This is a genomic window from Enterococcus sp. DIV0421 (assembly GCF_051713745.1).
Lineage (GTDB): Bacteria > Bacillota > Bacilli > Lactobacillales > Enterococcaceae > Enterococcus_D > Enterococcus_D casseliflavus.
Map to the genome: position 1 here is coordinate 432,501 of NZ_JBIOQM010000001.1, position 57,671 is coordinate 490,171.

Here is a 57,671-nt window from a genome sequence, read left to right on the forward strand (position 1 = left end):
AGTCCAAACAGTGCTCTACCTCCATCATTCTCAATTCCGAGGCTAGCCCTAAAGCTATTTCGGAGAGAACCAGCTATCTCCAAGTTCGTTTGGAATTTCTCCGCTACCCACACCTCATCCCCGCACTTTTCAACGTACGTGGGTTCGGTCCTCCAGTGCGTTTTACCGCACCTTCAACCTGGACATGGGTAGATCACATGGTTTCGGGTCTACGACAACATACTCATTCGCCCTATTCAGACTCGCTTTCGCTACGGCTCCGTCTCTTCAACTTAACCTCGCATGCTATCGTAACTCGCCGGTTCATTCTACAAAAGGCACGCTATCACCCATTAACGGGCTCTAACTTGTTGTAGGCACACGGTTTCAGGATCTATTTCACTCCCCTTCCGGGGTGCTTTTCACCTTTCCCTCACGGTACTGGTTCACTATCGGTCACTAGGGAGTATTTAGCCTTGGGAGATGGTCCTCCCGGATTCCGACGGAATTCCTCGTGTTCCGCCGTACTCAGGATCCTCCTAGGTGTTATCCAAATTTCGCCTACGGGGTTTTTACCCTCTTTGACATACTTTTCCAAGTATTTCGACTATCTGAATAGACTACCATATCGGAGTCCTACAACCCCAACAAGCAAGCTTGTTGGTTTGGGCTTTTCCCGTTTCGCTCGCCGCTACTCAGGGAATCGAATTTTCTTTCTCTTCCTGCAGGTACTTAGATGTTTCAGTTCTCTGCGTCTACCTCGACTGCGCTATGTATTCACGCAGACGTAACATCCTATAAAAGATGCTGGGTTCCCCCATTCGGAAATCTCTGGATCATAGCTTACTTACAGCTCCCCAAAGCATATCGGTGTTAGTCCCGTCCTTCATCGGCTCCTAGTGCCAAGGCATCCACCGTGCGCCCTTATTCACTTAACCTTTGACCTTACGGTCGGTTTTGAGTACTTCTTCTAGCGATAGAAGGTTGCTCAAGAAAATAAGCGTTGAACTTATTAAAAAACTCTTTTAACATTTCAACTCGGTGTGTGTTACTTGTTTTGATTATTTCTTCGATATCCAGTTTTCAATGAACAAAGCTTAACGACCATTGTCGTTAATGGAGCCTAGCGGGATCGAACCGCTGACCTCCTGCGTGCAAAGCAGGCGCTCTCCCAGCTGAGCTAAGGCCCCGGGTATTTACTTGAGAGTAGACCTCTCAAAACTGAACAAAGGCAAACGATGTGTAGTCTTCCGAAATATTCCTTAGAAAGGAGGTGATCCAGCCGCACCTTCCGATACGGCTACCTTGTTACGACTTCACCCCAATCATCTATCCCACCTTAGGCGGCTGGCTCCAAAAGGTTACCTCACCGACTTCGGGTGTTACAAACTCTCGTGGTGTGACGGGCGGTGTGTACAAGGCCCGGGAACGTATTCACCGCGGCGTGCTGATCCGCGATTACTAGCGATTCCGGCTTCATGTAGGCGAGTTGCAGCCTACAATCCGAACTGAGAGAAGCTTTAAGAGATTAGCTTAGCCTCGCGACTTCGCAACTCGTTGTACTTCCCATTGTAGCACGTGTGTAGCCCAGGTCATAAGGGGCATGATGATTTGACGTCATCCCCACCTTCCTCCGGTTTGTCACCGGCAGTCTCGCTAGAGTGCCCAACTAAATGATGGCAACTAACAATAAGGGTTGCGCTCGTTGCGGGACTTAACCCAACATCTCACGACACGAGCTGACGACAACCATGCACCACCTGTCACTTTGCCCCCGAAGGGGAAGCTCTATCTCTAGAGTGGTCAAAGGATGTCAAGACCTGGTAAGGTTCTTCGCGTTGCTTCGAATTAAACCACATGCTCCACCGCTTGTGCGGGCCCCCGTCAATTCCTTTGAGTTTCAACCTTGCGGTCGTACTCCCCAGGCGGAGTGCTTAATGCGTTTGCTGCAGCACTGAAGGGCGGAAACCCTCCAACACTTAGCACTCATCGTTTACGGCGTGGACTACCAGGGTATCTAATCCTGTTCGCTCCCCACGCTTTCGAGCCTCAGCGTCAGTTACAGACCAGAGAGCCGCCTTCGCCACTGGTGTTCCTCCATATATCTACGCATTTCACCGCTACACATGGAATTCCACTCTCCTCTTCTGCACTCAAGTCTCCCAGTTTCCAATGACCCTCCCCGGTTGAGCCGGGGGCTTTCACATCAGACTTAAGAAACCGCCTGCGCTCGCTTTACGCCCAATAAATCCGGACAACGCTTGCCACCTACGTATTACCGCGGCTGCTGGCACGTAGTTAGCCGTGGCTTTCTGGTTAGATACCGTCAAGGGATGAACATTTTACTCTCATCCTTGTTCTTCTCTAACAACAGAGTTTTACGATCCGAAAACCTTCTTCACTCACGCGGCGTTGCTCGGTCAGACTTTCGTCCATTGCCGAAGATTCCCTACTGCTGCCTCCCGTAGGAGTCTGGGCCGTGTCTCAGTCCCAGTGTGGCCGATCACCCTCTCAGGTCGGCTATGCATCGTTGCCTTGGTGAGCCGTTACCTCACCAACTAGCTAATGCACCGCGGGTCCATCCATCAGTGACGCAAAAGCGCCTTTCAACTTTCTTCCATGCGGAAAATAGTGTTATACGGTATTAGCACCTGTTTCCAAGTGTTATCCCCTTCTGATGGGCAGGTTACCCACGTGTTACTCACCCGTTCGCCACTCTTTTTCTTTCGGTGGAGCAAGCTCCGGTGAAAGAAAAAGCGTTCGACTTGCATGTATTAGGCACGCCGCCAGCGTTCGTCCTGAGCCAGGATCAAACTCTCATAATGATTTGTTTGAATGACCATACGGTCATTAAGCTCATAAAAATTAACTTTGCTAGCTATTGCTTGCATGTATTTGTTTCAATAAATTGAAACGTCCTACACATTGGTTCGTTTGCTTGCTTTGTTCAGTTTTCAAAGGTCTACCGTGCTGTGTTAGCAACTTTTATATCATATCAGAGCGACGTTTGTTTGTCAACTCTTTTTTAAAAGTTTTTTTCAAGAAGTTGTTATTTAACTTCTTTCTTAACCTCAGCGGCTTTTTTATCTTACCATCTCAACCGTTATATGTCAAACACTTTTTTTGAAAAGTTTTTTTGATTTATTAGGTTTTTCAGAGATGATATTTTTTCGACTTTGTTATAATAACACTTGTAAAATGTTTCGTCAACAACTAATTTCAAAAAAGATCAATCAGTGTTTGTTACAAATGCCTTAACAAGGACAAGTAATAATATAGCAATTCTTAAAGGAAAAATCAACTAAAAAAATAGGCTTTTTGGCAACTATTTTTATAAGCGAATTATTCATTGTCAAACGATTCGAACGTTCGTTTATAAGAAGTATTTTGCGGCTAAATCTATCATTAATGGATAAAAAAAGAGAACTTAAGCTTTTCGCCTAACGTTCTCTTTTCGTCCGATCTTCTGATTGAACGATCGGTATATAGATTCGAAAGATCGTTCCTTGACCGATGACACTCTCTGCTGAAATTTTTCCTTTATAGCTTTCCAATAACTGTTTCGCAATAGAGAGCCCTAGCCCGTTTCCGCCTTTGGTTCTAGCACGGGCTTTATCTACCCGATAGAAACGATTAAAGATCTTGTCGAGGTCTTCTTTGGAGATTCCCTCACCAAAGTCTTGAATGGCAATTTCAAAGGATTGCCGATCCAACGAAATGGATAGATGAACTTCTTTTCGATCAGTGGAATATTTCACTGCGTTATCCAAGACAATAATAATGATCTGTTCAAAATGATTGCGATAGATTTTCAGCTTCAACTCATGGTATAAGTCATCATCCAATGTAAAAACAAAATCCGGATACAGTATTTTAAAGTTATTGAAGACTTGATAGACAACTTCTTTTGCATTGGTTGTTTCATTTGCATAATGAACATCCACTTGTTCCGCTCTTGAGAGATCCAACATTTCCTGTACTAGCGTCTTCATCCGACTGATCTCTTGCATACTGGCTGCCAGAGACTCATCCAAAATCTCTGGATCGTCTTTTCCCCAACGCTGCAACAGATTCATATGTCCTTCAATGATCGCCACAGGCGTTCGCAACTCATGAGAAACGTCTTCGACGAATCGCTCTTGCTGTTCAATGTATAGGCGCATGCGATCCAGCATTTCGTTAAAGATATCTGCTAAATCAGACAGTTCATCGTTCGTATTTAATTCTGGCATATGCACCGTTGACTGTGGGTTTTTCCGAACGGTTTCCATCGTATCTCGCAAGACCTTTAACGGCTGAAGGAAATACGCTGATAAAAAGAATCCAAGCACACTACTAAGAATCAGAGAAACGACTTCTAAGATAATCAAAGTCAGCAGCAGTTTGCTGCGTATTTCGTAAAAAGAAGTCAATTCATAAAATGTTTGTGCATAGCCAATCCGCTCTCTGGTGCCTTTTGAATAGATGGGTTGGATCGAGAGAAAGCCTGTGATACCATCCAGCGTTACGATGGTTGGCGCTTTGCGCTGCGTGTCGATCAGTGCTAAATCATTCTCATGGGTTTTAAACACAAGATCCTCATTCAAATTATAAACAAACAAGCTCAACGGCGCTTGGCCTAATTCCGAAATAAAGGAATCGATTTTCATTAAGTTGCCATCGATCGTTGAAGTGCGATCATAAATGCTCGTCGTCCCCGCATCATTTTTGGTTAAATTACGATACGTCCGAACCAATGTTAGTTCTTGATCCGAATTGGCTAAACGAGAAGCAACCTCTGACATCGTCCGCTCCACATTGTTTTCTTCTTTAGCGACGATCAAATTCACCGATGTTTTATAGGTGATCACAGCAAAGATCGTAAATACGACGAATATAAAGAAAGAACTTGCGAAGGCCCACTTTACAGTTAAAGAAGGCCCCTTCAGTTCTTTTAATTTTTTCATTCTTTTTTTAAGGTTCACGACCGCATCACATAACCTGTACCACGAACGGTTTGGATATAGCTTTCCTCCCCTGGCACATCAATTTTATTTCGTAAGTAGCGGATGTAAACATCGACAACGTTGGTTTCAACTTCTGTCTCATAGCCCCAGACTTTGTTTAATAAAACATCTCTGGCTAAAACGACATTGACGTTTTCCATTAAAGTCAACAATAGCTCATATTCGCGTTTTGTTAGTTCAATGACATCTGTTCCACGTCGAACGACACGGTTTTCTTTTTCAATCGTTAGATCGCGGTAAGTGATCGTGGTTTGTTTTGCGACGTTTTTGTCCCCTTCGATATCGATACGGCGAAGCAACGCACGTAAGCGTGCCAGCAATTCTTCAATTGCAAAAGGCTTCACAATATAATCATCAGCACCATGATCCAAACCTGATACTCGATCAATCACAGAATCTCTCGCGGTCATCATGATGATCGGGGTGTTCTTCGATTGACGCACACGTCGGCAAACTTCTAACCCATTTAGCTCTGGAAGCATTAGATCCAATAAGATTGCATCCCATTCATTATTCAGCGCAGCATCCAGTCCCGTCCGTCCGTTGTAATGAACTTCAGTATTATACCCTTCATGCTTCAATTCTAATTCCACAAATCGAGCTAAGTTCTTTTCATCTTCAACGATTAGAATATTACTCATTATTGATAGCCCCTTTATTGATTATTCTGCCTTTAAAATAGACATTATCTGTCTTATTTTATCATGTATCTAAAAAATAAAAAAGAGATTGACCGAAAGTTCTCACTTTCGGCCTTTCTCTTTTGGATTCTCTTAAAGCTTACGCTTCGTCATACCATGAATAATGGAAAATTCCCTCTTTATCTGTCCGTTCATACGTATGCGCGCCGAAGTAATCCCGTTGTGCTTGGATCAAGTTCGCTGGCAAACGATCAGAACGATACGAATCAAAGTACGCGATCGCAGAGGAGAACGTCGGCACAGGGACACCCGCTTGGACAGCTAGCGCAACTACTTCACGTACAGAAGATTGATAGCGTTTCGTGATGTCTTTGAAGTAATCATCTAATAATAAGTTTTCGATGTCAGCATTCTTGTCATAAGCATCCGTGATTTTTTGTAAAAATTGCGCACGGATGATACAGCCTGCACGCCAAATTTTGGCAATCTCACCAAAAGGAAGATCCCAATCGTACTCTTTTGATGCTGTACGTAATTGCGCGAAACCTTGTGCATAGCTCATGATTTTACTGAAGTATAAGGCTTCACGGATCTTATTGATAAATTCTTCTTTGTTTCCTTCAAAAGCAACCGCTTCTGGTTTCGGTAATACTTTGCTGGCATTGACCCGTTCTTCTTTGTAAGCTGAGATATAGCGAGCAAAAACAGATTCAGTGATCAATGGCAATGGAACACCTAGGTCTAAGGCACTTTGGCTCGTCCATTTCCCAGTTCCTTTATTGCCTGCAGCATCTAAGATGACATCAACGATCGGTTTGCCTGTTCCTTGATCATCTTTACGTGTCAAGATATCCGCTGTGATCTCAATTAGGTAGCTATCCAATTCACCTTTGTTCCATTCGGCAAAGATATCAGCCATTTCATCAACAGATAGACCTAAAATGTTTTGCATCAAGTCATAAGACTCCGCAATCAGCTGCATGTCGCCATACTCGATCCCATTATGAACCATTTTTACGTAATGGCCTGCACCATTTGGTCCAATATAAGTTACACAAGGTGTACCATCTTCAGCTTTTGCTGAAATTTGTTCTAAGATCGGTGCAACCAATTCATATGCTTCTTTTTGTCCACCAGGCATGATCGAAGGACCTTTCAAGGCGCCTTCTTCCCCACCAGAAACACCCGTACCGATAAAGTTGATTCCTGAGTTTGCCAACTCTTCGTTACGACGAACGGTATCTTTAAAGAAGGTATTTCCGCCATCGATCAAAATATCGCCTTTGTCTAGATGAGGCAATAGTTCTTGGATCGTAGCATCCGTCGCAAATCCTGCTTTTACCATTAATAAAATACGACGTGGTTTTTCAATTGATTGGACAAATTCTTCTATCGTATAAGTTGCTTTAAAATTTTTATCTGGATGTTCTTTTACTACTTCTTCTGTCTTTGAACCAGTACGGTTAAATAAGGTAACTGAATAACCGCGGCTTTCGATGTTCAACGCTAAGTTTTTGCCCATAACAGCCATACCGACAACGCCGATTTGTTGTTTTGTCATCTTTCATCCTCCTAAGATTCAATTATCTTTTTCATTATAGCGCAAATGTACCTGCTTTTGAACTATTCTCTTTCGATGGACAAAAAATATTTCTGAAAAGTTCCATCTTTTCCAAAAAAAAACAAAAAAACCTCAGGCTCCATGGTTAGCCTAAGGTTTTAGAATCCTCTTTCTGAAAAAAAGGAATTATGCTTCTTTTGTTGCTACGTCTTTGCCATCGTAATGACCACAGTTAGAGCAGACATGGTGGCTTTTTTTCATTTCACCACAGTTTGCACATTCGTTCAAACCGTTGATTGTCAATTTGTAATGTGTACGACGTTTTGCTTTCTTCGCTTTCGAAGTTTTTCTAGCTGGTACTGCCATTTTGCTACACCTCCTTGTTAATGAACGCAACCTTGAGGCTGCAATTTATTCCAATCCTACGCGTTATCGTCATCTGATTCATTGAATAATTCGGATAATTTTGCAAGACGAGGATCAACTTGTTGAGCTTGCGCTTCTTTTTGATTTGCAAAGTCTTCTTCTGACAAAACAGCCCAATCGTTGCCAGATGGCATTGCTGAACCTTGTTTTTCTTCTTCTGTCAGGACTTGCAAAGGAATCGCAAGTAATAGGTTATCAGCGACCGATTCATCTAAGCTGATGGTTTGACCTTCAATGATCAAAACTTCTTCTTCGACGATCGTTTCATCGCGACGCTGAAATTGCTCTGGTGTCATGAATTGTTCATCCACTGAAAAATCAAAAGGAATCGCTACAGGTGTCAAAGAACGAGTAGATGGCAATGTCATCGTCGTTTCCACTTGATAGTGCAGCAAGTATCCTTGCTTATCAACACTCATCAGCCCTTTTACTTTTACAGGAGACAAATCAATGATCTGTCCATCGCGTTTTATCAGTTGACTTTTTAGGTCAAGTGTTTCTTCAAACATCAGCGGTGTCTCTTGGTATTTTTTTAATTCCAATAAAGACCATTTCATTTTTATCACCCCTAAGCAACAAAAGCAATTATACAGGGCTTCTGAGGCTTTGTCAATGAAATTTTCTTGACACCTTTTTCATTTTTGATCGTGTCATTTTAATGCCTTTTCTCAAGGGATTTCGACACTCTCAAAAAAACAACAGGAAGCGCACAACGTGCACTTGCCTGTTGCTTGATCAATCGTTAAAAATCATTAGATCGCTGTTGTTTCTCCACGATAAACGATACCGCGACGAGAATCAAGAGTAACCAATTCGCCATCTTTGATGGTTGTTGTTGCGTCTTTGGCACCAACGATCACTGGTAGATCTTTCGCGATTCCGACAACTGCTGCATGAGAAGTCAAGCCGCCATCTTCAACAACTAAAGCTGCTGCTTTTTCGATTGCTGGCATATATTCTTTATCTGTTGTTGGTACAACTAAAATCATGCCATCTTTTGCTTTCGCAATTGCTTCTTCGGCACTGTGAGCGATCACGGCATTGGCAATAACTGATTTTTCACCAATTCCTTGCGCTTCAAGCAATTTTGATCCGATCAATTGGATCTTCATTACGTTGGTTGTTCCGCGTTCACCAACAGGAACACCGGCTGTGATCAAGATTAGATCGCCTTCTTTAGCAAAGCCTAAATCCACTGCTTGTTTTGCTGCTAATTCAAACATTTCATCAGTTGTTGATGGTTTTTCAGCAACGGTTGGGTACACACCCCAGTTAAGCATCAAGCCGCGTTTTGTGCGTTCGTCAAATGTGACAGCTAAAATGTCAGCATCTGGACGATATTTAGAGATCATTTTTGCAGTGTAGCCAGATTCAGTGGCAGCAACGATTGTTTTAACCCCTAAGTTTTTCGCTGCACACGCAACAGATAAACCGATTGTTTCCGTTACATCTGTTTTATCAAATTGGTTGATTTGGAAAGTGCTGTTTTCTGATAAAGCTTTTTCTGCTTCCACGTCGATACGTGCCATTGTTGCTACTGCTTCAACAGGGTAGTCACCGTTTGCTGACTCACCAGAAAGCATTGTTGCATCAGTACCGTCAAAGACAGCATTGGCAACGTCAGAAGCTTCTGCACGAGTTGGACGTGGGTTTTGTTGCATTGATTCTAACATTTGTGTTGCTGTGATAACTGATTTACCAGCAGCGTTACATTTTTTAATGATGCTCTTTTGAACCATTGGTACTTCTTCAGCAGGGATCTCAACACCCATGTCACCACGGGCAACCATGATACCATCAGAAACTTTGATGATTTCATCGATATTATCGATACCTTCTTGTGATTCGATTTTAGAGAAGATTTGCACATGAGTCATGTCTTTTTCTTCTAAAATTTCACGAATTTCTAAAACGTCTTGCGCTTTACGTACAAATGAAGCGGCAATGAAGTCGATATCGTTATCAAGACCAAAACGGATATCTTCTGCATCTTTTTCAGTAATACCAGGTAAGCTGATTGATACGCCAGGAGCATTGACCCCTTTACGTGATCCTAACATTCCAGCATTTTTAACGACAACCACTAATTCACGGGTTGCTTCGTCTTTTTCTTTGATTTCCATGTCGATCAAGCCATCATCAAACAAGATGTGTCCGCCCACATGAACATCTTCAAATAAACCAGGATAAGTTACAGCAATTTTTTCTTTTGTTCCTTTGTGTTCTGGATCCATTGAAATGCGTGTTTCATCGCCAACGTTGAATTGGATGTATCCAGCACGACCAAAGTCTGCTTCTGTCGTATTTTGTACAGTTGTACGGATTTCAGCACCTTTTGTATCTAAAAGGATACCGACATCTTTACCAGTTTTCTTTACGGCTTCACGAACCATTGTCATACGCGCTAATTGTTCTTCATGATCTCCATGAGAGAAGTTAAAGCGGAAGACATTCGCACCGGCTTCAATCAGTTGAGAAATAATTTCCACACTGTTACTTGCTGGTCCTAATGTACTTACGATCTTTGTTTTTTTCATTACTAAACGCTCCTATTCATTTATTTAAAATAGCTAATAAGCTTTTTTTACAAAATTACTGTTGCGTTGCTTTAAAAATCTCTTTAGAATGAGATTTCTTTGTTCAAGTTATACAAGCTAAGATCTGGTTTGTGACGATTGTTTTCAAGGGTATCGATGATATCAGAAGCAATCATTTCATTGTTTTCGATACCGATACATAGACCGCCTTTGCCTTGTTGCAATAATTCAACGGCATATGAACCAAATTTACTTGCTAACACACGGTCACGAGCGCTTGGTGAACCACCCCGGACAACGTGTCCTAGAATTGATACACGGGTATGGAAATCGCCGTATTCAGAAAGTTTGTCAGCAAATTCATTTCCGCCCATCACACCTTCGGCTAAAACGATCAAGCAATGTTTTTTCCCGCGGTCGCGTCCTTCACGGATACGATCAGCAACAACTTGCATGTCAAAATCATGTTCTGGGATGATGATTTCATCCGCACCACCGGCCACACCTGACCATAAAGCGATATCGCCAGCACCACGACCCATTACTTCGATCACGAATGTGCGGACATGTGATGTCGCTGTATCACGGATCCGGTCAATCGATTCCAAGACAGTATTGATCGCTGTATCAAAACCAATCGTGAAATCTGTTCCTGGAATGTCATTATCGATCGTTCCTGGAATCCCGATCGCTGGGAAACCGTGACGAGTAAGTGCCATCGCACCATGGTAAGATCCATCTCCACCAATCACGACTAGCCCTTCGATGCCAAATTTCTTTAATTGTTCGATTCCTTTTAATTGTCCTTCTTGTGTCGCAAATTCTGGATAACGTGCTGAATATAAGAATGTTCCACCACGTTGAATTTTGTCACCAACATCAGCAACATCTAAGCGACGAATGTCGCCTGCGACTAGTCCGGCATAGCCATAGTTGATTCCGTATACTTCAAGTCCGTCAAAAATACCCTTTCTGACAACTGCGCGAATCGCTGCGTTCATTCCTGGTGCATCGCCGCCACTGGTTAGAATTCCAATGCGTTTCATTATTCTTTCACCTCATCAAAAGATTTTGTTTAGGGAAGCCCCTGTTTGCTAGTTTTCAAGTAATAACCACGAGACATATTCTACCATTATTCCATGAAAATGTCTTGAAATAGTGGGAAAAAGTTGAAAAAAGTGTAAGTTGAATTACCGTTTTCGGAAAATTACTTGAAAATTACATTTCCATTTCCTAATAATGCGATCAGTTGTTTGACAAAGTTCGGCTCATCCGTCACCCAGTTTTCTTCTGCTAATAACACTTTTTTGCCACTGCTTTCATAGAACATCACCACTGGAATATTTCCGTGATGCTGCTTCATTTCCTTCGACAATGCTTGCAGGTGCGACGTTTCAGCTTCAGCAGAAATCTTTAAGTAACAAGTTTGTGACGCAATTTTATTTTGAACGTTTTCTGCTAAGTCTATTTTATCAGCAATGAGTTGGATTTCACCATTGTAACGACTTACCTCGACCTTTCCTTCGATATAAAGAACAGCATTTTCTTCAATCAAGGAACGTACTTGTCGATAAACGATGGGAAAAATCGTTACTGACACTTCTTTGCTGGCATCCGTTCCTTCGACAAACGCCATTTGTTCGCCCTTTTTCGTTCGAATCTCTCGAATCTTGCGCACATATAAAAGGATACGCACCCGTTCATTCGGAACCAGGTCGGCAATATCAGTGATTTGTTTTAGTTGGTGCAATTTTTGAAACTGTTCCACGGGATGGCCAGACAAATAAACACCTAAGTATTCTTCTTCCAAAGCCAGTTTTTCTTCTAGTTTGTAATCGGCAACGGCTTCTTCTTTTAATGCCATAGTTTCTAAGAGATCCAAACTGCCGCCACTATAAGTAATGTTTTGGATCTTTCCTTCTAGCTGGATCAGTGCTTGTTTTCGATTGGGGGCGATCCCATCGAATACGCCGATGCTCAAAAGCGGCAATAAATAATCCAATTTTAACCATTTGCTGTTCCGCTGATTCAAGCGAAGCAAAAATTGATCCATAGACGTGAAATTACCATGCTCTTTTCTTTCTGCCAAAATGTCTTGGATCATGTCGCGTCGGATTCCTTTGATACTGCTGAAACCAAAACGAATTTGTTTTTCATTTTGCAGTTGAAAACTAAACCCACTGGCATTGATCGAAGGCGGCAGTACTTCTACGCCATAACGTGCGGCTTCATTTAAATATTCTTTCATTTTGCTGGCGGTGTTGCGTACCGAGTGTAGGATCGAAGCAAAAAATGGTGCGGGATAGTGTACCTTCAGATAGGCCATTTGAAAGCCGATAAAGGAATAGGCAAACGCATGGGATCGATTAAACCCATAATTGGCGAACCGCTCGATATAGTCATAGACCAAATTGGCGGTCTTTTCATCGTATTGATTGGCTAAGGCGCCTTGCACAAAATGACGACGTTCCTCATCCAAGACGTCTTTTTTCTTTTTACTGATTGCTCGACGCAAAATATCTGCTTGTCCTAAGCTGAAACCAGCCATTTTGGAAGCTACCTGCATGATCTGCTCTTGGTAGACAATGATTCCGTAAGTGTTTTGCAAAATCGGAATCAAGCTGTCATCTGGATAAGAGACACGCTCTTGTCCTTTTTTCCGCTTAATAAAGGTATCGATATTTTGCATCGGTCCTGGACGATACAAGGCATTGACTGCGGCAATATCCTCGATGCTTTCTGGTCCTAACTTACGCAGCACATTGCGTATCCCCGCTGATTCAAATTGGAAGATCCCTGCGGTCTCGCCTTTTTGAAACAAGCGCAATGTTGCTGGATCATCAAGAGGAATCTCCTTTTGGGTAACGATTTGTTGGCTGATTCGTTTAATGCCTTTCAAGGTATTATCAATGATCGATAAGTTTCTCAAGCCTAAAAAGTCCATCTTCAATAGGCCGATGGCTTCTACGTCATTCATGGTAAATTGGGTCAGCCAGATCCCATCGCTGCCTTCTTGTAAGGGAACCAGATCAAGCAAATTCTTGTCACTGATCACCACACCAGCGGCATGAGTCGATACGTGACGTGGCAAGCCTTCTAAAATTTTGGCGACTTGAAACATTACTTGGTTTCTCTCATTAAACGACACCAATTCTCGCAGCTGATTGGATTGTTCATAAGCAAGATCTAAGGTCATTTTCAAGGCATTGGGAATGGCTTTTGACCAGCGATTGGCTTCACTTTGCGAAAGACCAAAGACACGAGAAACATCTCGCAGAACCATTTTGGCCGCCATGGTGCCAAACGTCGCAATCTGTGCCATATATTCTTGCCCGTATTTTTGGCGCACATACTGTAAAATCTCGTCTCTGCGATTGTCAGGAATGTCTAAATCAATATCAGGCATCGTGTAACGTTCTGGATTCAAGAATCGTTCAAACAAAAGATCGTATTTGATTGGATCCACGTCGGTGATCGATAAAACATATGCCACCAGTGCGCCAGCAGCCGATCCCCGTCCAGCGCCGGTAACGATCTCTTGTTGGTGGGCAAAGTCCATGACGTCCCAAATAATCAAGAAATAGTCATCAAAGCCCATCTTATGGATGACGGACAACTCATAATCCAAACGCTGTTCGTACGCCGATGTAACGTGGGCAACACGCTGAGGCAGACGCTCAAAACAAATTTTCCGCAAATAGTCCGCAGCGCTTTCTTCGGCTGGTAGCGGGTAATGAGGCAACAGCCGCTGATGCAGCGGCAGCTCGACGGCGCATTCAGCTGCAATCCGCTGATTATTCATCAATGCCTGCGACCATTCTTCAAATGCCGCGGTCAGTTGGTCTGCTGGTTGTAGAAAAAGCTGCGCAGCCCCTTGCTCTTTAGCCTGACGAAAGTCTTCAATTTGCGAGCCCTCTTTGATATGCGTCATCACTTTGACTGCAAAGGCTTCTTCTTGTGCTAAAGCCGCGATTGGTTGATACGCACATGGTGCAATGTTTTGCTCGTTAAACCAAGCGATCGTTTCTGGATCTAACCCTTTGCTAGTAATACCTAAAAACAAGCTCTCAGAATCAAATTTATGGCTGATTGCTCGCAGTGCTTCTTGATTGGCTTCTAGATCATCGTGCTGATAAGGCAGAAATCCCTCGCCTTCAGGCAGCAAACCAAAGAGGTCCTGCAAAGAATCACAAGCAGCTAAATTCAACTGCTCGGTGATCATTTTTTCACTTGATAAACGCATCAAGGTTTGATAGCCCTTGAGGTTTTTTGCAAATACGTACAATGGAAAGGACATTGATCCCTCTCCGAAGGTACAGTCGAACAAAGCGCCAAAAATCGGCTTGATGCCCTGTGCTAGGCATTGCTGATAAAACTCGACCGCGCCATAGAGAACATTATGATCGGTCAGACCCAACGTCTGATAGCCCATCTTTTTGGCTTGCTCTATATAGTGAGGAATTTTGATCGTACTTTGCAGCAACGAATAGGCGCTTAAGGTGGTGAGCTGTGAATACATTGAAATCCCTCCAAAAATGAAAATTCTCTTTCTTTCTGCTAGTAATTAGATTTGAAAAACAAAATGAAAAAGTGAAAATCTTTACAATAAAAATTTTTGTGATAAACTAAAGTCGAAATGGAAGATACGCAGAAAAGAGGTGTCGTCATGCGTTACTTAGTCACTTTATTTTGGACTTTTGTATTAGGTCAAGTCGTTGGCTATCTAGGCAGCTCACTTGCTGGAGCAACTTATGATTTTCAATTAACTTCAATCATCTCTTTGGTCACAGGTGTGGTGATCATTCTTGTTGGTATTATCGCACCAGCGCCTGAAAAGACAAGCCATTAAAAAAAAACCAGTTACCTTTATTGTAACTGGTTTTTTTTTCTTTTCAACTATTCACTGATGTCCGTTTTACGCAAGCTTTTACGGAAATTAAATCCTGAGATAAAAATATTGATCAGTACAAACCCGCTAGTTACCCAAAAGACGGCGGGATAACCAAAGCCAGCTGCCACCGTTGAGCCGACCATCGGACCTAACACTTGTCCAAAGTTAGAGAACATTTGGTTGTAGCTGTAGATACGGCTGACCCCTTCCATCGGGGTGATCTTGCTGATCAGTGTGTTGATCGACGGCATCAACGCACCCGTCGAAAAACCAAGCAAGAAGCGCAGCACGCCCAACTGAAACGGTGTGGAGACAAAGCCCATCGGAATGAAACAGAAAAATGACAGCAATAAACCGCCTAACAATACCTTGTGATTGCCGTAACGATCACCGATTTTGCCTAAAAATGGCGAAGAGATGATTGCCGAAACACCAGCAACAGAGACGATCAATCCGCTGACAAACAAAATATTGCCACTATTCCCGCTTAGATCACGAATATATAACGTGAGGATCGGGCTGATACTCGTTACACCTAGCTGTAAAATCAGTGACGTAATAAACAAACCGACAAGCAGCTGCATATTTTTGATTTGACCAAAAATTTCTTTGATGGACAGCAAATCGCCCTTTTCAACCGGCTCAAAATCTTCTTGAACGAGAAAAATCGTAAGCAAGAGCGTAATTAGCAGCACAACACCAGTAATGATAAAAACATTTTTCATGCCGAACCATTGCGCCAACGCCCCACCCATCGATGGACCGATCAAATTCCCTGCGATGGCTCCTGTAGCCAATGTCCCAAGCGCCCAACCACTTTTTTCTCGAGGCGCCTGCGAAGCAATCAATGCAGTCGCATTGGGAATATACCCCGATAAAATTCCGGTAAAGAAACGCATGATCAACAACCAATAGACATTCGGTACAAAAGCCAAAGACCCCATCGTCACTGTCATCCCCGCAGCCGCGCGAATCATCATTAAGCGACGACCTTTTTGATCTGCTAGATTTCCCCATACTGGAGCAATGATAGCCGCCGCAAACGCCGTTACTGAGATTGCTAATCCAGAAAACAACTCAATTTGACTCTCTGGAGCGCCTAACTCTTCTATATATAAGGGAATGAATGGCATGACAAGACTAAAACTGGCACCCGTAAAAAAACAACCTACCCATGAAATCAGTAGATTTCGTTTCCAATCAATCTTCATTTACAAACCTTCTTTCACAAATACTATACCGTATCGTGAGTAATAATCAAATAAAAAAATCTTTCTGCAGGTAACATACAGAAAGATTTTCTTCATTAAACTTAACTGATCAAAGCCAAAATGACAAAGTTTAGGATAAACAACGCATTGACGACCCAGATGATCGGAGACACTTCGTTGGCTTTTCCTTTCACTACTTTCACTAATGCGTAGAAAATGAAACCAACAGCGATCCCGTTGGAAATACTGTAAGACAAGCCCATAAAAATAGACGCGAAGAAAGCGGGAACTGCTTCTTCTAGATCGGTCCACTTGATGTCTGCAAACGAAGCCATCATCATTACCCCAACTAAGATCAACGCTGGTGCTGTCGCTTGTGCGGGAACGATTGAGATCAGTGGAGAAAAGATACTGCTGATTGCAAAGAGTGCTGCCACTACAACAGAAGTCAAGCCCGTGCGTCCACCAGCACCGATACCAGCTGCTGATTCCACATAAGTCGTTGTATTTGAGGTCCCTACGATGGCACCTACAGAAGTGGCTACGGCATCTGCAAAAAGGGCTTTATCCATCTTCGTGTTCAACCCGTTACTGTTTTCAACCGCTTCTTCATCTTTTTTCGAAAAGATCCCTGTACGACGTCCAGTCCCGATAAAGGTACCGATCGTATCAAAGACATCTGATAAGCTAAACGCTAAAATCGTCATGATTACTTGAGGGATTTTGGCAGAATCACTGAATAGTGAGCCCATTCCTTCAGAGCCAAACGCAGCGCCAAATGTGATGCCTAGTTCGCTGATGGAACTTCCTAATGAGTTCCCGTGCCAATCAATGGCACTTAAATCCACCACACCCATCAAAATACCGATGATCGTCGTTCCTAAAATACCAAAAATAATTGCCCCACGAACATTTTTCACCACTAATAAAGTAGTCACTACTAAACCAATCACTGCTAACAAAACAGGTGCATTATTGAAATTCGCCAAAGCTGGGACGATTCCCCCATTAAAATTGGCACTCACGATCGTCTCACCGTCGACAACTGAACCCGTCACTGCCGCAGTGTCTGCACTGAAGTTTAGCAAGTTGGCATTTTTGATCCCTACATAAGCCACAAAGATCCCGATCCCGCCGCCGATTGCATGCTGCATGCTTTCTGGAATCGCATGGATGATCATTTTTCTGATACGAGTGACCGTGATAAAAATGTTGATCAAGCCGCAGATGAAAACCATCGCTAATGCTTGCTGCCACGTATACCCCAAACCAAAAACGACGGTAAAGGTGAAGAATGCATTAAGGCCCATTCCAGGTGCTTGCGCGTAAGGCACATTTGCAAATAAGCCCATGATCAGGGTACCAATCACTGAAGCGATGATCGTTGCTAAGAAAACAGCTTGAAACGGCATGCCTGCAGCAGATAAAATCGTCGGATTCACAAACAAAATATAACTCATCGCGAAGAAGGTGGTGACCCCAGCCATCACTTCTGTGGAAACCGTCGTTTTATTCTCCTTTAATTTGAAAAACTTTTCCATGTTATGTTTCACTCCTGAACTTTAATCGTTTCTATGAAAAGAAAAAATGAATAATTGCGCTTTTCATCGAACAATTACAAATTATAAGGGAATAATTTTCGCTTTTCAAACCTTTTTCCGAATAAAACGAACCAAAAACGTTTAATGTTCGTGTTTTGCTTTGTAAATATTATGAAAACTTATCGAAAACTTACTTGTATTGTGAAATGACAGAAATATGTTACACTTAAGCCACTACCATAAGAGAATGGAGCGAGTCTTTTGAAACCAAAAATCATCGCCATTGATTTAGATGGCACAACCTTAAATACTGAATCCCAACTTTCCCCTCGCACACGTGAGGTACTGGTTCGCGCCACCAAAGCGGGACACTTTGTTACCATCGCTACAGGAAGACCTTTTCGTATGAGCGATCAGTTCTATAAAGAATTGGCGCTCACAACACCAATGGTCAATTTTAACGGCGGGTTGGTCCATAAACCTCGACAAGTCTGGGCAAATGAAATGGAGCACTCGATCTCTCGAGAAATTGCGTTTGAGCTCATGGCGCAAAAAGAGCAGCTGGGGCTGACGTTTGTGGCAGCAGAAAATCGCGAAACCTTTTTCATTGACGACCTAAGCGGATTTGATCAGCACTTTTTCTTTTCGGGCAATGCTTCCGAAAAAAATCTATTAGCAAATTTAAAAACGGACCCCACTTCATTACTGGTGAAAACCGAAAATGAATTAGCAGAATCTGTTTCTTTACGTATCAAGGATCAATTCGACGATGCGGTCGATGTTCGAACATGGGGCGGACCTCAAGCTATCTTAGAGATCGTACCAAAAGGGGTCCATAAAGCACTTGGTCTTTCGGTGATCGCGGATTCTTTGTCTTTGGATCGACAAGATATCATCGCTTTTGGTGATGAACACAACGATTTGGAGATGCTAGATTATGCGGGCTGGGGCGTTGCCATGGCGAATGGCACGCAACAATTAAAATCGATCGCCAATGATGTTACCGACAAAACCAATGCGGAAGATGGCATGGTCGATTACTTGGAAAAATATTTAGGTCTATAAAAAAAGCCGATGCGGGATGTCCGCATCAGCTTTTTTTTTTGCTGCCATATTCAAATCAAAGTGTTTCATAAACGATTTCTTTGGCTTCTGGAATCGATTCATCAATAAAGAATACTTTATACCAGGTCAAGAACGTAAAGATCGTCCAGATTTTTCGCTGAAGATTCGGTTTTCCTTGGCGATGGTCTTCAAGCATTTGTAAAATTGCTGTTTGATCGAAGAAGGTTGCCGCAAAGTCTGACTCAAAAAGGCTCTTGACTGCTTCATACCCTGTTCCTTCTTTCAGCCATGCCTTGATAGGTACAGGAAAGCCGAGTTTTTCACGGTTTGCCCACTCTTTTGGCAAATGACGGTTTGACGCTTGTCGAAACACATCTTTGGTGTTGTTTTGATTGATCAAATATTTCGTCGGGATCGTTTGCGACAACTTCTGCATCTCGATATCCAATAAAGGAACACGTAATTCCAAGGAACTCGCCATGGACATTTTGTCTGCTTTTAACAAGATATCCTTCGGCATCCACTGATGAAGATCTAAATATTGCATCTTATTGACCTCGTCTTTGAGACCATTGACTTTCTCGTAATGAGGCGCAACGATTTCAGCAACAGAGGGTCCTTTTTGATACGTTGGTTTTAAAAGCTGCAATGCTTCCTCTTCTTCAAAGACCAGTGCTTGCCCGATAAAGAAGTCTTGGGCAGGTGCCGTGGCTTCATAAAGATGGATTCGACCATGGAAGTTTTTCATTTTGCCGATTTGACGTCCCAAACGAAAGCGGATGTTTTGTGGCAATTTTTTCAACCCTTGGGCAAAAACGCGCACCGCTTTAGAGTTTGTGTGGAAGCCATAAGCAGCATAACCGGCAAATAATTCATCTGCCCCTTCCCCTGATTGAACGACTCGCACTTGCTGTGCTGCCAGATTGGCTAAAAAGTACAAAGGGACACAGCTTGGGTTAGAATCTGGTTCGTCCAAGTGATACTGAATCAACGGGAATGCCTCAAAGGACATTTCACCATCGATGACCGCTGCTGTGTTGTTCAAACCAAGTTTTTCCGTCAATTTGCGGGCCTCGATCGCTTCGTTGTAGGTTTTGTCATCGAACCCGATTGAAAACGAGCGATCTGGTCGCAAGACAGAAGCTACGTAACTTGAATCGACACCACTGGATAAAAATGAGCCGACTTCAACATCACTGATTTGATGAGCGGCAATTGATTCCTGGACTGCTTGATCGATTTTGTCGACCCATTCTTCTCTTGAATGATTTTCTTTCACTGAAAAATCTGCATCCCAATACTGCTTGATCGTCAATCCCTGTTCATTAAACAAATAATAATGCCCTTCTTGCAAACGATGAACGCCTTTAAAGAAGGTTTCTCCGTTCAAAGGCGAGTATTGAAACGTCAAATAAGGTTTCAATGCCTCTTGGTTCAACTCTTTCTTGAAATCTGGATGTGGCAAAAAGCTCTTGATTTCAGAACCAAACATAAAACTGCCATTCATTTGCGCATAGTAATATGGTTTGATCCCAAAGTGATCCCGTGCGCCGAAAAGCTCTTGTTTTTGAGTATCCCAGATGGCAAAAGCAAACATTCCCCGCAGGCGCTGCAAAACATCAATGCCCCACTCCTCATAGCCATGTAAGACTACTTCGGTATCCGCATGGGTAGAAAAAACATGACCCGCTTGGATCAATTCTTCCCGCAACACTTGAAAATTATAGATTTCCCCATTAAAAATAATGACTTTTGTTCGATCCTCGTTAAAAATCGGTTGTGAGCCACCTTCTAAGTCGATGATCGATAAACGACGAAACCCTAACGCTACTTGGTCGTCGGTAAATTTTCCTGAACTGTTTGGTCCGCGATGAACGATCCGGTCCATCATGCGTTCAATAATGATTTCTTTTTGGTCTTTTGAATTGACAAAGCCGACAATTCCGCACATATTTTCACATCCGTTTTCATAATCCATTTTCATTTTTCTAAAGTAAATCATACCATAGAATTCAAGAGATACGATCTCTTTTTCAAAAAAATACAATCAATATATTTTTGCACAAAACATAATTTGGAGATAAACCTTATGATATCAAGGTTTCCAACCAACTCATACTCTCAATCTTACAAATTTGTTATCTAAGAAAATAGCTATCCTCAAAATTCTTAAGAAATTTTTTATGAATTCTATTTTTCTGAAAATATACAAAGATACTTTTCCCGAATTTACTGACTCCAGGAAACTTCTTTTGCTGCCATTCTCAGGCATTGATTTCTTGAAAAGGATCAGTCAGATTCGTTCGTTTGATAGTTTTATTGGACGAATGTGAAAAAAAGTGTTATTCTAACTATGGAATTTCGTTATCAACTAACCGTTGCCTTTCAATGACAAGTTTTAAGAAAGGAGAATGACTATGACATTCTATAACACAGATCTACAATATCGTGTAACTCTGGATACCAAATTGAATTTATTTATCGTTTTCGATAAAAAAGATGCGAATCATTTTGCGACTGGAATTACGATCGAGCAAGCTGTACAAGAATTGAAAAAAACTGCATAAGGAGTTTATCCAAATGAAGGATACCGATTCGTACTGAAAGCACCTCGCTAAGGAAAAAATTAGCTAGGTGCTTTCTTGTTTTTTGGCTCGCTTTTGTCTTTTGCAGTATCCGCTTCTTGCTTCTGTCCACTTTGCTTTTCATCTAGCTGTAAGATTTCATCAACAGATCCTTGCGTAATAAATTTGCTCAATCCCTGTGCCGCAACTTTTGTGTAACGCATAAAGTAATCTTTTTCTTGAAAATCTATCATCTTCCCTCCTACTGATACAACTGTACTTTCATTTCGTTTACTAGCGATTTTACCAGTAATTCTTGAGCGTCACTTCTTTAATACATATGAATGATCCATTAATAGCATACACGTTACATTTGTCAAATCATTCTTTTCCTCTATTCATGAAAAGACAAATCTGTTTTCTGATTCCAGACATAGTACTATTAACTTTAGGAAACTGTTTTATTAGGGGGGATGCTTATGGCTACATTTTTCGCTGGTTTGTTTTTTATCGGTTTGATCGGTTTCATTTTTGGCATTATCTTATTTTATATTGGGTTGATAACTCAAAAAAACAAACGAGATCGAAATGTTTTTCTCATTGTCGCTTCCGCCTTTATTGTCTTGTTTTCGTATGGTGGCTTGTCCTTCTACCAAGATGTGACGTCTTTCGATAGCATCACTGCCCAATTAAGCCTTTCTTTACGTAACGAAGCAAGGAAAAATGAATCCTTTGGCGATGCCACTGCTTCCATGGAACAACCACAAGGAGAACAAACAGCTGGCAACAACGAAGCAAGCAGCGCGCAACAAGAAGAACCCGCAAACAACGAGCAACATACACCTCAACTTTCTCGTGAAGAAAGAAATGCACTGAATCGTGCAGAAAGATACTTATCCAGCAATGCGTTTTCTCAGTCGAGCTTGAAACGTCAATTACTCTATGAAGATTTTTCTGAGAGCGCAGCAGACTTTGCCGTAGCCACCGTGGATGCCGATTGGAACGAGCAAGCTTTGAAAAAAGCAATTCGCTACTCGCAAAATTTATCCTTATCAGATGAGCGTGTGGCGAGCCAACTTTCTTTTGAAGGCTTTACTTCTGAACAAATTGAATACGCCTTAGCGCGTTTGCCCGATTGATTCTTTTCGTTTGTTGCAGGACCACAAGCAAAAAAGGGTTCGACGAATTAGTGTACATTTCTGTTGATTTCCAGATCGAGTCTAGGCTGAGGGTTTTTCAGATGGTCATCGATCAAGCTCGGCAGTCAGTTAGCTTCTGTGCCCATTTTTCTGCCCACAACAAACAAAAAAGCCTATCTCGAAAGATAGGCTAAACGCTCCAAAGCGTTGATATAAGGAGAGTACAGGATTTGAACCTGCGCGCCGGGATGAACCGGGTCGGCGGATTTCGAGTCCGCTGCATTACCACTCTGCCAACTCTCCATAACAGTTATTTTCGCTAGTTTTATTAAAAATGTCAAGAAAAATCTGCACCCAATAAGTAATGGGATGCAGATTTTTTGTTCTTTAATCGAAGATGTAGCTATCTTTCTTTTCGATTACGCCTTCAATAGTCTCGTTGATGATTTTGATGATCTGGTCATCGGTGGGTGTGATAATACCCGCCGACATTAAGGAAGCCAAACCAGTCACAACGATCCATGCGCCATTATGTAGTGCATTTACCGCATCTTCTGAAAGATCCGCATATTTTTCTTCTGATTTGATCAAGGATTTGAAATAGGTCGATGAAAAATCATGCATCAATTTCCCACCGCCATAGTCGTCGATAAAAAGGGCGATGTAGAGATTGTGCTGCTCTTGAGCGAAGCGTATATAATTCAGGCCTAAATCAACAAGTTTGTCTCCTGTTCGAACAACTGGAAAAACATTTTCCGATAAATCTTTGAAAACAGCCTCCACCAAGGTATTTTTTAAGTCCTGCATATTTTCGAACTCAAGATAAATCGGTTGAGTAGAAATTCCCATGTGCTTAGCGATATTCCGGGCCGTAAAATTGCCAAAACCTTCTCTATTGATCAGTTCATAAGCGGCCTTCAAAATGTGTTCTCTTGTATAGACCTTCCTTCGCATCAATAAATCCCCCTTTTTATATTTATTTAATTGTAACCGAGATATTCATTTTTTTAAAATAAAACACTCCATCCGTTATCTTATTTCTATTCACTTTGTTCATTAAAAACGAATGTTTACTAATTAAAAGAAGTACTTCTCCTTTCATTTATCACAAAAAATCCTACGCATTGACTGCTAGTTATTTTTCAAATCTACTTTTCTTCCTTGTTGAAAACTCGCTGAAATTGTACACTAAGAATGTAGTGCGCAAATTCGATTGAAAAAGGAGTTTGGAAATGGCTGAATCAAAAGAGCTATTATTGGAGACCTGTTTGTTGGCAGGAAAAATCATGATGGAAAACGGCTCGGAAGTCTATCGAGTGGAAGATACAATGAATCGAATTGCAGCAAATGCCGGAGAGCAAGGCAGCATTAGTTATGTAACAGCAACTGGACTTTTTATGGGCTTACGCAGTAGCCACTATGCACAAGTAGAAAATGTTCATGATCGAGTCATCAATCTCGAAAAAATTGTTGCCGTCAACGGATTGTCTCGTGCCTATGCTGAAAAAAAAATCTCGTTAGTGGAACTGCACGAGGCATTAAAAAAGGTCAATCCAACGACACCAAGTTTTCCTTATTGGCTGCAGGTGTTTAGTGCGGGCGTGGTCAGCAGTACTTTAATGATTATTTTCGGCGGTGCTTGGTTTGATTTTCTAGCAACGTTTGTCATTGGCTGTCTGGGATTTTTATGCGCCTATTGGGTCAAAAAAGTCATAGATATCCGCTTTTTGGATATGTTTTGCGCCTCTTTACTGATCGGTACTTTGTCTCTTCTAGCGGTCTCTCTTCATGTCGCACAAAACGTCGATAATTTGATTATCGGTGCCGTCATGCCCTTAGTTCCTGGTGTAGCGATCACCAATTCCTTTCGGGATATTTTGGCAGGCCATCTCATCAGTGGGACTGCTCGGGGAACTGAAGCTATTTTCACAGCTGCCGCGATCGGTGTTGGCATCGCCACGGTCTTCACCTTATTTGGAGGGATCTCATGACGATTTTTATTCACCTTTCCTTTAGCTTTTTAAGCACCGTGACCTTTGGTATCTTGACCAATATTCCTAAAAGAGCCTTAGTTGCAACAGGCATTGCTGGAACGGTTGGCTGGATGATCTATTGGTCATTGAAAACGATTGGCTACGGTCTAGGCAGCGCCAACTTCTTAGCCGCATTTGCCGTCGGTTGCGTCAGCATCTTTTTTTCCCGCAGAAAAAAAATGCCCATGATCATTTTTAACATTCCTAGCCTCGTTCCTCTCGTACCGGGTGGTCCTGCCTACAAAGCCGTTCGAGAATTCGCTTTGGGCGACAACTTTGTCGGCTTTGAAAATCTGATGATCGTTGTCATCACCGCTGGGGCGATCGCTGGAGGCTTCATGATGACAAGTGTGGTTGAAAAGATCGTTAATCGTTGGCAAATGAAGCGAACGAAAAAACATCCCTCAGATAAAAAAATCTCCTGAAACTATTGGTGCGCAGAAACTATAAATTTTTCTTATTTCAGACTTTAGTACAATGTTTTCTTTTCGGACTTCTTTTATAATAAAGGCATACCTTACAAAACTGTTTGACGTTTGTCATTTGTTTTACTGGATTTTTCTGGTCTCACCCCGTATAGTGGGATTATGAAACATAAAGGAGATGAAGTCCTGTGAGCATAGCAACTTCTCGTCGTATCATTAATACGATTTCTATTATTGGCTTAGGTTTATCTATCGCATTAACGATCTATTTTATCAATCTAGGTGTTTTCAAAGACATTAATGCACTGCGAGGTCTAGTTGGAAATTCCGTTATCTTAGGACCAATCGTCTTTATCCTTTTGCAGATCTTGCAAGTAGTGATCCCGATCATTCCCGGTGGTGTCTCCAGCGCTGCAGGTGTCTTGATTTTCGGTCCTTATCTAGGATTCGTTTATAACTATGTAGGAATCAGTATTGGTTCTGTCATTATTTTCCTGCTAGGCCGACGATACGGTAAACCATTCATTTTAAGTATGATCAGTGACAAAACTTACGATAAATATATTGGCTGGTTAGATAACCAAAGCCGATTTGAAAAACTTTTCGCCCTTGCAATCTTTCTACCAGTCGCCCCAGATGATGCCCTTTGTCTAATGGCTGGCTTGACCAACATGACAGTGAAGAAATTTACGTTGATTATTTTGTTGGCAAAACCTGCTTCAATTTTCTTGTACAGCATGGCTTTGATTTATGGTGGAACATTCTTAACTGGTTTGTTAGGCGGATAAGAAAAATAGGTAAGAAAAACGATCAATTCATTGAGCCGAACATGAAGGAGCTGCTTTTCATACAGGGATCTATACCTGTGGCGAATGTGCTTCTGAAACTGTTCGACTCTTTTTTTCCGCCTTTCTAGAATAAATAGGAACTAAAATACTTACTTTTGTTAGGATGACGACCATGAATTATTTAAAAAACAGCTTAGTCAACACTTGGGATTTTTTGAAAGACAGCAACGCCTACTTCCGTGATGTGTTACTGATGCACGGTGCTTTGTTGTTCTTAGTGATCCCAATCTTATCGGCTTCCACCAAGTTCGTCTTAAAACGTGGGGGCTTGCCTTACCTTTCTTTTGATAATATTGGCAGTATCTTTACCGACCACCCAGTCGTGCTGCTCTCATTAACACTGATTTTACTTTTGATTTTATTAGCCGTCTTTTTTGAGTTTACTTTTTTGCTGCTAAGTGTCTATTTTATTAAAAAGAAACAGCCGATCAGCTTGCGGCAATTGTTACGGATGACTGTTTTGCAGTTGCGTAAATTACGGCCGATGACCTTTTTATTTTTCCTGTTTTACTTCTTACTGATTTTACCGATCGGTGGGTTGAGTTTTAATTCTGATTTACTCGCAAAAATCAAAATTCCCGCATTTATCATGGATTTCATTTTTGCCAACCGTGTCTTGATCATCGGGGCAGTGCTGTTGGTTTATGTTTTGTTGATTTACTTGGGGATTCGCGTGATCTTTGCCTTGCCAGAAATGATATTACGTGATCTGCCCTTTCGAAAAGCGATCAAAGAAAGCCTCCAAGTAACAAAACGCCGTTTTTTTGCCATCGTTGGTCAATTTGTCTTTATCGGCGGCAGCATCTTGTTGATTTCGACACTGGGCTTCACTTTGCTGATTACCATTCAGGCGGTGATTGAAGTTGTTACACCGGACTATGCGTTGTATAGTGCTGTTTTTATTATGACTTTCTTGCAGTTTATCTTGTTACTGAATGTCATTTTATCGACGGTAGCCATTTTTTACATCATCGTTGATTTCATGGATGATGAAGGCTTTTTACCAGAGATTCCTTCATGGTTCCACCAAGAGCCATTGAGCCAGCGTCATTTCTTAGGTCTAAAAAGTTCGTTGTTTACCTTGGTAACGGTGCTTTTCGGTGTCGGTGTTAGTCTATATAATATGAACTATCTGACTTCAGCTGCTTCGATCCATCCGGTAACGATCTCCCATCGAGGGGTCAGCGACGGACAAGGGGTCCAAAATTCTCTTGAAGCACTACGCTTTACTAGCGAGAAGTACCAACCGGATTATGTTGAAATGGACGTCCAGCAAACCAGTGATGGTCATTTTATTGTCTATCATGATTTTTCTTACCGTCCGTTGACAGGTGGTCATGGCAAACCAGAGCAATTGCCTTTGAGTTACGCCGAATCACTGACAGTTTCGGAAAACAACCAGACAGCACGTATTCCAACCTTTGATGAATACTTGGCACTTGCCAACCAATTGGACCAAAAACTGCTGGTGGAGATCAAAACGCAGCGAAAAGATACCACGGAACTTGTAAAGGCCTTTTTAGCAAGATATCAAGAGGACCTCCTTGCAAATGGTCATATTATGCAAAGTCTCTCCTATACAGTTGTTGAGGAATTAAAGGCGCAGGCGCCTCAATTGATTTCAGGATACATCATGCCCTTCAATGTCGTGGGGCCACCACTGACCAGTGCTGATTTTCTGACGATGGAATACAGTACGATCAACCGCAACTTCATCGCTTCTGCCCGAACCGATGGCAAGGAAGTGTTCGTTTGGACCCCCAATGATGCGGATACTATCAGCCGGATGCGTTTTTACGGCGTGGACGGGATCATTACTGACCAGATGGGGATCTTAAATGAAGAGTTGAGTGTGACGGAAGAAGATATGACTTATTCAGACAAACTATTGAATTTTGTGATCGGCGTTGGCTGATCTCACACGAAGAAAAATGCTGCTCACGGTGTTCCGTTGAGCAGCATTTTTTGCTAGTTGGTTAGGCAACGTTCGTTTGCGTACAAATTTTATTGAAACTGACGATCATCCGACGATTACAAGCTTCTACTTGTGCTTGATCTTCTTCTTCATAACTTGAAACGACGATCAACGCCGTATTTACGTATAGTTTTTCCACCACACCAATCACAGGCTTGCTCGCCCCGACAGGTTGGCAGACATATTTTTCACCGATCGTAATATTCTCCATATCCTCACCTCAACCGTTTTCTTTCTTAAAGATATAATAACAAAAAAGCATCAAATTGAAAACGTTTTATTTCGATTCATCACGCATTTGTCACCAAGAAATGACAGTTTCGTTCGTTGAAACACACTGGTTTGTTCGTGCCACTTCTTAAAAAGCATTTTATACTAAAGGAAATCAAAAGGAGATGAGCAAAATGCCAATTATTCAAACCTGTATCTTTGGACTATTGTCTGCTGCGTTGCTTTGGGGATTAAAAGAAGACCGCTGATTTATTGGCCCAACGATCTAGTAGCACAACAAATACGAAAATAAAACAACGCCTTGAGCCAATCAGACTGGCTCAAGGCGTTTCTTTATCGAATTATAGACGTTCGTTCAATTCTTTTGCAAGATCTTCAAAACCTGGTTTGCCAAGTAAGGCGAACATGTTTTTCTTGTACGCTTCAACCCCTGGTTGGTCAAATGGGTTCACGCCATTTAAGTAGCCAGAGATACCCACAGCGATCTCAAAGAAGTACATGGTGTAACCTAACGTGTACGCATCCATTGTAGGAATTTTTACTAACAGATTTGGGACATCCCCATCTGTATGTGCAAGTAATGTTCCTTCAAAGGCTTTCGTATTAACAAAATCAACTTCTTTTCCTTCTAAGTAGCCAAGACCATCAAGATCTGCTTCTTGTGTAGGGATCGCAATTGATTTGCGTGGTTTTTCAACTTTAACAACTGTTTCAAAGATATTGCGACGGCCTTCTTGGATGTATTGACCAAGAGAATGCAAGTCTGTCGAGAAGTTTGCACTTGAAGGATAGATCCCTTTTTGGTCTTTTCCTTCAGACTCGCCGAATAATTGTTTCCACCATTCTGAGAAGTATTGCATGCCTGGTTCGTAGTTGATCAGCAATTCGGTTACTTTGCCTTTACGATAAAGGATGTTACGCATTGCTGCATATTGATACGCTTCATTTTTTTTAAGGTCGTCACTTGCGTAAGCATCGCTAGCATCTGCTGCCCCTTGCATCAAGGCATCGATATCCGCTCCGCTGGCAGCGATTGGTAATAAACCAACAGCAGTCAATACAGAGAAACGGCCGCCGACGTCATCTGGAATCACAAAGGTTTCCCAGTTTTCAGCATCTGCTTCAACTTTTACTGCACCTTTCGCTTTATCCGTTGTTGCGTAGATCCGTTTGTTGGCTTCTTCTTTGCCGTATTTTTCAATCAAACGTTCTTTGAAAACACGAAAAGCGATCGCTGGCTCAGTAGTTGTTCCTGATTTTGAGATCACATTCACAGAAAAGTCACGGTCACCGATGATTTCGATCAAATCTGCTAAGTATGTTGAAGAAATCGAATTACCTGCAAAAAAGATTTGTGGTGCTTTGCGTTCTTCATTTGGTAGCAAGTTAAAGAAAGAATGATTTAAGAAATCAATCGCTGCTTTCGCTCCTAAATAAGATCCGCCGATCCCGATCACGACTAATACTTCAGAATCAGATTGAATTTTTTCAGCCGCTTTTTTGATACGCGCAAATTCATCTTTGTCATAGTTTTTAGGAAGGTCGATCCAACCTAAAAAGTCGCTACCAGCACCTGTTCCTTCGCGTAATTGTTTGTCTGCTGCTGTAACTTGACTTTGCATGTAGCTCAATTCGTATTCGTTCACGAATGGTGCTACTTTCGAATAGTCAAACTTGATGTGTGACATGATTTGTCCTCCTTGAAAAAATAGTTTTTCATACACTACCTACTTTACGTTTTTTTTCAACTTTTTTCAAGTAATTCCTGATAGGTAGCCTGTTGGGTGATTTTAGACAAGTCCTTGAGCAAACATTGCTTTAGCAACTTTTTCAAAGCCTGCGACGTTCGCACCTAACATAAAATTATTTTTTTGATCGAAGGTTTCAGCAGTATCACGGCATGCTTCATAGATCGACTTCATGATATCGTCCAATTTGGCATCGACTTCAGCTTTTTCCCATTGCAGTCGTTGGGAGTTTTGACTCATTTCTAACGCAGAAACGGCTACGCCGCCAGCATTGGCTGCTTTTCCTGGGCAGTAGAAAATTCCTTCTTCAATAAAATATTCTGCTGCTTCTAATGAGCTAGGCATATTCGCGCCTTCAGAAACGACCCGGACACCATTGGCTTTTGCACGTTTGGCTTGTGAGAGATCAATCTCGTTTTGGGTCGCGCAAGGAAAGGCTAATTCCGCTGGTGTATCAAAATCCCAGACAGATGCCCCTTCATGATATTCGGCTGATGGACGTTCCTTGGCGTAAGCCGTCAACCGTTCACGCTTCACTTCTTTGATCTCTTTTAACAAGGCCAGATCAATGCCGTCTTTATCATAGATAAAACCAGAGGAATCAGAACACGTGACAGGGATCGCACCTAATTCTTGCAATTTCTCAATTGCATAAATCGCAACATTGCCGCTTCCAGAAACGATCGCTTTTTTGCCTGCAAAGGTTTCACCTAGGTCTGTCAATAAATGCTTAACGAAATAAACGGCGCCATAACCCGTTGCTTCTGTGCGGTTTTTACTGCCCCAGAAGTCTAATGGCTTACCAGTTAAAATACCAGCATCGTATTGTTTCAATCGTTTGTAGGCACCAAACAAATAGCCGATTTCTCGGCCTCCGACACCAATGTCGCCAGCAGGAACATCTAAGTCAGGTCCGATATGTTTTGACAGCTCCGTCATAAAGCTTTGGCAAAAACGCATCACTTCGGCATCGGATTTGCCTTTTGGATCAAAATCACTTCCGCCTTTGCCGCCGCCGATCGGCAGACCTGTCAAGCTGTTTTTGAAGATTTGCTCAAACGCCAAAAACTTCAAGATACTCAAGTTTACACTTGGGTGAAAACGCAAGCCGCCTTTGTAAGGCCCCATTGCCGAGTTGAATTGAATCCGATAGCCACGGTTTACTTGCCAGTTGCCTTGATCATCTTGCCACGGGACTCTGAATTGGATAAAACGTTCTGGTTCAGTTAAGAGTGCAAGGATATTTGATTCAATATATTCTGGATGCTCCTCTAAAAAGGGAACGATCGTAGGCAAAAATTCGTCAATTGCTTGAAGAAATTCCGGTTGGTGTTGGTCTTTCTCATGAATCTTCGCTTGAATTTCTTTCACGTAAGCTGAAGCTTTGGTCATAGTGCATTACCTCCTTTAAGATATTTTCTATTTTAAAGAAATTTTCTGAAATTGCACGCTTTTTTTTAGAATTGTCAGAATTTTTTATTATTCGAAAAAAATCGACCAATCCTTTCAGCACTCATAGCCGATATGTTACAATCCCAAAGAGGTGAAAAGAATGGAAAAAACCTATGATGTCATTGTTGTTGGTGCAGGTACGAGCGGCATGATGGCTGCGATCACTGCTGCCAAACAAGGTGCGCGGGTGTTATTAATCGAAAAAAACAAAAAAATCGGCAAGAAATTATTGATGACTGGCGGCGGACGCTGCAATGTAACCAATAATCGGCCGGTAGATGATTTAGTTGCTCATATTCCAGGAAACGGCAAGTTTTTGTATAGCACGTTTTCTCAATTCAATAATTATGATGTAATGGCGTTTTTCGCAGACTTAGGTGTCGTCTTAAAAGAAGAAGACCACGGACTGATGTTCCCTGTGACGAACAAATCAAAAACCATCGTCGAAGCGTTGCTTCAAGCAATCAACGATCATCACGTCACCCTATTGACGAACACGGTCGTCACAAAGCTGATCCATGACGGCAGTCAAATTCGCGGCGTGCGAACCGAAACCGATGAGTTCTCTGCCCCTAGTGTGATTTTGACGACAGGTGGCCGCACCTATCCTTCCACGGGCGCAACGGGGGACGGCTATAAGATGGCAAAAAAAGTCGGCCATACCATTACGCCACTTTATCCAACCGAATCGCCGCTTGTTTCAGAAGACTCCTTTATTCAAGAGCGGACGTTGCAAGGCATTTCCTTGCAAGACATCACGTTGAGTGTCTTGGATCAAAAAGGAAAGCCCATCGTCGCCCATACCATGGATCTTTTGTTTACCCACTTTGGGTTATCTGGTCCAGCTGCTTTACGCTGTTCCTCTTTTGTGAACCAAGAATTGAAAAAGCAACAACCCGTGACGGTTGTTCTGGATTGTCTGCCAGCAAAATCCCATGAAGCCTTGACCCAGGAATTGATTCAGTCTGCGGCTTCGAAGAAACAATTGCCGAATGCTTTAGCTGGCTTTTTGCCTGAGCGCTTGATGACCTTCTTTTTGCAGCAGCTAGACCTGCATGAGCTGGTTGCTGAAAAAGCCTCACCAGAACAGTTGGCTGTGCTCGCTTCCTTGATCAAAGGCTTTTCAGTCACTATCGTTCGCACGTTCCCGTTAGAAAAGTCTTTCGTGACTGGTGGCGGGGTCCATCTGAAAGAAATCAATCCAAAAACCATGGAGAGCAAGAAAATCAACGGCTTGTATTTTGCTGGTGAATTATTGGATATCAATGGGTATACAGGTGGTTTCAACATTACAGCAGCGTTTTGTACTGGACATGTTTCAGGGAAAAACGCAGCAGAAACAGCTAGTTATTTCAGTTATTGATCGATGACCCAGGTGTTGGCAGCAATATCCTTGCCGTTGCTACCAACACCTGGGTCTCCTCTCTTTTTGCTTATTAGTTGGGTTTTTCTCAAAGTAGGCGTAGACTAAAGATAGCAAGATCGAGGGAGGTTTTTTTAATGAAACGAATTTCAAGAGGTAAATTTGAACGAATGCAAAAACTTTCAAATGAGGATGGTGTGATTGCCGCACTAGCGATCGACCAACGTGGTTCCATGAAAAAAATGATGAAGGCGGCAACTGGACCGGATGACTTTACGATGGAACACATTTATGAATTCAAGCAGTTGGTTTCCCAAGAATTGACCAAATATGTCAGCAGTATTTTGTTAGACGAGGAATATGGCTTCTTAGGGATCGAAGCAAAGAATCCCACCGCTGGCTTGATCCTTTCCTATGAAAAAACAGGGTATGATGTCAATACGCCGGGTCGTTTACCAGAAATTCTACCCAATGAATCGCTGCAGCGCTTAGTGAAAAAAGGGGCAGATGCTGCGAAAGTCTTGATTTATTATAATCCAGATGAACCGCAAGAGATTTTAGATACCAAACATGCGTTTTTAGAACGTTTAGGTACGGAGGCACAAGCGGCCGATATTCCGTTATTTGTAGAGCCAATCGTTTACGACGATGAGATCACAGATGACAAATCACCTGCTTTTGCCAAGATCAAACCGAGCAAGGTCATCCGAACCATTCAGGAACTGACGAAAGATCACTACCATATCGATATTTTGAAAGTCGAAGTACCGGTTCAGTTCGACTTAGTTGAAGGTTTCCAAAAAGAAGGCTTAGAGGCCGTCTATACGCAAGAAGAAGCTGCCAATTACTTCAAAGAAGCTAGTGACGCTGCGACGCGACCATTTATCTATTTGAGTGCGGGTGTCCCAGCGAATGTCTTTCGCGATGAATTGACCTTTGCTGGTCAACATGGTGCTAAATTCTCAGGAATCTTAGGTGGACGAGCAACTTGGCGCGATAGTGTGGAAATCTATGGGAAGCAAGGCGCCAAAGCATTACTGGAATGGCTGGACACCCAAGGGAAAGAAAATGTTGAAGAATTAAACGCCATTCTAAAACAATATGCCACTCCGTGGTTTGACTTTTATGGTGGTTTAGAAAATATTGAGGTTTTCGATATTGAAGTAATGGAATAAAATAGTACAAAATAATCCCCGTGAACGGCATTTCAAGATGGTTCACGGGGATTTTTTATTCGTGTTCAGGTGCCAACAAATCGGCAAAGACCGCCCTAGTCAATTGTTGCAACGCTTGTGGGGCAAGCCCCATCTGCAACCCGCGCTTTCCTGCAGAAACCACGATTTCTTCCAGTGTCTGCGCCTTATGATCAATATAAGTAGGAAAGAGCTTTTTCATCCCGATCGGCGAACAGCCGCCGCGAATATAGCCAGTCGTTTCTTCTAAATCTCTCAGATGCAGCATCTCTACTTTTTTGTTTCCACTGACTTTTGCTAACTTTTTCAGATCCACTTCTCTGTTTCCAGGAATCACAGCCACCAGCGGACCTGTTTTGTTGCCCACTGCCACCAGCGTTTTGTAGATGGCTTGCGGGCGTGCTAGTTGTGCAGCGACGGATTGCGCATCGAGATGATCTTCCGACCACTCATAGGTGTATTCGTTATAAGCGATTTTCTGTTGTTCTACTTGACGGATCGCATTGGTTTTTTGTTTCTTCTTCGCCATTTTATCCCTCTTTTGTTTTGGTTTCTTTTAAGAGAAGGCCTTGGCTGGTCTTACTCATTGAGTGAAAATTCTTGTAAGTAGTTGGTCATTCGTTCGATCGGTATTTGTCCAGGTGCTGAAGCACCTTGCAACGAAGCAAAAGTAAAGACCGAACCAGTCAATGCCCCACTAACCCGGCTGATTTTCCCCAGCTCCCCCATCGACATGATCGCCAACGGCAGTTGGTTGAAGCCACGCGCTTTAGTAATGATCCCCATCAAACGCAAAACATCTTGGACTTGCTTGGGCATCATCGCTAACTTACCAACATCGGCACCAAATTGATTCATTACGCCGATCTTTAAAATCAACACAGCATCTTCTGGCGTTTTCTCAAAATCATGATTGCTCAATATCAGCTTTACCTGTGCCTTTTTGATTTCTTGAATAAAGGCTCGACCTAAAAATTCAGCTTTCTCTAATTCGACATCGATCCAATCGATCAAGCCTGAATCAGCAGCAGCTAAACACAATTCTTTGTACTGGGTCAATGTGAACGCCCGCTCGCCCCCTTCTTCCAAGGTTCGAAAAGTGAAGAGCAGCTCTTTGTGCTTTAATGTCGTGCGAATATGTGATAACGCATCTAAGACCGCTTGCTGGTCTTCGACATGTTTGTAATGATCAACACGCCATTCGACGATCTGTGCCTCTGATTCCTCAGCAGCAATGGCTTGTTTCAAGATCTCTTCATTGGTTTTCCCAATCAATGGCACACAAATCAACGGTGTTTTCCCGTCTAACGTTACTGGTTTTGATCGGCTCATCTACTTCACTCCTTTTTCATTTGATAAAAGAATACTTTCAGATAGTTCCCTTCGGAAAAATGCTTATCTACCACAAAATCAGCTGGTAGACGATAACTTTGAATACATTCATAAGCAACGTGTGCTTTCTCTAAGGATGCTTCGATCATTTCTTGAAACTTCCTCGGTGAAAGATTGGCCGCATTCGTTGAGGCGATCAACAAGCCATCAGGCGCTAAAATCGCCAAACTATCAGTGACTAAGTCGCCATAATTTTTCGCAACCGAGAAGACCTTTTTCTTGTTGCGGGCAAAACTCGGCGGATCTAAAACGATCACATCAAAGCGCAAATCTTTTTTGCTGGCATAATTGAAGTAATTGAAAACATCCATGACATGGATACGCTGGGTATCTGGATCAATGCCGTTGACTGCAAATTGTTCGCGGGTCTTTTCTAGACTGCGTTTTGCCAAATCGACGCTCGTTGTTTGAGCAGCGCCACCGACAGCAGCAGCGACAGAAAACGCCCCCGTATAACTGAACATATTTAAAACCGTCTTGCCAGCTGCCAAGCCATCAACAAGTTGCCCACGAACTTCTTTTTGATCCAAAAAGATGCCCGTCATTAATCCTTCGTTCAAATACGTCGCATACGTGACGCCATTTTCCTTCACCAGTAAGGGTTCAGGTGCCGTTTTTCCATAGACCCATGCTGATTCAGGCAGATCAGACGTAAAGCGGATTTTTTCATATGCCCCTTTGATCTCGGGAAAGATTTGACGAAAAGCCGCCACGATCGCTTTTTTATGTTGATAAAGGGTGGCATTGTACCAAGAAAAAACGACATACTCGCCATACAAATCTACGGTAAGTCCCCCCAATTGATCCCCCTCGCCATTAAACAGACGAAAGGCATCTGTCAGGTCATCTTGATAGTAAGCACTGCGTTTACCTTTTGCTTTCGCAAAGCGTTGCGCAAAGAATGCTTGGTCGATCACTGTTTCTTCAAAGGATACGACCCATCCGATCCCTTTATTTTGTTCCCCAAGATAGCCGACACCTAAGAAATGGTTGGCCTGATCAATAAAGGTGACCCACTCCTTCGTCTCGATTGCTTGTTGAAGATCTTCTCTTTGGATCAACGGATTCTTTTTGCGAAGCTTCGCTGATCCTTGCTTCGTTAGTTTTATTTTCATGTTCATCTGCTCCATTCATTCTCCATTTTAGTATAGCAAAAAGCGACTGTATTGTCTGTATCCTTGAAAGTAAAGAAATACTTAATTCCGCGTCATGACAAGGAATTCATTTGACACGTCTTTCACAGCCTAGTAAAATGTACTGTGATGTAAAATCGTAATTTACCGGTTATACTGGAAAAAGAGAGGACGATTCCTTTGAAAAAAAATAAAGTATCCACCTTTGTGAATACAAGAATGGGCTTTTTTTTCCTATTAGCCCTATTATTTTGGCTAAAAAATATCTTTGCCTATATGGTGGACTTCCACCTAGGTATTGAAAGCAGCATTCAGTACTTCATCTTATTCATCAATCCGATCGCAACGACTTTGTTGCTGCTGTCGATCGCATTGTACGTAAGAAGAACCAAAGCAGCTTATATCACGATGCTTGTGATTTATTTCTTGATGACTCTGCTGTTGTTCTCCAATGTTTCGTACTATCGAGAATTCACTGACTTTATCACCATCAACACGATGCTTGGTGTTGGAAAAGTGGCAAGTGGTCTAGGAGAAAGCGCAATTCGCTTGTTCCGTCCCTACGATGTGTTGTACTTCATTGACTTTATCGTGCTGATTGCAGCCTTTTCAATGAAAAAAATCAAAATGGACACTCGTCCTGTGCGGGCACGGATGGCTTTTGCGATCTCAACCTTAGCTGTCATGGTCTTTTCTGCCAATCTTTTCTTAGCAGAAGCGGATCGTCCTGAACTGCTTACTCGAACGTTTTCTCGTGACTATTTAGTGAAATACCTTGGGATCAACGCCTTTACGGTTTATGATGGCGTGCAAACCTATCAAGCTTCGCAAGTACGTGCCGAAGCAAGTCCCAACGACATGAACGAAGTAGAAAGCTATGTCAGAGAACATTACGCGGAACCAAATGATGATCTGTTCGGTATCGCAAAAGGCAAGAACGTCATTTATATTCACTTAGAAAGTGTTCAGCAATTCTTGATCGATTATAAATTAAAAGATGAAGATGGTGTTGAACATGAAGTTATGCCATTTATCAATAGTTTGTATCATAGCGATAGCACCTTTAGTTTCGATAACTTCTTCCATCAAGTAAAAGCTGGGAAGACCAGTGATGCGGAAACGTTATTCGAAAATTCCTTGTTCGGATTGAATCAGGGGGCATTATTCACTCAACTGGGTGGGAAAAATACCTTTGAGGCAGCGCCAGATATTTTAGGTCAAACCCAAGGCTATACCAGTGCGGTTTTCCACGGAAATACGGGTACCTTCTGGAACCGAAATGAAACCTACAAACGGTTTGGCTATGATTATTTCTTCGACGCATCGTATTATGATGTCAATGATGAAAATTCATTCCAATACGGTTTACATGACAAACCGTTCTTTGAACAATCGGTACAATACTTAGAACGTCTGCAACAACCGTTCTATTCAAAATTCATTGCAGTTTCTAACCACTACCCATATTCTGAATTTACCAATGAAGAAGGTGGCTTCCCGCTAGCGAACACTTCTGATCAAACGATCAATGGGTATTTCGCAACCGCGAATTATTTAGATAAAGCCGTAGAAGAGTTCTTTAATTACTTGAAAGAAAGCGGCTTGTACGAAAACTCAGTCATCGTTTTATATGGTGACCATTACGGAATTTCCAATTCTCGGAACCGCAACTTAGCAGAATTGCTTGGAAAAACAAGTTCGACTTGGACAAACTTTGACAATGCTTCATTGCAACGTGTCCCTTATATGATCCATATTCCAGGACAATCAAACGGCGGCATCAATCATACGTATGGTGGCCAAGTTGATGCGTTGCCAACCCTCTTGCACTTACTCGGTGTAGATACATCGAACTATATTCAATTGGGACAAGATTTATTCTCTGATCAAAATGAACAACTGGTTGCCTTCCGCGATGGCGACTTTGTGACACCAGACTACACTTACTATAGCAGTACATTGTATGACAATCGTACCGGCATGCCGATCAACGATCCATCCGATGAACTGCAAGCGAAAGTCGATGAGTGGAAAGCCAAAGTTGACAAACAGCTGTCGGTTTCTGATCAGATCAACAATGGTGATCTCTTACGTTTCTATGCGAAGAGCGGTTTAGAAGAAGTCGATCCTTCGACCTATAATTACAAAGACGCCCTTCAGCAAATGATGGCTATCGAAAAGAATCTAGGCAGTGATTCAACCAGCGCCTTTTCTCAAAACGGCAATCAATCGACCGTCGATCTGTACCAAACAAAAACCTTCCAAGAATACCAGCAGATGACGGAACAAGATAGCGGAGAATAACCTATAAGTACTACAAGATCGATCCAGCAAGGCGGATGCTTTGCTGGATTTTTTTCGGCTGTTTTGTTCGTAAAAACCCGATTTTTTCTATTGCTTTTTTAGCTTCGATATTTTACTACAAGAACTTCATACTTTATTCAAACTCCCCTTTTATACTATGAAATAGGATGAGGTGAACTAGATGAAAACTATACATTTTGCGATTGCCAGCATATTTTATCATAAAAAAGCCATGGTGCTTTATACGCTTGTATCCTTCTTTGCCGTGATTGGCTTGATCGTGACCTTCGCCTTGATCTACTCAATGGATCAAGTGATCGCTCAAACCAGAGATCTCTTAACAACAGAAGATTTGCAAACGAAAGTAGCGGAAGAGATCCAACCAGTCACGACGATCTATCATCAACTGTTCTATTTGATTTTTAGCGCCTTTACACTGGTCTTTATCGGCTTTCAAGTTTATTACCAATTATCGAAACGCTCAGAATACACTGCCTGGTTAGCAAGTGGTGCCACCACCAGACAATGGGTGGCGATGCAGTTGCTTGAAATGCTCTTGCCGCTTTTAGCAGCTGCCGTGACCGCCTTTGTGTTATTGCTGCTCTTCCAGCCTTATTTCCAGCGAGAATTGCTTAGCGGGCATATCATCGCTCTTGATCGTGAGCGTGCTTCGGATCACTTTTGGGAGGCTGTTCAAAGTCTTCCTGGTCAAGAATTCGCCATTACGATCCCACAAAACAATCAAATTCTGGTCCAAAATGTTGACTTGAACAGCACCACTTGGCTGGCTATTTTATTTGAGAGTACGCGCCACACACTTATCGTATTGCTTGCTGCTGTTACCAGCTTTACTGGTCTGATTGCTAGCGGACATAGTCTGTATTGGAGGAAAAAACAATGGAAAAACCAACTCAGCTAACGAAATCAATTGGTTTCTTTTATGTTGCGAAAGACAATGAAACAAAAACATCTGAATTAAGCTTGCTGCTTTCACAAAAAAAAGCAATCTTGATTCGCGCACAGTGGCCCTCCGTCCCCTTTTTATCGGTCATGGACAATGTATCTCTTGCAAATAAAAAAGGGGGCGATTTAGAGGAAGTGCTGCCTTATGTACAGCTTCCCTTATCGGCTTTGAAAAAAGATCGAACAGAGTTAACACCCTTTGAGGAGCTCAAAATTCAACTGCTCTTAGCTTTACTTTCAGAAAGAGAAACCCTTTTAATCGAAAATGTCTTGAGCACATTAACAACGAACGAGGTTCAAACCCTGTTGCCCTTGTGTCAAGAAATCGCCGAACAATTTGCTGTTGCCATCTATTTGATTCATGAAGACGAATGCTTTGCCCATACCCCTTATACTACTTATCTATAGTTTACATAGCCCCCAAACAAGAAGGCTTGCTTGCAAAAGCAGGTCTTTTTGTTTGGACTGCTGCCACTGAACCGCAAAAAAAATCGACCGGCTAAGAGAATTGCTGCCGGTCGATTGCTATTCTTCATTTAAGTCGATATCAGGAAAAGAGATTTTAAACGTCGTGCCTTTGCCAAGTTCACTTTCTACACTGATCTTTCCTTTGTGCAGGCGTACGAGCTGTTCAACAATCGATAGGCCCAAACCTGATTCACCAAATTGACGGTTTTTACGGGAAGGATCGACTTTGTAATAACGATCCCAAATATTCTTAACTTGTTCTTCAGACATGCCGATTCCCGTATCACTGATTTCGATGATCGTTTCCAAGTAGCCTTTTTCGATTCGAACCCGAATTTCTCCATCTTCCGTAAACTGGATCGCATTTTGTAAAATATTGACCATGATTTGGACGAAACGATCGTAGTCGGCATAGACGTCAATTGGCTCTGTTGTTTCTAAAATCAACACATCTTTGGCGATTTCTGCCTTGCTCTCAAGTTGCGTCAGCAGATTTTTAATGGTTTGCGTTGCATCGAATTTTTTGATGACCATCGAGATTTGATTGGTTCGGATTTTTTCGTAGTCAAGGTTTTCGTTGACTAATCGAATCAAGCGATTGGTTTCATTTTTCATCAAACGGATCGCATTGTCCTTTTGATTTTCAGGAATCGCGTTGTACTCTAACCCTTCCAATAAGCCATTGATGGTCGTCAAAGGCGTACGCATCTCATGCGAAGCGTCTGCCATAAATTGTCGACGACGTTCTTCTTGTCGTTCAATTTCCTCTTGCGACTCTTTTAAGGATTTCGTCATTAAATTAAAATCTTCGGCTAACTCATCAAATTCATCCCGATTATGCACTGGCAAGAAGATATCAAAATTGCCATTGGTGATCTCCTTGGTTGCTCGTTTCATGCGATTGATCCGCCTTACTTGGAACGTAGCAAATAGGTAACTGATCAATAAAGAAACGACGATCGAGATCAAACATACTTTAAACAAGTTTTGGTTAAAAGCACTGACAAGATTCAAGATGCTGCTTGCCGATTGTGAAACCACCATCACCCCGTAAAAATCCGTTCGATTGACAGAAAAAGGAATCAAAACATAGGAAGTCAGTTCTTTTTCCCCATATAGATTCGTGGGTGATGTCAGTTGCAGACGCGCCCCGTTTTCTAAGGATTGCCAGTCTTTTTCAGAAATTGGAAAATCCACCGCACGAGTCGTATCTAATGGATAAATGATGTCATCGGGGCTTTTAAAGAAAGCAAAAGAAATGTCTTGGTTGCTCAAAATATTTTCAGCCAAATGCAGAGAATATTGCAGATAGCCATCTCGCGTCATATTTTGCTGCAAATATTCTGAATCGCTGATTTGCGAAATCGTCGCGACCGACGAAGCATACCCCATTAACTGCTCATAATTTCGTTCTTGTAATGTTTGGCGCGTCATTTGTGTAAACGCAATACCAATCGTCATCAAAATCACGAAGATCACAACAAAAAACGCAATCAGCTGTTGATACAAGTAGCGCATTAAGCAGCACCTGCATCGTCAAATTTATACCCCACACCCCAGACGGTTTGAATGATCTGAGGTCCCACTTTTTCTATTTTTTGTCTGAGTTTTTTGATGTGCGCATCAACCGTCCGTTCATCACCAAAATATTGGTAATCCCAAACTAGTTCTAACAATTGCTCTCGTGAAAAGACTTGCCGCGGTTTTTTCGCTAACGTATAAAGCAAATCAAATTCCTTCGGCGTCAACCCATCGATGGGTTTGCCATTTAAATAGGCTTCCCGTGTTTTTGTGTTCATTTTGAAATGATCGGTCACAACATCAAAAGTTGCATCGGAAGCTTCAGGCGTTGTTTTTTCAACCAACTCACTGCGGCGGTGTAAGGCTTTGATCCGCGCGATCAAGGTCAGTGGACTAAAAGGTTTCGTCACATAGTCATCTGCCCCCATCTCCAACCCGATGACTTGATCGCTTTCTGAATCACGGGCCGTCAACATAATAATAGGTACTGTACTGGAGATTTTGCGAATTTCTCGCGCCACCATCATGCCATCCATGGAAGGAAGGTTCAAGTCAAGGGTGATCATGTCCCATTTGTCTGGTTCAGCAGCAAAGGCTTCCAGTCCTTCTTTGCCGTCGTACTTAAAAGCCGCTTCCCATCCTTCATTCAAGAAAAACATTTGCATCATTTCAGAAACAGATTCGTTGTCTTCAATCATTAATATATTCATTTTCTTCACCTCTATGTTCTTTATCAAATCGTTGCAGATTCTCTTCGATCAGGCCAAAGATCGGCACGATGAACCAAGGGATCGCGATCATTTCAACTAGGAAAAAATTGGTCCATTCTTGCCATTTCAAGACAAACCCAATGACCGCCATGATTCCGCCAAAAAGCAGAAAATAACGGGCGCATAGTTTCTGAGCATGCCGCCAGTTGCGTTCATTTTGTTTTGCTAAATAGGAACGGTAGCCATAAATAAGGTTCATTTTTTTTGATGGAAAAAGAAAAAAAGTGAGACCAATCAAGAAAAAAATGATACCAATTACTAAAAAAATCATCGTTTCACTCCATTCTTCCTATAGTATACTCGAATTTCTTTCTTCTACCAACAACTTCACCGATTATTCATAAAGGTTTGCCTTTTTTTCAATCTTTGATAAGATTGTGAGTGGACTATGACTATAAACCTTAGGAGTAAGATACATGACCTATAAAGCATTAACTTTTTTTGATCTTGACGGTACGCTTTTAGATGAACACTCGCAAATCACATCCGAAATCGCTGAAGCGATGGCGATGTTGCGAAAAAACCAAGTACTGCCGATCATTGCAACAGGAAGAACCGAACCTGAAGTTACCGCCATTCGTGAAGCAGCTGGGATCACCTCGAACATCGTCATGAACGGCGCCTTTATCCGTATTGACGGCAAAGAAGTTTTTTCCGATACCCTTGAACCTGAACTTTGCGCACGGATGTTCCAAGCAGTCAAAGACAATGGTGATGAACTGTGCTATTACAATGAGAAAGGCTATTGGGCGACTGGACATACCGAGGAAATGATTGGTGCGTACAACTATGTCCGCAGCCCTTTACCAGAAATCGATCCTCTGCATTATGAAACAGATCGGACCAATATGTTGTTGGTTTTAGGTGTCGGCAACGATGCTTATTATCATGAGCGTTTTCCAGAATTAACTTTTTATCGTAATACCCCCTTTTCCATCGATGTCGTAAAATCTGGCACCTCTAAAGGGACGGGCGTAAAAACCTTGGTAGAATTGTTGGGTCTAGAAGATGTACCTACCTTCGGCTTTGGTGACGGCAGCAACGACTTCGCTCTTTTAGAAGCCTGCGACCACAAAATTGCAATGGGAAATGGAATTCAAGAGTTGAAAGAGTTGGCAGACTTCGTGACCCTGAAAAATACCGAAGGCGGGATCGTGCACGCCCTGAAACACTTTGACTTAATCTGATTCTTTGCATACAGGCAAAACTATGGTATACTAATGAATGGTAGCGATACCCCTTTTATCAAGGGGATGTTACGGATTCGACAGGCATAGTTGAGCCTGAATTGCGCTTCGTAGGTTACGTCTACGTTAAAACGTTACAGTTAAATATAACTGCTAAAAACGAAAACTCTTACGCTTTAGCTGCCTAAAAACAGTTAGCGTAGATCCTCTCGGCATCGCCCATGTGCTCGAGTAAGGGTCCTATTCTAAGTGGGATACGTTTTATCTTTCCGTCTGTAAGATAAAAAAGAGAGCATCAGACTAGCGATACAGACTGCCTGTCACTCGGCAAGCTGTAAAGCGAACCTTCAAATGAGTTGACTATGAGCGTAGATTTTTAGGTAGCAATATGTTTGGACGCGGGTTCGACTCCCGCCATCTCCATAAAGCAAAATCGATTAGATTTTCGTAGTTTTCCTAAGTGTTCAAGACCTTGATTTAAAGAGGTTTTGAACACTTTTTTTGTATTTTCAGTTGCACAATGTTTTTCGTAGTTTTCTTGTTTGGTAGTCAAATGGTGGTTAATTATCAGCTTTAAAACGATGTGCTATTCCTCGCTTTTCTTAGATTGTATTTCTTATACCGATTGAACCTAAATTAATTGTTCAAGTGAAGTCAGATGCTTTTTTTAAGCAATCAATGCTCTTCAATGGCGTACCTTCTCACCAAATTGTATACGAATCTCTTTTTTGCGAGTTTTTCTTGGGCTGATTTTTTTACTCTATTTTTGATTTAAGGCTTTTTACTCCTTAGTATCTTTAGATACACTTTTTTTCACTCCTGTTTTGCGTTCTCAACGGCATTCTTTTTTCCTATCTAAAGAATATAAAAATAAAGAGAACCTTAGAATAGTCACGTTGGACAGTGCGGCTATTCTAAGTGTTCTCTTTTTGTCTTGTCCTACTTTTCAAAAGTTATTTTTTTGTGAGTCTGATAATTTCTGAAATATCGTCAATTTCCAATGCATTAGCGATTCTTTCAATATGTTGAAGGTAAACTTTTTCTCGTTTGCCATTTGCCAGCTTATTAATAATCGAAGGTTCAATATCAGATAAGCGTGCTAACTCTCTTAGAGAAATTCCTCGGCTTTTTACAAGCTCTTTTAAGCCTATTTCTATTTTTCTGTTCATGTATTAGCCACCTTTTTCTGCAAGCAGATGTTGTTCATAAGGACATCATATAGTAAAATAGAACCGAAGGTGGTGTCTGTAAGAGCACCAATAAAAAACAGAATGGAGGCGTTACTTTGAAAGAAATAGAAAAGATTGGCATTAAGACGAGTAATAAGCAGCCGGTAAAAGAAATTAGCTACCAGGACATATATGGTTTAGGAGATACTTTGGAGCAATTGAAATCTTGGCAAGAACCACTCTGTGTATTAGAAAAATTTTTCAGTGACAAAAAAAGACCAGCTAACAAGCAGAAAATCATCCGAGATTATCATGCCTGTTCCTTATTATTTCATGTCTTTCTCACAGACTTTGGTAGCTCCCTAGAAAAACTGGAACTCCAGATTGGTGATTTAAAAACTCGAAGAAAAGTTTAATAGCAAAACGATAGCTTGAGCTCACATCAAGCGATAAATGATCGCTTACTTTGCTTATTGATTCTAATAATGGAACATTTTTAACCGCTTATCTTCTTCTGTATAGAATCTACCCGTCTGTTACGTCTCGCAGAAACGACACAACGCTTAGAATCGTACGTGATCAAAAGATAATCGCCTTCCCTTCTTTCTTATCCTTTGATATGATGATTGCATCAAACGAAGGACGTGATTAGATGAAACTGACCTTATTGGCACCCTCTTTTTCTGTCATCCAAGTAGAGCGCATTGATCCTTCGATACTGAAGATCGTTCCTCTATTTTTTGCCCATACGTCAGAAGAACTTTCTTTGGTGTTACCAACGGCAAAGGTTCCAGCTGAAACACTAAACAGAGAAGATGGATGGAAAGCGATGAAAATAATTGGTGTGCTGGATTTTAGCTTAATTGGCATTATTGCAAAAATCTCTTCCCTTCTAGCCGAGGAGTCAATCAGTATTTTTGCTGTTTCTACCTTCAATACTGATTATATTTTAATCAAGGAACATCAGGTAGAACAAGCTCGTACTGTTTTAACCGCCAATGATTATTCCTTTGTCAATTGAGAAAAACTTGTTCTTCCTTACGACAAGTTACTTTCACTTGTCGTTTAACAAAGATAAGAGTACTGGGTATCCCAAATAAAAGACTTCCCCAAGCTTTCATTTGCCCCAGTACTCTTCATTGCTCGTTGTTAAGATAATCATAATACAAAAATGATTTTTATTCAATAAATATGCTTTAAAAATAAACAAAATGCTATTTTGTGACAATTTATAGGGGTTTCACTTCATTTCTAGCTAATATTCCCTATATCTGTTTATATTCTAAATGGTTCCGTGAAGCATCAGTTGAAGAGATGCGAGCCCTTCGTTAGTGATCCACCTTCTTTTAAAGTTTTGAATTTGAGAAAATTCAGCCTTGTCAATCTCGCCTTCCCATGCTACCATGATTATGCAAACGTTAACATTAAAATGCACACGTGAACATTAATTTGAGGAGGATTTTTAATGGCAAAAATTACAGATGTACAAACAGCGTATTATCGGATACCTCTTCCAGAAATCATGGAAGATGCGAAGCACGGCTTACACACCCACTTTGAAGTGCCTATCGTCAAGATCGTTACTGATGATGGACGTGAAGGGGTCGGCTATACGTATACTGGTGGCTTCGGTGGCGAATCGATCGCCAAACTGATCGATAAAGAACTAAAAGCGATCCTTTTAGGGAAAGATCCAGCATGTGTGGAAGCCTTGTGGGATCAGATGAACTGGGGAATCCACTATGTTGCCAGAGGCGGTTTAGCAAGTTTCGCCATTGCGGCTTGTGATATCGCCTTGTGGGACTTACGTGCGAAAAAAGCACAAGAACCCCTCTACAAACTTTTAGGCGGCGCAAGCAACAAAGTAAAATGCTATGGTGGTGCGATCGATCTAAACTTTCCTCTTGAAAAACTCTTAGCCAATAATCAAAAATATTTAGACATGGGATTAAAAGCGGTCAAAATCAAATTGGGACAAAAAACACTTGCCGAAGATATTGCTCGAATAAAAGCGGTCAGAGAATTGATTGGTCCCGATGTTGTCTTTATGGTGGATGCCAACATGAGCTGGTCTGTTGAAAAAGCGATCAAAGCCGCCAAACTGATGGCGCCTTATGACATTTTGTTCCTTGAAGAACCAACGATCCCCGAAGATTACGAAGGCTACGCTCGTATCGCTAAAGAAGGGCAAATTGCGGTGGCAGGCGGAGAAAACTTGCGCACCCCTATCGAATTTGCTCATATGATCAAATATGGCAATGTCGATTTTCCGCAACCCGACGCTTCCAATTGCGGTGGGATCACCGGCTGGTTGAAAATTGCTGCCTTAACACAAACAAGTAACTTATCTGTTTCTACACATGGCATGCAAGAATTGCACGTTAGTCTGCTGGCAGCGATGCCTAACGCTGGGTATCTCGAAATGCACAGTTTCCCAATCGATCAATACACCACGAGACCGTTAGTGATCGATCCATCCGATGGCTGTGCGATTGCCCCAGATGAACCAGGGATTGGCGTCACCTTTGACTGGGAGAAACTTGCTCCTCATAAACAACCCTTTTAACTGAAAACCCACGCTGATTTCCTTTAGGATGAGGAAATCAACGTGGGTTTTTATTACAGAATCAATGGTTTTTCTTCAAATGGAAGCCACCGTTCATCAATCAGGGAACGATACCAAGCGGCTGATTTTTTTAATGACCGAGTCCGTTCTTCATTTAGCTCGATTCGTACGAGACCATAGCGGTTTTTGAACGCATTCATAGGTGAAACACAATCGGTAAATGCCCAAAGCATATAGCCTTCGCAGTTGGCGCCTTCCTCGACGGCTTTTAGCAGCCAGTAAAGATGTTCGGTAATAAACTGAATCCGATAATCATCTTGGACTTGACCTGTGGCATCCATATACTGTTCTTCATTTTCCCGCCCCATACCATTTTCAGTGATCAGCCATGGAATATTGCCATAATTTTCTTTAAGATAATTAGCCATATCGTACATGACCTTCGGATAGATTTCCCAGCCACGGGAGTTATTCATTTGTTTTCCTGGCAAATCAAAGGTCTCATAAAACATTTCTGGATGAAATGGTGTATCCGAATGCCATTGATATCGTGGTGCCCGCACGCGTTTCGGGTAGTACTGATTGACACCTAAGAAATCCACCGTATGGGTGCGGATCGTTTCCAAATCTTCTTCTGTCGGATCAAAGTAGATGTCATAGGTTTGGCAAAGTGTGATAAGTTCATCTGGATAATGCCCCTTAACCATTGGATCAAAAAAGATTCGGTTGAAAAAAAGATCGTACATTTTTTGCGCGTTTTGATCCTCTGGTGAGGAAGAGCGTGCGTAAACCATTTCTGGATTTAGCACACAACCGATGCGCCCCTCGTAGCCCTTTTCATGATAGACAGCCACCGCTTGGGCGGACGCCAATACTTTGTGATAGTTCCAAAGCATCCATTTTTTTGTGTTTTGCTCATGGGGCCAGCGGATCGCATCGAGATAGCAACGAGTCTGAATAACGATCGGCTCATTGAAGGTAAACCACTGTTTGACTCGATCACCGTAACGCTCGAAGGCGATTTCGGCATAACGAGTATATAGATCGACCACTTTCCGCGAGCTCCAGCCATCATAGGCATCCATCAAACTAGCTGGCAGTTCATAATGTTCCAAACAAAGCATCGGTTCGACCCCAGCAGCAAGCAATTGGTCGATAAGCTGATCGATATGAGCAGCATAATCTTCATCAACGATCAGCTGTTCATGGTCGGTAAAGAAGCGCGCCCAGTTGATCGATGTTCGGTAATGGGTCAAATGAACCTCCTGCATCAGTTCAACATCCTCTGAAAACTTTTCCATAAAATTCGTCGCAACAGCCGGCCCGTAGCCATTATGCCAGACAAAGCGTTCTTCTTTGTACCAGCGGTCGAGATACGAATCTTGCCCTTCTTTCTTTCCTTGCCAGCCTTCTGTCTGCCAAGCAGACGAAGCAGCCCCTAAAATAAATGTTTCAGGTATTTTTACCATTTTTTTAAAACTCCTTTATGCAACTTCATTGGTCGTACGATTCATTACCAAAACAAAAGGTAGATAGATCAAAATTGCCACGACAATACAGATAACTTGCGTGATCACAGCCCCGATATCCCCAGCAGTAGCTAGATAAGCATTGACGATCGGTGGCATCGGCCATGGGACCATTACCACGGCTTTAGCGGCAAAGCCTAGACTTGTCGCCACGTACCCAATCGTTCCTGTTACTAACGGTGTCAGGATAAAGGGAATCGCCAAAATGGGATTCAGCATAATTGGCATTCCGAAGATCACTGGCTCATTGATATTGAAAATCCCAGGTGCTAATGACAATTTAGTGATTTGGCGCATGTCCTCCCGCTTGCCGACGATCAAAATCGCAATCAGCAACCCAATCGTAACCCCAGAGCCGCCCATACTCATATACATATCCCAAAACGGCATCGTAATAATATTGGGTACTTCTTTTCCAGCTTCAAAAGCTTCCGTATTGACAGCGATCGCTGCCAGCAACAATGGTTCGCGAATGGGTTTGACCATCTGGTTCCCATGAATGCCGATGACCCAAAAAACTTGTGCGATAAACATCAACAACAAGATACCTGGTAATCCTTGGACGATCCCTTCCAGTGGTCGTTGGACGACATTGTAGATGATATCGTAAGCATACATCCCTGTGAGTGCTTTGATAGCAAAACCAGCGGTGGCGATGATGGTCACGGTGAAAATCGTTGGAAACAATGCCGAAAAACTTGCCGAAACATTCCCAGGAACACTATCAGGCATCGTGATCTGCAGCCGTTTTTGTCTTCCTAACCACGCATAAAGCTCGATGGAAACGATCGCAACGAACATGCCTAAAAATAGGCCTTTCGTGTCAGTATATTGCTTAGCCAGCACGTTTTCGGCAACCACCGTCGCATCTTCGTGCAAAAATTCAAAGATCATTGGATTAACAGAAAGATAAGACATCACTGCGATGATTCCTGGAAAGACCCCAGAAATCTTATTTAATTTTGCTAGCTCAATCCCAATCAGAAACACTGCATAGATCGTTAAGAAACTCAACGTCACATAACTGACCGCAGATGAGATCGGTTTTAAACTTTCTAAAAAGCGCAGTGCCTCGATTTGTGCCAATCCATTTTCAGCATCAAAAACCATTGCTGAAAACAATGTACCAAATGCCCCTGTAATGATTACTGGAATCAAAGCAGCAAAGGCATTTTTAATGACCATGATGTAGCGTAAATTATTGATCCTATTGGCAAACTTTCCTAAAACGTCAGCGAGTCGATCCATAAATCCTTGCATAAAACTCCCTCCTATACCCCTATTCTTCAATTATTAGAAAACGATTACATTACAAATGTAATTCATTTCCTGAAGAATGTAAACGCAGGAAAAGCCTTTAAAACAGGGTATGTAAAGCTCCACGTTTACATACTTCGTTTTATCACTTATTATTATTTTGAGGTGAAGCAAATGGCGAACTACCATGACATCGCTGCCGATTTACGGAGCAAAATCAATCACGGGTTTTACGAAGAAGAGAAAAAATTGCCGAAGCAATCCGAACTGGCTGCGGATTATCAAACGAGCCGCGTGACGATTCAAAAAGCATTGAATATTTTACAAATGGAAGGCATTATTTACGGTAAAAAAGGCACGGGTACGTTTATCAGCGATTCCTATTCAACCTTCGATTACAACGCCAAGATCAATCGCGGGCTGACCAAGCGCCTTGGAGAAACAGGAAAGATCACCAGCAAGATCATTTCTTTTGCCATTCTTTTTCCCGATGAGAAAGAACAAGAAAAACTAAACATTCGCAGTGACCAGCAAATTTATGATATCGTTCGTTTGCGTCTATTTGACGATATACCCGTTGTTTTAGAATATACCATCATGCCGCTTCATGTCATTCCTGGCATTACCGAAGAAGTCTTAGCCTCTTCCGTCTATAGCTACATCACGAACCAACTCCACTCCTCGATTGGAACATCTGTCCGTCGTATCAAAGCGGATCGTGCAGACACCTACGACCAGCAATACTTAGCTTGTGCTGCCACCGATCCCATTTTAGAAGTGGAACAAACGGTTTACCTCGGCGATGGGACGCCTTTTGAATTTTCCCAATCACGGCACCGCTATGATATGGGGGATTTTATTGTTGTAAATAATTAATACGCTGCGTATCGATCCTCACTCAGAGGCACTCGATACGCAGCGTATTTTACTTAAAATACTGCTGATAGACTGTTTGACCAATTTCTCTTAGCCAACTGATCCCTCGGCCACTATCGGCTTTATCATAGGAAAATGCCGCTATGATGATCGTCGTTTCATTGGCTTGTAAATATGCTACATCGTGTTCGATGCGGTCAAGACGACCTGTCTTATTAAAAATGCGGCAAGAAGGCTGCGCAGTTTCAGCAAAATTCCCCGCTAATCCATCTTGAAATTGCTGCTGATTTAAAGGTGAAAATCCTAGTGCAGCTTCTTCTCGTTCCACACACCTTAGTAGCAGTTTGGCAGCCACCGAGGGTGTCAAGCGGTTCTCTTTGTCTTTGATCGGTCGCATCATATACCGTTCAAATTGGATCTCCGGCTCCTGAATCCATGCCTGAAGCGTGGGCAACCCTACTAAGTCCAATAGTACATTGGTCGCAGTATTATCAGATACGGCGATCATTGCCGTGAGAAGTTCACTGATGGTCCAACCTTTCTTCTGAGGAAAAAGACGGATCACCCCAGCACCCCCTGTCAGATCAACAGGGCTCACACAAATTACCTGTTGGGGATCGATCTTTTTTTCGATGATTTGTTCAAGATAATACGCGTACAAAACAAGCTTACTGATACTCGCTGCCGAAAACGACTTTTGACTCTGATAGTCAACAAGACATTCCGTTGGCGTACCGATCCATAACCCCATTTCCAATGTTGCCTGGTAATTTTTTAGAATAGGATCAATTGCTACACGCAAGTCATCTTTTCCCATCAAAAACCCCTTTCCTTACGTTCATGAAAAGAATGTTCATGAGCATTCCTGTGATTCATTCGGTTGGTTCTGCCAATAACGCGCCACAACTGCGAGTTCTGGTTCATAATTAGAGCCAGTGATTTTGGTTTTCATGACCCGTGACCCAGGTGTTCTTGAATGAATCATTTCGTCATCCCCCAAATATAGACCGACATGATGGACTTCGCCTTTTCCTTCTTCATAAGCAAACAACAGCAGATCCCCTGGTTGTGCCTGACTGTAAGGTACGATGTTTGCTTGTTGTGCTTGCTCGATCGTATCTCGGGGGATTAAAATACCATGAAGTCGATGCAGCGAATACATGAATCCAGAACAGTCAAAGCCACTGCCGCTAATGCCTGCCCAGACATAGGGCTGGTTTATAAATTGTTCTGCCAAGGCTATTATTTTTTCTGGGAGCTTTGCCCATGTGTCCGATAGGACGTGAGCAAAAGCTTTAGCGATCGTTGCTGGTCCATTAGGCGTAGCCACTTGATAGGAATCTGCGGTTTCCCCAACAAGTGGTAAAACTGTTCCAAAAGAAACAAGTCGTGTGGTCGAGTCAAAAACAAGCACGGCTTCTTTTGCAATCACACCAATCCTTCTTTTGGCTGTTGCATAGTCTGGTGACAATGGCTTCAATACCTCGTTCGGCAGATAACCCGGATACCCGAGTGGGTGTTTATTGCTTATTTGATCCAAGACGATCACATGGGACCAACCATCCGTTTGGGCGATGACTTCTACAATCGTCCCATATAATACTTCGGAGTCCACTAAGCTTTCCTGATAAAGCCGCATCGTATCTTCATCAGTCAAAAAAGTGTGCAGTGCTTCTAAAGGAAATGCTTTGATTTTTGCTAGTACTTTGTTTTCTTTGGGTTCCTTCCATAAGAAGGAAGAGCCAGCCTGAACAATTTGTTTCATCTTTGCTCCTCTCATAACTGTTTATTCGTTGATTCCTAGTCCGATGCGTTCGGTGACGCTCAAGCTTCCTGGACGCTGAAGAATCCCTTGCATTTCAGGGGAAGTCGTTTGGGTCTCCCACATAAAAGGAACATCCAGATCATAAAATTGGACATCCGCCATCCCCAAGGCAAAATGGGCGGCTGCAGCCATTCCCCCATACCCTTCAATCATCGAACCGACCATCACCGGCATTTGATGCTCTTTTGCCAATTGATAAATTTTTTGTCCCTCTTTGATCCCGCCGCTTTTCATCAATTTAATGTTCATATAATCGCAGCAGTTTTCAGCAATCAAACGTTTGGCATCCTCATAGGAAAAAAGACTTTCGTCTGCCATGATCGGAATCGTCGTCCGAGCAGTCACATAGCTAAGTCCAGCAAAATCATTGGCTTTGACGGGTTGCTCAACAAACTCGATCGGAATGTCTTGCCATTGGTCTAAAATCTGCACCGCTTCTTCTTTGGTCCAGCCTTGATTGGCATCAATTCGAAAGGGGATCTTTCCTGCCAAACGTTCATTGATGCGGCGAATTTTCGCAACCTCCTCTTCGATCGCGTCTACTCCCAGTTTGATTTTCAAGGAGCGAAATCCCGCCTGGATTTTCGCTTGGGCATCATGCAGCATCTGCTCCTGTGAACCAACACTGATCGTATAGTCGGTTGTCAGTGTATTGGCAGAACCACCTAAATAGCGGTAAAGAGGCAAGTTTGCCGCTTTTGCCAGTGCATCATGCAACGCGATATCAATCGCCGCTTTAGGGCTCGTATGATGCTGGATCAACGCATGAAGCTCATCCATTACCAGCAATTGGGCATCTACCTTTCTTCCTAACAGGAACGGGGTAAAGACAGTTTCGATATCTGTTAAAATACTTTCTTTTGTATCACCGGTGATCACTTCGGTAGGTGCTGCTTCTCCGATGCCAACGATCCCATTGTCAAAAGAAAGCAGCACTCGAATCACTTCGACGGCGTGCACTTCTCTGAGCGCCGTTTTAAACGGTGCATTCAGCTGGATCGGAATTAGCTTCGTTTCAACTGCTGTGATTTTCATTGGTGTTCCTCCCAAAAAGAAAAGCAGTTCTTATCTAGCTAAAATGAATACGTCATGTTCGCTGCTAGAAAAAGAACTGCTTTATTCCTTGTTATCAAGTTGCTAAACATTCTAGTAACGTTTTTCTCGTCTGCTACCCTCTTTAACGAAGTCAGACAATGAATAGACGAAAGATACTTTTTTCTCCTTATTCTTCGACAAAGACATTTTTATAATCATAGGCCGCGCCAACACTATGAACGATGAGGCCTTTGATTTTTGGCGACCGTAGATGTGCTTCAGCACTTTGGAAGAGTGGAATAACGCCTAAGTCGTCGTTTAAGATTTTTTCTGCTGCTACCATATTTTCCCAACGGGCTTCTGGATCGTTAGCATTTTCATTGGAGGCTTGTTCGATCAATTGATTGTAGTCATCATTTAGCCATTTTCCACGATTATAGGAACTGTCTTTTTTGAACAATTCCAAAAAGTTGATTGGATCTGCATAATCCCCGATCCAGTTGTTCATGACCATCTCAAAATCGCCGCTATTTGAACGATCCAAGCGCACAGAAAATGGAACGTTTGTGACTTCGACAGTCAGCCCATCCAGTGTTTGCTGCAAGGTGCCTTGAATGTATTCTGCCATTTTTTTCGATTGATCGGTATCTGATGTCAACAGTTCAAAAGACAATGTATCGATACCCAGTTCAGCTTTTGCCTTTTCCCAATATTCTTGGGCTTTTTCTTCGTCAAAGGCTAACGTGGTTGCCGCATCCTCGACAAAATCAGCCTTTGTCTCTGGATTAAACGCTAGGTCAGAAGGAACAAAACCGACCGCCGGTAAGGAGCCGTTGCCTAAAATATTGTCAACGATTTGTTGTCGATTCATACTATACGAAATGGCTTGGCGCAGATTTGCATTTCGAAAAGGCGAATCTTCTGGTGCTTGATTCATTTCTAAATACTGAGTGGTTGCACTAGGCTGAACAATGTAATCAGGATGATTCACATTCTGCATCGCCAATTCACCGCTTAAAATAATGTCATCGGCTTGTCCGCTTTCGTACAAGTTATAAGCGGTCGATGAGTCTTTCACGACATCAAAGTTAATTGTTTCAAGTTTGACCGAATCGGCATCCCAATAATCGGGATTTTTCGCCAATGTCCATTGGATGTCGGTGCCTGGTCCAGCATAATTGGTCAATAGGAATGGTCCATTGTACGCCGCGTTTTCACTGGTTAAGGCATATTGGTCACCGAACTCTTCCACGACACGCTCGTTTTGCGGGAAGAAAGTTGGAAAAGCCAGTAAAGATAAAAAGTAAGGCGTCGGTTTTTCTAACGTGATTTTCAATTCATGATCATTGACTGCTTCGATCCCTAACTCGCTTTTATCTAGCGTACCATCTGAAATAGCGACAGCGTTTTTAACGGGTGCCAGCATATAAGCATAATTGGAAGCAGTGGCTGGATCAACAGTTCGCTGCCAGCTAAAAACATAATCAGCTGCAGTAACTGGATCGCCATTGGACCATTTTGCCTCTTCCCGCAGTGAAATGGTGTAAGAAAGCCCATCTTCACTAACTTCAGCGTCTTCGCTTGCACCAGCGATCACAGGAACATTGTTTTCATCTAAGCGATAAAGACCTTCATAGGCGTTGTTTAACGTGATAAAGCTGTAAGAGTCGGTTGCTAAAGAAATATCTGCACTGCCCATCTCTGCCGAAAATTGCACATTGATCACTTGCTCTGCAGAAGAAGCGGCTGATGAATCCGTCTCGTTATCTTCATTGCCATTTTGACAAGCTGCTAAAAATAAGCTGCCTAGTAACACAAGCGATACTGCATATTTGCTACATTTCCCCATTTCTACTCATCCCCTTCTAACATTCAGATAATTCAAAAAATTCTGTTTGTTGTACCGAGTTTACCGCATGTTTATGCAGCCTGTCAATTTAACACGACCAAAAAATGTAAGAGGTTACATGATTGTGTCAGAAACGCTCTTCTGAATGTAAAAAGTAGAAAAGAGCGACTTTTATACTGAATATCGTTGAAAGGAGTCGTGCCAAGAAAACATACAAAAAAGTCCTGATCTTCTAGTAATCAGAACTTTTGATACTTTCTTATACATCATTTCGCAGGTAAAATGGATAAAAAAACTTTCTTAATTTTCCTTCCCTTTCACACAAAAAAAGAAGACATAAATTTCGTCTTCATAGCGCTTTCTCAGAGCCTTCCCACTTTTTTGCCTTTCAACTCAAGGAATAAAAGAAATCTCCTCAGAAAGCAAAAAAAACGTATCTATTTTAAAATGGGAGTGGTACACTAAACAAACGAAGAGTACTGCACGTGAGAAAAGAAAGACTTCCCCAAGTATCCATTTTCTCCAATACTCTTCGGACTCTTCAGTACGTATATTAATTATACGTACTTTTTTCATTTGTTCAAGGCTTTTGAATGATTTAATCAAAAAGTGAAAATCGATAAAAAAGTAAAAATCCCCATGCTAATTGACAATGATTCTCAATTAGCGCTATACTAAATGAAATCACTCACAGTCAAAGGAGGAATTTCATGTATATCCGTACCGTCGCATTTGAAGTCATTCCAGAAGGCAAAGACATCTTTCTTGCTAAAATGAAAAAAGATACCGCCTCAATGAAAACATTTGCTGGCTGTCACTCTGCTGAAGCTTGGTTTTCAGAATCAAAAGACCGCCTCGTTTTCCAGCTGGTGTCAAAATGGACTGAGAAAAAAGCATTTCAAGCTTGGTTAAAACGCCCCGAACATCTGCAAAAGCACCGAGAGGCGTATCGAGTAGAAAAGGAAGGAACTGCAAAACCGAGCCTTGTTTTGTCCAAAACAGGTCAAGAATTTGTCTTGATCGATGAAGAGCCTACTCCTAGTTAAACGATACGAGCGATCCACCAAAGCGGATTCCGTTCGTTTTGGTGGATCGCTTTCTTGTTCAGTATCTCTCTTTTCTATTCCACCGTTCGCTCGTTCAGGGTTCTTCCTTGCTGATCTTTTAATTGAAGCCAGCCATTGGTCCCCCCATAGTAAAGAAACATGCCGACCTCATTGACACTTTTTAATACGACGTCTTCAATCGTTCGTCCCTCTTTGATCGCTGATTGATTTTCTTGCCGTATCTTTTCTGCTAATCGAGCTGAAAAGCCCACCGAGCCGTCTTTGTTCAAAGGAACCTCTTGACGCAAGGTAGCGCCTTTTTCAATTCGAACCTCGTTGCGTTTCTGCCAATAGACCGTTGCTGTACTTCCTTGATAATCCACCATAAAGGGTTCATCTTGTAATTCTTTTGACCATTTATGACGAGGCTTGCCCCCTTTTTTCACCGCTTTCGTTTCCTTTTTACTGGTGGATACATACCCCAGAAAATCGATCAAGCAATCAAATGATTCCGCACAAACAGCGACCCCTTGTTGCAGTTCCTGTGGAATCACGATAGGTGCGTTGGAAGCATTGGACAAATGATATTTCTCTTGATAATAGGCTGCTAAGTATGGCGCCATGATCTCCCAAGGTGGTGTAAGGATCATTAAGCGATCATATTCTTGCTTGTCATCAAATGTTTTCTCATCTGCTACTGATAGTAATTGGCCTTCTTTTATGGCTAAGAGGACGGTATTGTCTTTTGTTTCAATAAGTTTTCCTTTAACAATTTGCAGTTGCCCTGCTTCCTTCGGCAATTCAAAAAGCATCTGTTTGTCATCAATGACCGTTTTTTCTAATTCCATTTTGCTCCCTGCTTTCTGCTAGTTTCTCGCCCATTATAGCATGTATTTTTCTACGCAGCGGTGTCCAAGAATCAAAAAAAGAGGCTGCTTCCAAGAAACAGCCC

The 57,671-nt window shown here is 42.2% G+C and carries 49 protein-coding genes, 2 tRNA genes, 2 rRNA genes and 1 other RNA gene (1 of these 54 only partly in view); 20 read left to right on the top strand and 34 right to left on the bottom strand.

Annotated elements, in window-relative coordinates:
- From IGI96_RS02035 to dnaE, 11 genes are all read right to left on the bottom strand, one after another.
- Positions 1-917: ribosomal RNA gene (locus IGI96_RS02035) — 23S ribosomal RNA — on the bottom strand (it extends 1,998 nt beyond the left edge of the window).
- Positions 918-1,096: 179 nt separating this feature from the next.
- A tRNA-Ala gene (locus IGI96_RS02040) sits at positions 1,097-1,169 on the bottom strand.
- A gap of 76 nt (positions 1,170-1,245) precedes the next feature.
- Positions 1,246-2,804 (bottom strand): 16S ribosomal RNA (locus tag IGI96_RS02045).
- Together the 16S and 23S rRNA genes with 1 tRNA gene alongside form the textbook arrangement of a ribosomal RNA operon.
- A gap of 615 nt (positions 2,805-3,419) precedes the next feature.
- On the bottom strand, positions 3,420-4,925 hold the full coding sequence (locus tag IGI96_RS02050) for a HAMP domain-containing sensor histidine kinase (protein ID WP_034696083.1): 1,506 nt from the start codon (positions 4,923-4,925) through the stop codon (positions 3,420-3,422).
- Positions 4,926-4,939: 14 nt separating this feature from the next.
- Entirely contained in the window at positions 4,940-5,626 is a 687-nt protein-coding gene (locus IGI96_RS02055; RefSeq protein ID WP_438784802.1) for a response regulator transcription factor, read from the bottom strand.
- A gap of 139 nt (positions 5,627-5,765) precedes the next feature.
- Positions 5,766-7,187, bottom strand: a complete 1,422-nt coding sequence (gndA, locus tag IGI96_RS02060; RefSeq protein WP_438784803.1) for an NADP-dependent phosphogluconate dehydrogenase — start codon at positions 7,185-7,187, stop codon at positions 5,766-5,768.
- Positions 7,188-7,373: 186 nt separating this feature from the next.
- On the bottom strand, positions 7,374-7,553 hold the full coding sequence (rpmF, locus tag IGI96_RS02065) for a 50S ribosomal protein L32 (protein WP_005229191.1): 180 nt from the start codon (positions 7,551-7,553) through the stop codon (positions 7,374-7,376).
- 56 nt (positions 7,554-7,609) lie between these two features.
- Positions 7,610-8,170: a YceD family protein gene (locus IGI96_RS02070; RefSeq protein WP_010749661.1), complete on the bottom strand. Its 561-nt coding sequence runs from the start codon at positions 8,168-8,170 to the stop codon at positions 7,610-7,612.
- 195 nt (positions 8,171-8,365) lie between these two features.
- Positions 8,366-10,150, bottom strand: coding sequence for a pyruvate kinase (gene pyk / locus IGI96_RS02075; RefSeq protein WP_438784804.1), 1,785 nt, complete (start codon positions 10,148-10,150; stop codon positions 8,366-8,368).
- Between the two features lie 83 nt (positions 10,151-10,233).
- On the bottom strand, positions 10,234-11,196 hold the full coding sequence (gene pfkA / locus IGI96_RS02080) for a 6-phosphofructokinase (RefSeq protein WP_081117192.1): 963 nt from the start codon (positions 11,194-11,196) through the stop codon (positions 10,234-10,236).
- Positions 11,197-11,357: 161 nt separating this feature from the next.
- Positions 11,358-14,669 (bottom strand): DNA polymerase III subunit alpha, encoded by a 3,312-nt coding sequence (dnaE, locus tag IGI96_RS02085; protein WP_086338019.1) that lies wholly within the window; start codon positions 14,667-14,669, stop codon positions 11,358-11,360.
- A gap of 147 nt (positions 14,670-14,816) precedes the next feature.
- Here dnaE and IGI96_RS02090 point away from each other — a divergent pair, with 147 nt between their 5' ends.
- Positions 14,817-14,999: a YjzD family protein gene (locus tag IGI96_RS02090; RefSeq protein WP_008377814.1), complete on the top strand. Its 183-nt coding sequence runs from the start codon at positions 14,817-14,819 to the stop codon at positions 14,997-14,999.
- 47 nt (positions 15,000-15,046) lie between these two features.
- Here IGI96_RS02090 and IGI96_RS02095 read toward each other — a convergent pair whose 3' ends face one another.
- Both IGI96_RS02095 and IGI96_RS02100 read right to left on the bottom strand, forming a co-directional pair.
- Positions 15,047-16,252: a multidrug efflux MFS transporter gene (locus tag IGI96_RS02095; RefSeq protein ID WP_005231893.1), complete on the bottom strand. Its 1,206-nt coding sequence runs from the start codon at positions 16,250-16,252 to the stop codon at positions 15,047-15,049.
- 101 nt (positions 16,253-16,353) lie between these two features.
- A complete protein-coding gene (locus IGI96_RS02100) occupies positions 16,354-17,793 on the bottom strand; it encodes an NCS2 family permease (protein ID WP_005237180.1) in 1,440 nt (479 codons plus the stop codon).
- Positions 17,794-18,054: 261 nt separating this feature from the next.
- Between IGI96_RS02100 and IGI96_RS02105 the strand changes: the two genes are divergently transcribed.
- Entirely contained in the window at positions 18,055-18,858 is an 804-nt protein-coding gene (locus IGI96_RS02105; protein ID WP_005229159.1) for a Cof-type HAD-IIB family hydrolase, read from the top strand.
- Positions 18,859-18,913: 55 nt separating this feature from the next.
- On the opposite strand, the gene asnB is transcribed toward IGI96_RS02105, so the two are convergent.
- The gene (gene asnB / locus IGI96_RS02110; protein WP_010749664.1) at positions 18,914-20,809 is read right to left on the bottom strand and encodes an asparagine synthase (glutamine-hydrolyzing); all 1,896 of its coding nucleotides are present in this window, start codon (positions 20,807-20,809) and stop codon (positions 18,914-18,916) included.
- Between the two features lie 466 nt (positions 20,810-21,275).
- Here asnB and IGI96_RS02115 point away from each other — a divergent pair, with 466 nt between their 5' ends.
- The gene (locus tag IGI96_RS02115) at positions 21,276-21,425 is read left to right on the top strand and encodes a hypothetical protein (RefSeq protein ID WP_005229155.1); all 150 of its coding nucleotides are present in this window, start codon (positions 21,276-21,278) and stop codon (positions 21,423-21,425) included.
- Between the two features lie 59 nt (positions 21,426-21,484).
- On the opposite strand, the gene IGI96_RS02120 is transcribed toward IGI96_RS02115, so the two are convergent.
- Positions 21,485-21,676, bottom strand: coding sequence for a hypothetical protein (locus IGI96_RS02120; protein WP_254907816.1), 192 nt, complete (start codon positions 21,674-21,676; stop codon positions 21,485-21,487).
- A gap of 225 nt (positions 21,677-21,901) precedes the next feature.
- Here IGI96_RS02120 and IGI96_RS02125 point away from each other — a divergent pair, with 225 nt between their 5' ends.
- The gene (locus IGI96_RS02125) at positions 21,902-22,561 is read left to right on the top strand and encodes an Ltp family lipoprotein (protein ID WP_086338018.1); all 660 of its coding nucleotides are present in this window, start codon (positions 21,902-21,904) and stop codon (positions 22,559-22,561) included.
- 215 nt (positions 22,562-22,776) lie between these two features.
- Here the strand turns inward: IGI96_RS02125 and IGI96_RS02130 are convergent.
- Positions 22,777-22,864, bottom strand: a tRNA-Ser gene (locus IGI96_RS02130).
- Positions 22,865-22,948: 84 nt separating this feature from the next.
- Positions 22,949-23,515 (bottom strand): TetR/AcrR family transcriptional regulator, encoded by a 567-nt coding sequence (locus IGI96_RS02135; protein WP_010749693.1) that lies wholly within the window; start codon positions 23,513-23,515, stop codon positions 22,949-22,951.
- Positions 23,516-23,793: 278 nt separating this feature from the next.
- On the opposite strand from IGI96_RS02135, the gene IGI96_RS02140 reads away from it, so the two are divergent.
- From IGI96_RS02140 to IGI96_RS02155, 4 genes are all read left to right on the top strand, one after another.
- A complete protein-coding gene (locus IGI96_RS02140; protein WP_010749694.1) occupies positions 23,794-24,552 on the top strand; it encodes a threonine/serine exporter family protein in 759 nt (252 codons plus the stop codon).
- Positions 24,549-25,019, top strand: coding sequence for a threonine/serine exporter family protein (locus tag IGI96_RS02145; RefSeq protein ID WP_016608602.1), 471 nt, complete (start codon positions 24,549-24,551; stop codon positions 25,017-25,019). Before IGI96_RS02140 ends, IGI96_RS02145 begins: the two co-directional genes overlap by 4 nt.
- 188 nt (positions 25,020-25,207) lie before the next feature.
- Positions 25,208-25,807 carry a TVP38/TMEM64 family protein gene (locus IGI96_RS02150; protein WP_005229140.1) on the top strand — a complete coding sequence of 200 codons (600 nt, stop codon included), beginning with the start codon at positions 25,208-25,210 and terminating at the stop codon, positions 25,805-25,807.
- Positions 25,808-25,979: 172 nt separating this feature from the next.
- Positions 25,980-27,782, top strand: a complete 1,803-nt coding sequence (locus IGI96_RS02155; RefSeq protein WP_086338017.1) for a glycerophosphoryl diester phosphodiesterase membrane domain-containing protein — start codon at positions 25,980-25,982, stop codon at positions 27,780-27,782.
- A 61-nt stretch (positions 27,783-27,843) separates the two neighbouring features.
- Here IGI96_RS02155 and IGI96_RS02160 read toward each other — a convergent pair whose 3' ends face one another.
- The 3 genes from IGI96_RS02160 to gdhA form a co-directional block, all read right to left on the bottom strand.
- The gene (locus IGI96_RS02160) at positions 27,844-28,053 is read right to left on the bottom strand and encodes a hypothetical protein (protein WP_005229136.1); all 210 of its coding nucleotides are present in this window, start codon (positions 28,051-28,053) and stop codon (positions 27,844-27,846) included.
- Positions 28,054-28,414: 361 nt separating this feature from the next.
- Positions 28,415-29,761 (bottom strand): glucose-6-phosphate isomerase, encoded by a 1,347-nt coding sequence (locus IGI96_RS02165; RefSeq protein WP_438784805.1) that lies wholly within the window; start codon positions 29,759-29,761, stop codon positions 28,415-28,417.
- Positions 29,762-29,863: 102 nt separating this feature from the next.
- Complete coding sequence (gene gdhA, locus IGI96_RS02170) at positions 29,864-31,213, bottom strand: NADP-specific glutamate dehydrogenase (RefSeq protein ID WP_010749697.1); 1,350 nt, start codon at positions 31,211-31,213, stop codon at positions 29,864-29,866.
- Between the two features lie 160 nt (positions 31,214-31,373).
- Between gdhA and IGI96_RS02175 the strand changes: the two genes are divergently transcribed.
- Both IGI96_RS02175 and IGI96_RS02180 read left to right on the top strand, forming a co-directional pair.
- The gene (locus tag IGI96_RS02175; protein ID WP_438784806.1) at positions 31,374-32,636 is read left to right on the top strand and encodes an NAD(P)/FAD-dependent oxidoreductase; all 1,263 of its coding nucleotides are present in this window, start codon (positions 31,374-31,376) and stop codon (positions 32,634-32,636) included.
- 137 nt (positions 32,637-32,773) lie between these two features.
- On the top strand, positions 32,774-33,811 hold the full coding sequence (locus tag IGI96_RS02180) for a tagatose 1,6-diphosphate aldolase (RefSeq protein WP_086338015.1): 1,038 nt from the start codon (positions 32,774-32,776) through the stop codon (positions 33,809-33,811).
- Positions 33,812-33,866: 55 nt separating this feature from the next.
- On the opposite strand, the gene ybaK is transcribed toward IGI96_RS02180, so the two are convergent.
- The 3 genes from ybaK to IGI96_RS02195 are packed head-to-tail and all read right to left on the bottom strand — an operon-like array spanning position 33,867 to position 36,336.
- On the bottom strand, positions 33,867-34,358 hold the full coding sequence (gene ybaK / locus IGI96_RS02185; protein WP_086338014.1) for a Cys-tRNA(Pro) deacylase: 492 nt from the start codon (positions 34,356-34,358) through the stop codon (positions 33,867-33,869).
- 50 nt (positions 34,359-34,408) lie between these two features.
- Positions 34,409-35,161: a type I 3-dehydroquinate dehydratase gene (gene aroD, locus IGI96_RS02190; protein ID WP_005229128.1), complete on the bottom strand. Its 753-nt coding sequence runs from the start codon at positions 35,159-35,161 to the stop codon at positions 34,409-34,411.
- A gap of 5 nt (positions 35,162-35,166) precedes the next feature.
- Complete coding sequence (locus tag IGI96_RS02195) at positions 35,167-36,336, bottom strand: class I SAM-dependent rRNA methyltransferase (RefSeq protein WP_176323945.1); 1,170 nt, start codon at positions 36,334-36,336, stop codon at positions 35,167-35,169.
- A gap of 237 nt (positions 36,337-36,573) precedes the next feature.
- On the opposite strand from IGI96_RS02195, the gene IGI96_RS02200 reads away from it, so the two are divergent.
- The 3 genes from IGI96_RS02200 to IGI96_RS02210 all read left to right on the top strand — a co-directional run bounded on the left by IGI96_RS02200 (position 36,574) and on the right by IGI96_RS02210 (position 40,029).
- Positions 36,574-38,658 (top strand): LTA synthase family protein, encoded by a 2,085-nt coding sequence (locus IGI96_RS02200; RefSeq protein ID WP_086338711.1) that lies wholly within the window; start codon positions 36,574-36,576, stop codon positions 38,656-38,658.
- Between the two features lie 181 nt (positions 38,659-38,839).
- The gene (locus tag IGI96_RS02205) at positions 38,840-39,577 is read left to right on the top strand and encodes a hypothetical protein (protein WP_438784807.1); all 738 of its coding nucleotides are present in this window, start codon (positions 38,840-38,842) and stop codon (positions 39,575-39,577) included.
- The gene (locus IGI96_RS02210; protein WP_005229123.1) at positions 39,556-40,029 is read left to right on the top strand and encodes a hypothetical protein; all 474 of its coding nucleotides are present in this window, start codon (positions 39,556-39,558) and stop codon (positions 40,027-40,029) included. The genes IGI96_RS02205 and IGI96_RS02210 overlap by 22 nt, the downstream gene beginning before the upstream one ends.
- A gap of 117 nt (positions 40,030-40,146) precedes the next feature.
- Here the strand turns inward: IGI96_RS02210 and IGI96_RS02215 are convergent, their stop codons facing one another.
- Genes IGI96_RS02215 through IGI96_RS02225 form a run of 3 tightly spaced genes read right to left on the bottom strand, consistent with a single transcriptional unit; the run spans position 40,147 to position 42,651 of the window.
- Positions 40,147-41,607, bottom strand: a complete 1,461-nt coding sequence (locus IGI96_RS02215) for a sensor histidine kinase (RefSeq protein ID WP_005229120.1) — start codon at positions 41,605-41,607, stop codon at positions 40,147-40,149.
- Positions 41,607-42,320, bottom strand: coding sequence for a response regulator transcription factor (locus tag IGI96_RS02220; protein ID WP_010749704.1), 714 nt, complete (start codon positions 42,318-42,320; stop codon positions 41,607-41,609). Before IGI96_RS02220 ends, IGI96_RS02215 begins: the two co-directional genes overlap by 1 nt.
- On the bottom strand, positions 42,301-42,651 hold the full coding sequence (locus IGI96_RS02225; protein WP_015510109.1) for an SdpI family protein: 351 nt from the start codon (positions 42,649-42,651) through the stop codon (positions 42,301-42,303). The genes IGI96_RS02220 and IGI96_RS02225 overlap by 20 nt, the downstream gene beginning before the upstream one ends.
- Before the next feature lie 145 nt (positions 42,652-42,796).
- Here IGI96_RS02225 and IGI96_RS02230 point away from each other — a divergent pair, with 145 nt between their 5' ends.
- On the top strand, positions 42,797-43,567 hold the full coding sequence (locus IGI96_RS02230) for a Cof-type HAD-IIB family hydrolase (protein ID WP_005231883.1): 771 nt from the start codon (positions 42,797-42,799) through the stop codon (positions 43,565-43,567).
- A 62-nt stretch (positions 43,568-43,629) separates the two neighbouring features.
- Positions 43,630-43,993: a transfer-messenger RNA gene (gene ssrA / locus IGI96_RS02235) on the top strand.
- 527 nt (positions 43,994-44,520) lie between these two features.
- On the opposite strand, the gene IGI96_RS02240 is transcribed toward ssrA, so the two are convergent.
- On the bottom strand, positions 44,521-44,736 hold the full coding sequence (locus IGI96_RS02240; protein ID WP_074933564.1) for a helix-turn-helix domain-containing protein: 216 nt from the start codon (positions 44,734-44,736) through the stop codon (positions 44,521-44,523).
- Between the two features lie 116 nt (positions 44,737-44,852).
- Here IGI96_RS02240 and IGI96_RS02245 point away from each other — a divergent pair, with 116 nt between their 5' ends.
- The 3 genes from IGI96_RS02245 (at position 44,853) to IGI96_RS02255 (ending at position 47,302) form a co-directional block, all read left to right on the top strand.
- Entirely contained in the window at positions 44,853-45,152 is a 300-nt protein-coding gene (locus tag IGI96_RS02245) for a hypothetical protein (protein ID WP_086338012.1), read from the top strand.
- A gap of 236 nt (positions 45,153-45,388) precedes the next feature.
- Positions 45,389-45,757, top strand: coding sequence for an ACT domain-containing protein (locus IGI96_RS02250; protein WP_010749708.1), 369 nt, complete (start codon positions 45,389-45,391; stop codon positions 45,755-45,757).
- Between the two features lie 444 nt (positions 45,758-46,201).
- Entirely contained in the window at positions 46,202-47,302 is a 1,101-nt protein-coding gene (locus IGI96_RS02255; protein WP_123833806.1) for a mandelate racemase/muconate lactonizing enzyme family protein, read from the top strand.
- A gap of 53 nt (positions 47,303-47,355) precedes the next feature.
- Here IGI96_RS02255 and IGI96_RS02260 read toward each other — a convergent pair whose 3' ends face one another.
- Both IGI96_RS02260 and IGI96_RS02265 read right to left on the bottom strand, forming a co-directional pair.
- On the bottom strand, positions 47,356-48,771 hold the full coding sequence (locus IGI96_RS02260) for a glycoside hydrolase family 1 protein (RefSeq protein ID WP_010749710.1): 1,416 nt from the start codon (positions 48,769-48,771) through the stop codon (positions 47,356-47,358).
- 15 nt (positions 48,772-48,786) lie between these two features.
- Entirely contained in the window at positions 48,787-50,091 is a 1,305-nt protein-coding gene (locus IGI96_RS02265; RefSeq protein WP_015510115.1) for a PTS sugar transporter subunit IIC, read from the bottom strand.
- A 171-nt stretch (positions 50,092-50,262) separates the two neighbouring features.
- On the opposite strand from IGI96_RS02265, the gene IGI96_RS02270 reads away from it, so the two are divergent.
- Positions 50,263-50,964, top strand: coding sequence for a GntR family transcriptional regulator (locus IGI96_RS02270; protein ID WP_086338009.1), 702 nt, complete (start codon positions 50,263-50,265; stop codon positions 50,962-50,964).
- Positions 50,965-51,013: 49 nt separating this feature from the next.
- Here the strand turns inward: IGI96_RS02270 and IGI96_RS02275 are convergent, their stop codons facing one another.
- From IGI96_RS02275 to IGI96_RS02290, 4 genes are all read right to left on the bottom strand, one after another.
- Complete coding sequence (locus tag IGI96_RS02275; RefSeq protein WP_086338008.1) at positions 51,014-51,781, bottom strand: serine hydrolase; 768 nt, start codon at positions 51,779-51,781, stop codon at positions 51,014-51,016.
- Between the two features lie 36 nt (positions 51,782-51,817).
- Positions 51,818-52,729, bottom strand: coding sequence for a C40 family peptidase (locus tag IGI96_RS02280; protein WP_176323944.1), 912 nt, complete (start codon positions 52,727-52,729; stop codon positions 51,818-51,820).
- A 21-nt stretch (positions 52,730-52,750) separates the two neighbouring features.
- Entirely contained in the window at positions 52,751-53,824 is a 1,074-nt protein-coding gene (locus tag IGI96_RS02285; RefSeq protein WP_086338006.1) for a dipeptide epimerase, read from the bottom strand.
- Positions 53,825-54,011: 187 nt separating this feature from the next.
- Positions 54,012-55,673 (bottom strand): peptide ABC transporter substrate-binding protein, encoded by a 1,662-nt coding sequence (locus IGI96_RS02290; protein ID WP_086338005.1) that lies wholly within the window; start codon positions 55,671-55,673, stop codon positions 54,012-54,014.
- 710 nt (positions 55,674-56,383) lie between these two features.
- Here IGI96_RS02290 and IGI96_RS02295 point away from each other — a divergent pair.
- Positions 56,384-56,719, top strand: coding sequence for an antibiotic biosynthesis monooxygenase family protein (locus IGI96_RS02295; RefSeq protein ID WP_086338004.1), 336 nt, complete (start codon positions 56,384-56,386; stop codon positions 56,717-56,719).
- Positions 56,720-56,793: 74 nt separating this feature from the next.
- Here IGI96_RS02295 and IGI96_RS02300 read toward each other — a convergent pair whose 3' ends face one another.
- On the bottom strand, positions 56,794-57,567 hold the full coding sequence (locus tag IGI96_RS02300) for a hypothetical protein (RefSeq protein ID WP_081116494.1): 774 nt from the start codon (positions 57,565-57,567) through the stop codon (positions 56,794-56,796).
- Between the last annotated feature and the right edge of the window lie 104 nt (positions 57,568-57,671).

Bases quoted from the DNA above. Each gene is read 5' to 3' on its own strand.
- IGI96_RS02215 (WP_005229120.1), bottom strand. From the start codon at position 41,607: ATGCGCTACTTGTATCAACAGCTGATTGCGTTTTTTGTTGTGATCTTC.
- IGI96_RS02155 (WP_086338017.1), top strand. From the start codon at position 25,980: ATGAATTATTTAAAAAACAGCTTAGTCAACACTTGGGATTTTTTGAAA.
- IGI96_RS02290 (WP_086338005.1), bottom strand. From the start codon at position 55,673: ATGGGGAAATGTAGCAAATATGCAGTATCGCTTGTGTTACTAGGCAGC.
- IGI96_RS02255 (WP_123833806.1), top strand. From the start codon at position 46,202: ATGGCAAAAATTACAGATGTACAAACAGCGTATTATCGGATACCTCTT.
- IGI96_RS02180 (WP_086338015.1), top strand. From the start codon at position 32,774: ATGAAACGAATTTCAAGAGGTAAATTTGAACGAATGCAAAAACTTTCA.
- IGI96_RS02175 (WP_438784806.1), top strand. From the start codon at position 31,374: ATGGAAAAAACCTATGATGTCATTGTTGTTGGTGCAGGTACGAGCGGC.
- gdhA (WP_010749697.1), bottom strand. From the start codon at position 31,213: ATGACCAAAGCTTCAGCTTACGTGAAAGAAATTCAAGCGAAGATTCAT.
- rpmF (WP_005229191.1), bottom strand. From the start codon at position 7,553: ATGGCAGTACCAGCTAGAAAAACTTCGAAAGCGAAGAAAGCAAAACGT.
- IGI96_RS02055 (WP_438784802.1), bottom strand. From the start codon at position 5,626: ATGAGTAATATTCTAATCGTTGAAGATGAAAAGAACTTAGCTCGATTT.
- IGI96_RS02050 (WP_034696083.1), bottom strand. From the start codon at position 4,925: ATGAAAAAATTAAAAGAACTGAAGGGGCCTTCTTTAACTGTAAAGTGG.
- IGI96_RS02140 (WP_010749694.1), top strand. From the start codon at position 23,794: ATGGCTGAATCAAAAGAGCTATTATTGGAGACCTGTTTGTTGGCAGGA.
- IGI96_RS02095 (WP_005231893.1), bottom strand. From the start codon at position 16,252: ATGAAGATTGATTGGAAACGAAATCTACTGATTTCATGGGTAGGTTGT.
- IGI96_RS02275 (WP_086338008.1), bottom strand. From the start codon at position 51,781: ATGGGAAAAGATGACTTGCGTGTAGCAATTGATCCTATTCTAAAAAAT.
- pfkA (WP_081117192.1), bottom strand. From the start codon at position 11,196: ATGAAACGCATTGGAATTCTAACCAGTGGCGGCGATGCACCAGGAATG.
- IGI96_RS02210 (WP_005229123.1), top strand. From the start codon at position 39,556: ATGGAAAAACCAACTCAGCTAACGAAATCAATTGGTTTCTTTTATGTT.
- IGI96_RS02295 (WP_086338004.1), top strand. From the start codon at position 56,384: ATGTATATCCGTACCGTCGCATTTGAAGTCATTCCAGAAGGCAAAGAC.
- dnaE (WP_086338019.1), bottom strand. From the start codon at position 14,669: ATGTATTCACAGCTCACCACCTTAAGCGCCTATTCGTTGCTGCAAAGT.
- pyk (WP_438784804.1), bottom strand. From the start codon at position 10,150: ATGAAAAAAACAAAGATCGTAAGTACATTAGGACCAGCAAGTAACAGT.
- IGI96_RS02200 (WP_086338711.1), top strand. From the start codon at position 36,574: ATGGGCTTTTTTTTCCTATTAGCCCTATTATTTTGGCTAAAAAATATC.
- IGI96_RS02090 (WP_008377814.1), top strand. From the start codon at position 14,817: ATGCGTTACTTAGTCACTTTATTTTGGACTTTTGTATTAGGTCAAGTC.
- IGI96_RS02100 (WP_005237180.1), bottom strand. From the start codon at position 17,793: ATGGAAAAGTTTTTCAAATTAAAGGAGAATAAAACGACGGTTTCCACA.
- IGI96_RS02125 (WP_086338018.1), top strand. From the start codon at position 21,902: ATGGCTACATTTTTCGCTGGTTTGTTTTTTATCGGTTTGATCGGTTTC.
- gndA (WP_438784803.1), bottom strand. From the start codon at position 7,187: ATGACAAAACAACAAATCGGCGTTGTCGGTATGGCTGTTATGGGCAAA.
- IGI96_RS02285 (WP_086338006.1), bottom strand. From the start codon at position 53,824: ATGAAAATCACAGCAGTTGAAACGAAGCTAATTCCGATCCAGCTGAAT.
- IGI96_RS02195 (WP_176323945.1), bottom strand. From the start codon at position 36,336: ATGAAAATAAAACTAACGAAGCAAGGATCAGCGAAGCTTCGCAAAAAG.
- IGI96_RS02280 (WP_176323944.1), bottom strand. From the start codon at position 52,729: ATGAAACAAATTGTTCAGGCTGGCTCTTCCTTCTTATGGAAGGAACCC.
- IGI96_RS02070 (WP_010749661.1), bottom strand. From the start codon at position 8,170: ATGAAATGGTCTTTATTGGAATTAAAAAAATACCAAGAGACACCGCTG.
- IGI96_RS02115 (WP_005229155.1), top strand. From the start codon at position 21,276: ATGACATTCTATAACACAGATCTACAATATCGTGTAACTCTGGATACC.
- IGI96_RS02145 (WP_016608602.1), top strand. From the start codon at position 24,549: ATGACGATTTTTATTCACCTTTCCTTTAGCTTTTTAAGCACCGTGACC.
- IGI96_RS02165 (WP_438784805.1), bottom strand. From the start codon at position 29,761: ATGTCACACATCAAGTTTGACTATTCGAAAGTAGCACCATTCGTGAAC.
- IGI96_RS02300 (WP_081116494.1), bottom strand. From the start codon at position 57,567: ATGGAATTAGAAAAAACGGTCATTGATGACAAACAGATGCTTTTTGAA.
- aroD (WP_005229128.1), bottom strand. From the start codon at position 35,161: ATGAGCCGATCAAAACCAGTAACGTTAGACGGGAAAACACCGTTGATT.
- IGI96_RS02135 (WP_010749693.1), bottom strand. From the start codon at position 23,515: ATGCGAAGGAAGGTCTATACAAGAGAACACATTTTGAAGGCCGCTTAT.
- ybaK (WP_086338014.1), bottom strand. From the start codon at position 34,358: ATGGCGAAGAAGAAACAAAAAACCAATGCGATCCGTCAAGTAGAACAA.
- IGI96_RS02230 (WP_005231883.1), top strand. From the start codon at position 42,797: ATGACCTATAAAGCATTAACTTTTTTTGATCTTGACGGTACGCTTTTA.
- IGI96_RS02265 (WP_015510115.1), bottom strand. From the start codon at position 50,091: ATGCAAGGATTTATGGATCGACTCGCTGACGTTTTAGGAAAGTTTGCC.
- IGI96_RS02270 (WP_086338009.1), top strand. From the start codon at position 50,263: ATGGCGAACTACCATGACATCGCTGCCGATTTACGGAGCAAAATCAAT.
- IGI96_RS02250 (WP_010749708.1), top strand. From the start codon at position 45,389: ATGAAACTGACCTTATTGGCACCCTCTTTTTCTGTCATCCAAGTAGAG.
- IGI96_RS02120 (WP_254907816.1), bottom strand. From the start codon at position 21,676: ATGATAGATTTTCAAGAAAAAGATTACTTTATGCGTTACACAAAAGTT.
- IGI96_RS02225 (WP_015510109.1), bottom strand. From the start codon at position 42,651: ATGATTTTTTTAGTAATTGGTATCATTTTTTTCTTGATTGGTCTCACT.
- IGI96_RS02240 (WP_074933564.1), bottom strand. From the start codon at position 44,736: ATGAACAGAAAAATAGAAATAGGCTTAAAAGAGCTTGTAAAAAGCCGA.
- IGI96_RS02160 (WP_005229136.1), bottom strand. From the start codon at position 28,053: ATGGAGAATATTACGATCGGTGAAAAATATGTCTGCCAACCTGTCGGG.
- IGI96_RS02260 (WP_010749710.1), bottom strand. From the start codon at position 48,771: ATGGTAAAAATACCTGAAACATTTATTTTAGGGGCTGCTTCGTCTGCT.
- IGI96_RS02205 (WP_438784807.1), top strand. From the start codon at position 38,840: ATGAAAACTATACATTTTGCGATTGCCAGCATATTTTATCATAAAAAA.
- IGI96_RS02220 (WP_010749704.1), bottom strand. From the start codon at position 42,320: ATGAATATATTAATGATTGAAGACAACGAATCTGTTTCTGAAATGATG.
- asnB (WP_010749664.1), bottom strand. From the start codon at position 20,809: ATGTGCGGAATTGTCGGCTTTGTCAATTCAAAAGACCAAAAAGAAATC.